General features: G+C 63.8%; 55 protein-coding genes (1 of these 55 running past the window's edge). 45 read left to right on the forward strand and 10 right to left on the reverse strand.

Going from position 1 to position 56,102, the window contains the following annotated elements:
* Window positions 1-378: 378 nt before the first annotated feature.
* The 3 genes from trfA (IGW03_RS11990) (at window position 379) to IGW03_RS12000 (ending at window position 4,119) form a co-directional block, all read left to right on the forward strand.
* Window positions 379-1,320, forward strand: coding sequence for a plasmid replication initiator TrfA (gene trfA, locus IGW03_RS11990; RefSeq protein ID WP_194722802.1), 942 nt, complete (start codon window positions 379-381; stop codon window positions 1,318-1,320).
* 1,413 nt (window positions 1,321-2,733) lie between these two features.
* Window positions 2,734-3,675: a plasmid replication initiator TrfA gene (gene trfA / locus IGW03_RS11995; protein ID WP_194722802.1), complete on the forward strand. Its 942-nt coding sequence runs from the start codon at window positions 2,734-2,736 to the stop codon at window positions 3,673-3,675.
* A gap of 156 nt (window positions 3,676-3,831) precedes the next feature.
* Window positions 3,832-4,119: a PsiF family protein gene (locus IGW03_RS12000; protein WP_194722803.1), complete on the forward strand. Its 288-nt coding sequence runs from the start codon at window positions 3,832-3,834 to the stop codon at window positions 4,117-4,119.
* Between the two features lie 85 nt (window positions 4,120-4,204).
* Here IGW03_RS12000 and IGW03_RS12005 read toward each other — a convergent pair whose 3' ends face one another.
* On the reverse strand, window positions 4,205-4,435 hold the full coding sequence (locus IGW03_RS12005) for a hypothetical protein (RefSeq protein ID WP_194722804.1): 231 nt from the start codon (window positions 4,433-4,435) through the stop codon (window positions 4,205-4,207).
* Window positions 4,436-5,081: 646 nt separating this feature from the next.
* Here IGW03_RS12005 and IGW03_RS12010 point away from each other — a divergent pair.
* The 3 genes from IGW03_RS12010 to IGW03_RS38890 all read left to right on the forward strand — a co-directional run bounded on the left by IGW03_RS12010 (window position 5,082) and on the right by IGW03_RS38890 (window position 8,041).
* Window positions 5,082-5,489: an aminoacyl-tRNA synthetase gene (locus tag IGW03_RS12010; protein WP_194722805.1), complete on the forward strand. Its 408-nt coding sequence runs from the start codon at window positions 5,082-5,084 to the stop codon at window positions 5,487-5,489.
* A 147-nt stretch (window positions 5,490-5,636) separates the two neighbouring features.
* Window positions 5,637-6,773: a methyltransferase gene (locus IGW03_RS12015; RefSeq protein WP_194722806.1), complete on the forward strand. Its 1,137-nt coding sequence runs from the start codon at window positions 5,637-5,639 to the stop codon at window positions 6,771-6,773.
* Window positions 6,774-6,901: 128 nt separating this feature from the next.
* On the forward strand, window positions 6,902-8,041 hold the full coding sequence (locus IGW03_RS38890; protein WP_194722807.1) for a sensor histidine kinase: 1,140 nt from the start codon (window positions 6,902-6,904) through the stop codon (window positions 8,039-8,041).
* Window positions 8,042-8,063: 22 nt separating this feature from the next.
* On the opposite strand, the gene IGW03_RS12025 is transcribed toward IGW03_RS38890, so the two are convergent.
* Window positions 8,064-10,742, reverse strand: a complete 2,679-nt coding sequence (locus IGW03_RS12025; protein ID WP_194722808.1) for a bifunctional acetate--CoA ligase family protein/GNAT family N-acetyltransferase — start codon at window positions 10,740-10,742, stop codon at window positions 8,064-8,066.
* 253 nt (window positions 10,743-10,995) lie between these two features.
* Between IGW03_RS12025 and IGW03_RS12030 the strand changes: the two genes are divergently transcribed.
* From IGW03_RS12030 to IGW03_RS12065, 8 genes are all read left to right on the forward strand, one after another.
* A complete protein-coding gene (locus IGW03_RS12030) occupies window positions 10,996-13,218 on the forward strand; it encodes a S8 family peptidase (protein ID WP_194722809.1) in 2,223 nt (740 codons plus the stop codon).
* Between the two features lie 99 nt (window positions 13,219-13,317).
* A complete protein-coding gene (locus tag IGW03_RS12035; RefSeq protein WP_194722810.1) occupies window positions 13,318-14,571 on the forward strand; it encodes a GGDEF domain-containing protein in 1,254 nt (417 codons plus the stop codon).
* A gap of 14 nt (window positions 14,572-14,585) precedes the next feature.
* Window positions 14,586-14,990: a gamma-glutamylcyclotransferase family protein gene (locus tag IGW03_RS12040; protein WP_194722811.1), complete on the forward strand. Its 405-nt coding sequence runs from the start codon at window positions 14,586-14,588 to the stop codon at window positions 14,988-14,990.
* 103 nt (window positions 14,991-15,093) lie between these two features.
* Window positions 15,094-16,830, forward strand: a complete 1,737-nt coding sequence (argS, locus tag IGW03_RS12045) for an arginine--tRNA ligase (RefSeq protein ID WP_194722812.1) — start codon at window positions 15,094-15,096, stop codon at window positions 16,828-16,830.
* 94 nt (window positions 16,831-16,924) lie between these two features.
* Complete coding sequence (locus IGW03_RS12050; RefSeq protein ID WP_194722813.1) at window positions 16,925-17,629, forward strand: SPOR domain-containing protein; 705 nt, start codon at window positions 16,925-16,927, stop codon at window positions 17,627-17,629.
* 45 nt (window positions 17,630-17,674) lie between these two features.
* The gene (locus IGW03_RS12055; protein WP_194722814.1) at window positions 17,675-18,340 is read left to right on the forward strand and encodes a thiol:disulfide interchange protein DsbA/DsbL; all 666 of its coding nucleotides are present in this window, start codon (window positions 17,675-17,677) and stop codon (window positions 18,338-18,340) included.
* A 105-nt stretch (window positions 18,341-18,445) separates the two neighbouring features.
* Window positions 18,446-19,225 carry an SDR family oxidoreductase gene (locus tag IGW03_RS12060; protein ID WP_194722815.1) on the forward strand — a complete coding sequence of 260 codons (780 nt, stop codon included), beginning with the start codon at window positions 18,446-18,448 and terminating at the stop codon, window positions 19,223-19,225.
* Window positions 19,222-20,025: a helical backbone metal receptor gene (locus IGW03_RS12065; protein ID WP_194722816.1), complete on the forward strand. Its 804-nt coding sequence runs from the start codon at window positions 19,222-19,224 to the stop codon at window positions 20,023-20,025. Before IGW03_RS12060 ends, IGW03_RS12065 begins: the two co-directional genes overlap by 4 nt.
* A 53-nt stretch (window positions 20,026-20,078) precedes the next feature.
* On the opposite strand, the gene IGW03_RS12070 is transcribed toward IGW03_RS12065, so the two are convergent.
* Window positions 20,079-20,480: a hypothetical protein gene (locus IGW03_RS12070; RefSeq protein ID WP_194722817.1), complete on the reverse strand. Its 402-nt coding sequence runs from the start codon at window positions 20,478-20,480 to the stop codon at window positions 20,079-20,081.
* A 298-nt stretch (window positions 20,481-20,778) separates the two neighbouring features.
* Window positions 20,779-21,837 (reverse strand): MBL fold metallo-hydrolase, encoded by a 1,059-nt coding sequence (locus IGW03_RS12075; RefSeq protein ID WP_194722818.1) that lies wholly within the window; start codon window positions 21,835-21,837, stop codon window positions 20,779-20,781.
* A gap of 208 nt (window positions 21,838-22,045) precedes the next feature.
* Between IGW03_RS12075 and IGW03_RS12080 the strand changes: the two genes are divergently transcribed.
* The 28 genes from IGW03_RS12080 (at window position 22,046) to IGW03_RS12215 (ending at window position 48,326) form a co-directional block, all read left to right on the forward strand.
* A complete protein-coding gene (locus tag IGW03_RS12080) occupies window positions 22,046-22,483 on the forward strand; it encodes a MerR family transcriptional regulator (protein ID WP_194722819.1) in 438 nt (145 codons plus the stop codon).
* Between the two features lie 144 nt (window positions 22,484-22,627).
* Window positions 22,628-23,812: an isovaleryl-CoA dehydrogenase gene (locus tag IGW03_RS12085; RefSeq protein ID WP_194722820.1), complete on the forward strand. Its 1,185-nt coding sequence runs from the start codon at window positions 22,628-22,630 to the stop codon at window positions 23,810-23,812.
* Window positions 23,813-23,876: 64 nt separating this feature from the next.
* Entirely contained in the window at window positions 23,877-24,326 is a 450-nt protein-coding gene (locus IGW03_RS12090; RefSeq protein WP_194722821.1) for a PaaI family thioesterase, read from the forward strand.
* A gap of 69 nt (window positions 24,327-24,395) precedes the next feature.
* Entirely contained in the window at window positions 24,396-25,325 is a 930-nt protein-coding gene (locus IGW03_RS12095) for a pyridoxal-phosphate dependent enzyme (RefSeq protein WP_194722822.1), read from the forward strand.
* Window positions 25,326-25,327: 2 nt separating this feature from the next.
* Window positions 25,328-27,130, forward strand: coding sequence for a bifunctional isocitrate dehydrogenase kinase/phosphatase (aceK, locus tag IGW03_RS12100; protein WP_194722823.1), 1,803 nt, complete (start codon window positions 25,328-25,330; stop codon window positions 27,128-27,130).
* Window positions 27,131-27,145: 15 nt separating this feature from the next.
* Window positions 27,146-28,330, forward strand: coding sequence for an acetyl-CoA C-acetyltransferase (locus IGW03_RS12105; RefSeq protein WP_194722824.1), 1,185 nt, complete (start codon window positions 27,146-27,148; stop codon window positions 28,328-28,330).
* An 85-nt stretch (window positions 28,331-28,415) separates the two neighbouring features.
* On the forward strand, window positions 28,416-29,084 hold the full coding sequence (locus tag IGW03_RS12110; RefSeq protein ID WP_194722825.1) for an SDR family oxidoreductase: 669 nt from the start codon (window positions 28,416-28,418) through the stop codon (window positions 29,082-29,084).
* A gap of 58 nt (window positions 29,085-29,142) precedes the next feature.
* Entirely contained in the window at window positions 29,143-30,273 is a 1,131-nt protein-coding gene (locus IGW03_RS12115) for an acyl-CoA dehydrogenase family protein (RefSeq protein ID WP_194722826.1), read from the forward strand.
* A gap of 42 nt (window positions 30,274-30,315) precedes the next feature.
* Entirely contained in the window at window positions 30,316-30,561 is a 246-nt protein-coding gene (locus IGW03_RS12120) for a hypothetical protein (RefSeq protein ID WP_194722827.1), read from the forward strand.
* Window positions 30,562-30,564: 3 nt separating this feature from the next.
* Window positions 30,565-30,768: a hypothetical protein gene (locus tag IGW03_RS12125; protein ID WP_194722828.1), complete on the forward strand. Its 204-nt coding sequence runs from the start codon at window positions 30,565-30,567 to the stop codon at window positions 30,766-30,768.
* 137 nt (window positions 30,769-30,905) lie between these two features.
* Window positions 30,906-31,319, forward strand: coding sequence for a rhodanese-like domain-containing protein (locus IGW03_RS12130; RefSeq protein WP_194722985.1), 414 nt, complete (start codon window positions 30,906-30,908; stop codon window positions 31,317-31,319).
* Window positions 31,319-31,972 carry an HAD family hydrolase gene (locus IGW03_RS12135; protein WP_194722829.1) on the forward strand — a complete coding sequence of 218 codons (654 nt, stop codon included), beginning with the start codon at window positions 31,319-31,321 and terminating at the stop codon, window positions 31,970-31,972. Before IGW03_RS12130 ends, IGW03_RS12135 begins: the two co-directional genes overlap by 1 nt.
* Window positions 31,969-32,370: a YchJ family protein gene (locus IGW03_RS12140; protein WP_194722830.1), complete on the forward strand. Its 402-nt coding sequence runs from the start codon at window positions 31,969-31,971 to the stop codon at window positions 32,368-32,370. Before IGW03_RS12135 ends, IGW03_RS12140 begins: the two co-directional genes overlap by 4 nt.
* A 69-nt stretch (window positions 32,371-32,439) precedes the next feature.
* Window positions 32,440-34,134, forward strand: a complete 1,695-nt coding sequence (locus tag IGW03_RS12145; RefSeq protein WP_194722831.1) for an AMP-binding protein — start codon at window positions 32,440-32,442, stop codon at window positions 34,132-34,134.
* A gap of 61 nt (window positions 34,135-34,195) precedes the next feature.
* Entirely contained in the window at window positions 34,196-35,803 is a 1,608-nt protein-coding gene (locus IGW03_RS12150) for a carboxyl transferase domain-containing protein (RefSeq protein WP_194722832.1), read from the forward strand.
* A 30-nt stretch (window positions 35,804-35,833) separates the two neighbouring features.
* Window positions 35,834-36,619: an enoyl-CoA hydratase/isomerase family protein gene (locus tag IGW03_RS12155; protein WP_194722833.1), complete on the forward strand. Its 786-nt coding sequence runs from the start codon at window positions 35,834-35,836 to the stop codon at window positions 36,617-36,619.
* Between the two features lie 78 nt (window positions 36,620-36,697).
* Window positions 36,698-38,059 carry an adenosylmethionine--8-amino-7-oxononanoate transaminase gene (bioA, locus tag IGW03_RS12160; protein ID WP_194722834.1) on the forward strand — a complete coding sequence of 454 codons (1,362 nt, stop codon included), beginning with the start codon at window positions 36,698-36,700 and terminating at the stop codon, window positions 38,057-38,059.
* 2 nt (window positions 38,060-38,061) lie between these two features.
* Entirely contained in the window at window positions 38,062-39,258 is a 1,197-nt protein-coding gene (bioF, locus tag IGW03_RS12165; RefSeq protein ID WP_194722835.1) for an 8-amino-7-oxononanoate synthase, read from the forward strand.
* Window positions 39,255-40,001 (forward strand): dethiobiotin synthase, encoded by a 747-nt coding sequence (gene bioD, locus IGW03_RS12170; RefSeq protein ID WP_194722836.1) that lies wholly within the window; start codon window positions 39,255-39,257, stop codon window positions 39,999-40,001. The genes bioF and bioD overlap by 4 nt, the downstream gene beginning before the upstream one ends.
* Complete coding sequence (bioB, locus tag IGW03_RS12175) at window positions 40,001-41,032, forward strand: biotin synthase BioB (RefSeq protein WP_194722837.1); 1,032 nt, start codon at window positions 40,001-40,003, stop codon at window positions 41,030-41,032. The genes bioD and bioB overlap by 1 nt, the downstream gene beginning before the upstream one ends.
* 98 nt (window positions 41,033-41,130) lie before the next feature.
* Window positions 41,131-43,146 (forward strand): acetyl/propionyl/methylcrotonyl-CoA carboxylase subunit alpha, encoded by a 2,016-nt coding sequence (locus tag IGW03_RS12180; protein WP_194722838.1) that lies wholly within the window; start codon window positions 41,131-41,133, stop codon window positions 43,144-43,146.
* Window positions 43,147-43,384: 238 nt separating this feature from the next.
* Complete coding sequence (locus IGW03_RS12185; protein WP_194722839.1) at window positions 43,385-44,293, forward strand: hydroxymethylglutaryl-CoA lyase; 909 nt, start codon at window positions 43,385-43,387, stop codon at window positions 44,291-44,293.
* Between the two features lie 12 nt (window positions 44,294-44,305).
* Window positions 44,306-44,905: a uracil-DNA glycosylase family protein gene (locus tag IGW03_RS12190; RefSeq protein WP_228535419.1), complete on the forward strand. Its 600-nt coding sequence runs from the start codon at window positions 44,306-44,308 to the stop codon at window positions 44,903-44,905.
* Window positions 44,898-45,398: a YbaK/EbsC family protein gene (locus IGW03_RS12195; protein ID WP_438943638.1), complete on the forward strand. Its 501-nt coding sequence runs from the start codon at window positions 44,898-44,900 to the stop codon at window positions 45,396-45,398. The genes IGW03_RS12190 and IGW03_RS12195 overlap by 8 nt, the downstream gene beginning before the upstream one ends.
* Before the next feature lie 62 nt (window positions 45,399-45,460).
* Window positions 45,461-45,595: a DUF1289 domain-containing protein gene (locus IGW03_RS12200; protein WP_438943640.1), complete on the forward strand. Its 135-nt coding sequence runs from the start codon at window positions 45,461-45,463 to the stop codon at window positions 45,593-45,595.
* A 711-nt stretch (window positions 45,596-46,306) separates the two neighbouring features.
* Window positions 46,307-46,942 (forward strand): 2-hydroxychromene-2-carboxylate isomerase, encoded by a 636-nt coding sequence (locus IGW03_RS12205; protein ID WP_194722842.1) that lies wholly within the window; start codon window positions 46,307-46,309, stop codon window positions 46,940-46,942.
* Window positions 46,943-46,962: 20 nt separating this feature from the next.
* On the forward strand, window positions 46,963-47,421 hold the full coding sequence (locus tag IGW03_RS12210; protein WP_228535421.1) for a hypothetical protein: 459 nt from the start codon (window positions 46,963-46,965) through the stop codon (window positions 47,419-47,421).
* The gene (locus tag IGW03_RS12215; RefSeq protein ID WP_194722843.1) at window positions 47,418-48,326 is read left to right on the forward strand and encodes an MBL fold metallo-hydrolase; all 909 of its coding nucleotides are present in this window, start codon (window positions 47,418-47,420) and stop codon (window positions 48,324-48,326) included. Before IGW03_RS12210 ends, IGW03_RS12215 begins: the two co-directional genes overlap by 4 nt.
* Before the next feature lie 34 nt (window positions 48,327-48,360).
* On the opposite strand, the gene IGW03_RS12220 is transcribed toward IGW03_RS12215, so the two are convergent.
* The 3 genes from IGW03_RS12220 to IGW03_RS12230 form a co-directional block, all read right to left on the reverse strand.
* Window positions 48,361-49,263 (reverse strand): SDR family oxidoreductase, encoded by a 903-nt coding sequence (locus tag IGW03_RS12220; protein WP_194722844.1) that lies wholly within the window; start codon window positions 49,261-49,263, stop codon window positions 48,361-48,363.
* A 63-nt stretch (window positions 49,264-49,326) separates the two neighbouring features.
* Entirely contained in the window at window positions 49,327-50,184 is an 858-nt protein-coding gene (locus IGW03_RS12225; RefSeq protein WP_194722845.1) for an enoyl-CoA hydratase-related protein, read from the reverse strand.
* A 377-nt stretch (window positions 50,185-50,561) separates the two neighbouring features.
* Window positions 50,562-51,212 carry a TetR/AcrR family transcriptional regulator gene (locus tag IGW03_RS12230; RefSeq protein WP_194722846.1) on the reverse strand — a complete coding sequence of 217 codons (651 nt, stop codon included), beginning with the start codon at window positions 51,210-51,212 and terminating at the stop codon, window positions 50,562-50,564.
* Between the two features lie 155 nt (window positions 51,213-51,367).
* Between IGW03_RS12230 and IGW03_RS12235 the strand changes: the two genes are divergently transcribed.
* The gene (locus IGW03_RS12235) at window positions 51,368-52,339 is read left to right on the forward strand and encodes an NAD(P)H-dependent flavin oxidoreductase (RefSeq protein WP_194722847.1); all 972 of its coding nucleotides are present in this window, start codon (window positions 51,368-51,370) and stop codon (window positions 52,337-52,339) included.
* Window positions 52,340-52,788: 449 nt separating this feature from the next.
* Here the strand turns inward: IGW03_RS12235 and IGW03_RS12240 are convergent, their stop codons facing one another.
* On the reverse strand, window positions 52,789-53,382 hold the full coding sequence (locus tag IGW03_RS12240) for a hypoxanthine-guanine phosphoribosyltransferase (RefSeq protein WP_194722988.1): 594 nt from the start codon (window positions 53,380-53,382) through the stop codon (window positions 52,789-52,791).
* A 130-nt stretch (window positions 53,383-53,512) separates the two neighbouring features.
* Here IGW03_RS12240 and IGW03_RS12245 point away from each other — a divergent pair, with 130 nt between their 5' ends.
* Window positions 53,513-53,824, forward strand: a complete 312-nt coding sequence (locus IGW03_RS12245) for a DUF1330 domain-containing protein (RefSeq protein ID WP_194722848.1) — start codon at window positions 53,513-53,515, stop codon at window positions 53,822-53,824.
* A gap of 100 nt (window positions 53,825-53,924) precedes the next feature.
* Window positions 53,925-54,182, forward strand: coding sequence for a hypothetical protein (locus tag IGW03_RS12250; protein WP_194722849.1), 258 nt, complete (start codon window positions 53,925-53,927; stop codon window positions 54,180-54,182).
* Between the two features lie 87 nt (window positions 54,183-54,269).
* Here IGW03_RS12250 and IGW03_RS12255 read toward each other — a convergent pair whose 3' ends face one another.
* Both IGW03_RS12255 and IGW03_RS12260 read right to left on the reverse strand, forming a co-directional pair.
* Window positions 54,270-55,517 carry a phenylacetate--CoA ligase family protein gene (locus IGW03_RS12255; protein WP_194722850.1) on the reverse strand — a complete coding sequence of 416 codons (1,248 nt, stop codon included), beginning with the start codon at window positions 55,515-55,517 and terminating at the stop codon, window positions 54,270-54,272.
* A 68-nt stretch (window positions 55,518-55,585) separates the two neighbouring features.
* A protein-coding gene (locus IGW03_RS12260) for an ABC transporter ATP-binding protein (protein WP_194722851.1) crosses the window boundary here: on the reverse strand, window positions 55,586-56,102 show its 3' portion. It continues 347 nt past the right edge of the window; the window shows 517 of its 864 coding nt (coding positions 348-864); the start codon falls outside the window, past its right edge; its stop codon occupies window positions 55,586-55,588.

Consider the following 56,102-nt stretch of genomic DNA (forward strand, 5'->3'; position numbering starts at 1 on the left):
GTTCCGCCACGCTCGAAATACGTGGCACCAGTTCTCGGACCTCTTCCTGCCCGCCGCCACGCTCGGCAAACGTCACCTTTGCTCCAAAAGCAGGGACTTACTGTGCCGGCACACGTTGTTCAAGCGTGGTTCGCACCATCTCCCCCCGTCAGACACCGCTTTGCACCCCTCGCTCGACCAACGACACGACCTTCCCAGCCATGCCAAGCCCGCTCACCCACGCTCGACCAACGATAAAACCGCCACTTGTCCACAGAAATGGTTCCCCTACCCTCGCTCGAAATACGTGTTTCAACGCTGCAACGACGTGCCGCCACGCTCAGCAAACGATAAGGCCCATGGTAACTTCTCGCCTACAACAACAAGGGATCGACCAGCATGCCGGCCACCGCCATCAAGCACAAACCGCTCAGCGACGCGCTCCAGCGCATTGAGGAAACGCTTGCCGCCAAGCGCAAGCACCCCGCACGCGCCATGCCGATGACCCAGCTGAGCCTGGACGCCGATGACGAAGCGGTGCGGCGCGATGTCGAGCAGGCCCTCAACATCGCCCAGCTGCCCTTGTGGGAAAACCAGGTGCGCGGCCTGCCCAATCCGCTGGCGCGCTCGGCGCTGTTCAGCGTGGCCCGCCAGAACGAGCCGCGCCAGCACTTGAAGGAGCGGCCGATCACGTCGGTCAAGGGTGTCGAAATCTTCTACACCGGCGAAGAGCTGCGCCAGGACGACGAAGACGTGTTCCTGAACCTGGTGCACCTGGCGCGCAGCCAGCCGCTGGGCCATGAAGTGTCGTTCACCGCCTACTCGATGTTGAAATCCATGGGCTGGCCGACCTCGGCGCCGTCGTACGAGCGGCTGCGGCTGTGCATTCTGCGGCTGACTGCGAACGCGGTGGAGATCCGCTTCGATGCCGGTTCGGGCAAGCGCGGCTACGGCGGCACGCTGGTGCAGGAGTTCACGTTCAAGGACGAGAGCGACCGGCAGTGGAAGGTGAGGCTGAACCCGAAGCTGATCACCTTGTTCGGGACCGATGCCTATACGCAGCTGGACTGGCGGCAGCGGCTGAAGCTGCGCTCGCCGCTGGCGAAGTGGCTGCACGGTTTCTACTACACGCACCGGGAGCCGTTCGGGTACAAAGTCGAGACGCTGAAGGGCTTGTGCGGGTCGTCGGCACAGCAGCTGTACCACTTCCGCAATGGCTTGAAGAAGGCGCTGGAGCTTTTGGTGGAGCAGGGCTTCCTGAAGTCGTGGAAGATCGATCCGATGACCGATGTGGTGACGGTGGTGCGCAATGCCCGTCCGCAGGGGCTGCTCGGGGCATAAGCTTCTCGGTCGCATCGAGCGATCATTTTGCCGAAACAAACCGAAGAAGGTACCGCGCTCGTCGGCACGGTGCCTTGTTGGCGTTTGCCTGCGCAAACGCGCCCGGCAGGCTCGACTTGCCCGAATGACGTTCCAATTCTCAAATCTTCAAGCTTCCGCTTGAAGCGCTTTCCCATTCCCGCACCAAACGAACAGCTGCAAGGTCCCGGCTTTGGGCAATGACACTGCGAGTGCTCCGCGCATGGGTGGCGGGCGCAAGACATTGACATTGCTGCCGGCCGAAGCCAAGCCCGGACAACGCGCCGGCAGCCTTTCTCCCGACAACCCGGGCAAACAGTTTGCCGGCCACTTGATTCCTCGCGTCTTCTGCTCGCCTTAGAGGGCGTTTGCAGCCATCTTGGCGGGCGGCGTAGACGCTTTGCCGATCCGGCCGGTTGGAAGCTTGAAAGCCGGCTGGCGCTTTCCGAAAACCCTTGGATGACTCGTTGGCGATCAATGTCCGGCATGCCGGCTCCAGACTATCGCGCGCCACGTTTCGTTTGCAGGCTCTATTGGGTGACCGGTCCGTCCCGTCGAATGGCTCATCAATGCCGCCTACACTGCAGCCCTGCCAAGCGGGATTCGTTTCTCAAGCGTTGGGGGCGCCGGATTACAAAGATTAAAAACCGATTAAGCATCCAAAATTTCTCTGCAAGCCACTGATTTGAAAACACTTTTTGAAAGGTGGGCTCGCTCGGAAAACGTTCTTGACTCGCTCCACCTACGACTCTGCCTCGCTCGGCATACGTCGTCCGCTCGCCTCAGCTACGCGTTTCATCGCTCGGCCTACGCCAGCCCTCATCGCTCGAGCTACGTGTGTTTGCGCCGGTTCCGCAACATTTTTCCCTTCCAACACGGCGGTTCAGCTCTCCAGCATGACCTCTCCACGCTCGAACAACGATATTCGGCACCGCTTGACGCCGTAGCGCCGGGCCTAAAATGCAATAAAGCCGCGTTTGCCCACGCTCGAGCGACGTGCCGCAGGCATCCTGGGCCGTTCCGCCACGCTCGAAATACGTGGCACCAGTTCTCGGACCTCTTCCTGCCCGCCGCCACGCTCGGCAAACGTCACCTTTGCTCCAAAAGCAGGGACTTACTGTGCCGGCACACGTTGTTCAAGCGTGGTTCGCACCATCTCCCCCCGTCAGACACCGCTTTGCACCCCTCGCTCGACCAACGACACGACCTTCCCAGCCATGCCAAGCCCGCTCACCCACGCTCGACCAACGATAAAACCGCCACTTGTCCACAGAAATGGTTCCCCTACCCTCGCTCGAAATACGTGTTTCAACGCTGCAACGACGTGCCGCCACGCTCAGCAAACGATAAGGCCCATGGTAACTTCTCGCCTACAACAACAAGGGATCGACCAGCATGCCGGCCACCGCCATCAAGCACAAACCGCTCAGCGACGCGCTCCAGCGCATTGAGGAAACGCTTGCCGCCAAGCGCAAGCACCCCGCACGCGCCATGCCGATGACCCAGCTGAGCCTGGACGCCGATGACGAAGCGGTGCGGCGCGATGTCGAGCAGGCCCTCAACATCGCCCAGCTGCCCTTGTGGGAAAACCAGGTGCGCGGCCTGCCCAATCCGCTGGCGCGCTCGGCGCTGTTCAGCGTGGCCCGCCAGAACGAGCCGCGCCAGCACTTGAAGGAGCGGCCGATCACGTCGGTCAAGGGTGTCGAAATCTTCTACACCGGCGAAGAGCTGCGCCAGGACGACGAAGACGTGTTCCTGAACCTGGTGCACCTGGCGCGCAGCCAGCCGCTGGGCCATGAAGTGTCGTTCACCGCCTACTCGATGTTGAAATCCATGGGCTGGCCGACCTCGGCGCCGTCGTACGAGCGGCTGCGGCTGTGCATTCTGCGGCTGACTGCGAACGCGGTGGAGATCCGCTTCGATGCCGGTTCGGGCAAGCGCGGCTACGGCGGCACGCTGGTGCAGGAGTTCACGTTCAAGGACGAGAGCGACCGGCAGTGGAAGGTGAGGCTGAACCCGAAGCTGATCACCTTGTTCGGGACCGATGCCTATACGCAGCTGGACTGGCGGCAGCGGCTGAAGCTGCGTTCGCCGCTGGCGAAGTGGCTGCACGGTTTCTATTACACGCACCGGGAGCCGTTCGGGTACAAAGTCGAGACGCTGAAAGGCTTGTGCGGGTCGTCGGCGCAGCAGCTGTACCACTTCCGCAATGGCTTGAAGAAGGCGCTGGAGCTTTTGGTGGAGCAGGGCTTCCTGAAGTCGTGGAAGATCGATCCGATGACGGATGTGGTGACGGTGGTGCGCAATGCCCGTCCGCAGGGACTGCTCGGCGCGTAATCCCTGCGCTATCGTATGTCGAGCGCGGCTCCTTTCGCCGCCTTTGATTGAATCCAGGTCAAATCTCTGCGAGCCAATATAGGAATGGCCGGAGAAATGTGCTGTAATAAATTTGACTCATGTAGTCACCTATTAAAACAGCCCCTGGAGAACAAGATGAAGACAATTGCTGGCGCACTGGTGCTCGCCTTACCCATGCTTTTCCATTCCGCATTCGCCGCCACCGAGCAGCAGAACAAGATGGCGACGTGCAACAAGGAAGCCGCGGACAAGAAAGGCGATGAGCGCAAGGCCTTCATGAAGGACTGTCTGAGCAGCAAGCCGAAAGTCAGCGAGGCGCAAAAGGCGCAGCAGGACAAGATGAAGACCTGCAATGCTGACGCCAAGGGAAAAACCGGCGACGAGCGCAAGAAATTCATGAGCGAGTGCCTGAAGAAAGGCTGACCCGCCAGTTTTTGATCGAGGGCAGTTCTTGCCCCTCGCCCGTGCCCGCAGGAGCTGTCCCGGGTGCGGGCTGTTTTGCTGCGGCTTATTCCGCCGAGAACTCCGCCGCCGCCTTGGCCGTCCACAAGGCCTTGTCGTAACTGTCGAACGGCGCATCATAGCCGTCCGTCTTGCCGTCGGCGCCAACGAAGTAGGTCCACCAGCCGGCCTCTTCCCGGACGATGGCAATATCGCCTTTTCTGCAATGGTCGACGATGCGCTCATCGTTGGCGAGCGTCACGATCTTGATACCTCGGTGATGAATCACGGTCGACATGATTTCTCCATTCGGAACAGCAAGGCCGGAGGATGGCTCCGGATGCCCGGGGTCGCGGGATGAGCAGCCGGGGCAGTCATGCTGTTGTAACTGAATTGCCGACCTTGTAGTGAACTCATTCAAAGACCGTTGATTTGGCGCAGCGTTCATCCGGACGCCGGCCCGCATGGCTGCTTGCTGCCAATCCGGCATGTGCAGATAAGCTTGGGTAAATGGCAATGTCAGTGTAATATCGCGTTACAAAAATCCACCTCAGGAAGGTTGGGAGACACAAAAGCCCGCACGGATATCCGTGCGGGCTTTTCTATTTGGCCTGCGGAAGGCGCGTCTGAAAGTCTGCGGTCCCGCCGAGCCGAGAATGCCCCCGCCCGCAGCGCCGGGCTTGCCGTACGGAGCATGCTGCCAAGATATAAACGCCGGCTATACCGGATATCACGACAATAAAGCGGACACGATCCGGAGCGGCCGGTATATTGGCACCTGTCTCCTCCAACTCTCCTAGAATTGGATTGGCCCGCTACCGAAAGGTCTGCGGGCTTTTTTTTGCCTGAAGCCTTCCCGTTCCCGCATCCGCACCGCCGCGTCGGTGAACCCGCCGCGCCAAAGCCATCTAACTTCATGTGCCAGACAACATGGGGAGACCGCAATGCGTATGAGCGACGAGGAGTATTTCCGCAGCTGCGTGGCCAAGGAGCGCCACCTTGCCCAGCTGCTGGGACACGAGGTCGAGGAATTCTACGAAAGCGCCGGCGTGCTCTGGGAGGGCACCAACGCCATGCCGCAATGGACGCGTGACTGGGCCGCCTGCGGGCCGCTGATCGCCCTCTACAATATCCCGATCAGCTACGGCAGCCAGGGCGGCGACGCCATGCCCGACACGGTGATCGCCGGCCCGGTCATCGCGCATTACAGCGACCATCCGTCGCCCGACAGGGCGGTGATGTATGCGATCGTCAAGGCAGTCATCACCCTGCTCGAACACGACAAGGCGCATCGCTATCCGCATCGCTTCCCGCTGCATGACCATGCGCACCAGGCGCCTTCGCACCGGTAAAGGCCGGCGGAGAGGCCGGCGGTCCGGGACGATCGCCGGCCAGGCGTAGAATGGCGGTCTTTTCGCTTTCCATTCCTGAACGGACCGCCGTATGCCTTGCCGCCAGCCTTTTGCCCGCGCCTTCCTTCCCGGCGTGAAAGTCCGCCCATGAGCGGCTACCCCGTTATTCAATGGCGCGAAGCCGATGGCGACCATGCCGCCCGCTGGCGCTCCGAGGCAGGCGTGCCGCCGCCGAAGCGCACCGTCGTGGCCGATGACAGGATGAATGCCGATGCGGCGTACAAGCTTGCCTGCGAAGGCACGGCCCTGCTGTGGCGCGGCGACTTCCAGAATGCCCGGCAACTGCTGCAGGCGCTGGCGCGGCGCATCGACCGCAAGCCGAAAAAGCCGCGCCCGCCTGCGGCTTCGACCACGGAAGCGTTTCACCAGCACCGGCAGGCGCAGGCGCAGCGCGCCCGCATACTCGGCATGCTGCTGCTGCCGTTCGAGGCCGGGCATGTCGTTCCGCTGCGGCGCGCCCCCGATGTCAGGCAAGCCTGCGAAGAAGCCTACGGCCCGGCGCAGGAGGCCTACGTGGCATCGCTGCGGGAATTGCTCGGCTTGATCGGTGCCCATGAATGGCACAAGAAGGGCGTGGAGATTCCCGCGCTGGGCGGGCGCATCCATCCCTGCTACGGCGTGTTTTCCCCGGTGCGCGGCGAGTATGTCGACCTGGTTGCGCAGGCGCCGCTGCCTGCCGGAGCGAATGCGCAGGCCTTCGATATCGGCACCGGCACCGGCGTGCTGGCGGCCGTGCTGGCCGGGCGCGGCGTCTCGAAAGTCGTGGCGACCGACCAGGACCCGCGTGCGCTGGCCTGCGCGCGCGACAACCTCGAGCGCCTCGGCCTGGCCGGCCGCGTCGAACTGCTGGAGGCCGATCTGTTTCCGCCGGGCCGCGCGGCGCTGGTCGTGTGCAATCCGCCATGGGTGCCGGCGCGTCCGAGTTCTCCCATCGAGTATGCGGTGTACGACCCCGAGAGCCGCATGCTGCGCGGATTTCTCGGTGGCCTCGCCGCTCACCTGGCGCCGGGCGGGGAGGGCTGGCTGATCCTGTCCGACTTCGCCGAGCATCTCGGCCTGCGCACGCGCGCGCAGCTGCTGGAATGGGTGAATGGTGCCGGGCTGAAGGTTCTCGCCAGAATGGATGTTCGGCCACGGCATCCCAAGACCATGGATGCCGATGATCCCCTACACAAGGCAAGGGCTGCGGAAGTCACTTCCCTGTGGCGGCTTGGTGCAGCCTGACGGGAAGAATGCGCCGGGTCATGCAGCGATTTCGCGTTTCCATGCAGCAATCTGCACACAGCAGGTAAAATGTCCGCCCTGGAACGCTTGTTCGTTCCCGAAGTCAACGGCCCTGCGTTGGAGGCGCGGTGAAATTATCGACGTTCATCAATGACAATATGGAACGCATTGTCGCAGAGTGGGAGGCATTCGCCGGCTCACTGGCGCCCGATGCGGAAAAGCAGGGCGTCGGCCTGCGCGAGCACGCGCGCGACATCCTGCATGCCATCATTGCCGACATCGAAAAGCCGCGGCCGCGCCAGCTTGGGGGGCAAGCCGAAGGGCGCGCCGTCCTGCTCGACGGTCACGAGACGGCCGCCGCCACCTATGGCGCGCTGCGCCACCACGCCGGCTTTCATCTGGACCAGCTGAGCGCCGAATTCCTCGCGCTGCGCGCCAGTGTCATCCGCCTGTGGATGGATTCCGGCCCCGAACTCGATGCGCTGGCGTTTGAACAGATCCTGCATTTCAACGACGCCATCGACCGCGCCCTGTCGGAAGCCCTGGCCCGCTATGCGAAGGAAGTGGAGCGTTCGCGCGACATGTTCCTCGCGATACTCGGGCACGACCTGCGCACGCCGCTGGGCGCCATCATCATGACCAGCCAGTATCTGGCCACGCCGGGCATTCCGAAGCAGAAGCAGGATGATGCCGTCGTGCGGCTCGGACGCAGCGCCGCGGCGATGAGCGCCATGATCAAGGACCTGCTCGAATTCACGCGCAGCCGCCTCGGCGGCGGCGTGCCGGTATCGCCGGCGTACGCCGACATCGGCAAGATATGCCAGTCTGCGCTGGACGAGGCGCGCATTGCCTACCCCCGGCACGAAATGATCTGCGACACATCGGGCGAACTGAGCGCGGTGGTGGACGGCGAACGCCTGCGCCAGGTGGTGGCGAACCTGCTGAGCAATGCAGCCCGCCACGGCGGAAGGGAAGCACCGATCGTCGTTGCCGCGCAGGGCGAAAGCGACCGCGGCGATTGCATCGTCATCGAGGTGCGCAACCGCGGCCCCGCGATTGCCGAGGATGTCCTGCGGGTCATCTTCAACCCGCTGGTCCACGTGGGAGCGGACGACGGCAATGAATCCATGCCGCCCGCAAACCTGGGCCTTGGACTGTTCATCGCGCGAGAAATCGTGGCGGCCCACGGCGGCGAAATCACGGTAACCTCCACCGATGCCGAGGGCACGGTCTTCCGCATCGTCCTGCCGAGGGCGCCCGCTTCCTGATTTTCCGATCTCCCGATCCGGCTTACAGCGCCCGCACGCAGAGCCGGAAATCCATGTCCTCTTCATAGCGCCGCACCTCGAAGCCGAGGCTGCGCATCAGCTTGAGCATCGGCACATTGTTCGACAGCACCAGCCCTTCGATCTGTTCCAGGCCCTTGCTGCGCGCCACGTCCATGATGGAATGCATCATGCGCGAGCCTATGCCCTGGCCGCTGAATTCATCGGACACCGCCAGCGAAAATTCGCAGCTGGCGAGATCCGGGTTGGTGACGTAGCGCGACACCGCGATGATGCGGTCGGTATCGCGGAATCCGCCCTGCTCGTCGGGCGTGCGCTCGCGGTGAACCGCCACCAGCGCCATCTCGCGGTCGTAGTCGATCAGCGTAAAGCGCGCCAGCATGCGCAGCGACAGTTCGCGCATGGTGGAGACGAAGCGCATGTAGCGGCTTTCCGGTGACAGGCGGCGCACGAAATCCTGCAGCATCTCGGCATCGTTCGGGTGCACCGGCCGCATGATGTAATGGCCGCCGCCGCGCAGCGGCCATTCTTCCTCGCGGTCGGACGGATAGGGCAGGATCGCCAGGTGCGGATAGTCGCCGCCGCCGCGCGGCGCATGGTCGACCACCACCCGGGCATCGACCGCCAGCGCGCCGGCGGCGTCGACGATCACCGGGTTGATGTCCATTGCCTTCAACTGCGGCAGCGCGCACACCATCTCGGACACGCGCAGCAGCATGCGTTCCAGCGACTCGCGGTCGGCCGGCGGCGCGCCGCGCCAGCTGCCCAGGGTTTCGGCCGAGCGGGCGCGGTCGATCAGCCGCTGTGCGAGGAACTGGTTGAGCGGCGGCAGCTCGATGGCGCGGTCGGCGATGAGTTCGATCATCGTGCCGCCGGCGCCGAAGGAAATCACCGGGCCGAAGGGTTCGTCGGTATTGACGCCGATGTACAGCTCCCGCCCGCGCGGCTTGCCCGACATGTTCTGGATCGTCACGCCGTTGATGCGCGCATCCGGCCGCAGCCGCTTGACGGTGTCCATCATGTCGTTCCAGGTGTCGCGCACCGCCGCCGCGTTCTGCAGGTTGAGCGCGACGCCCTGCACATCCGACTTGTGCGAGATGTCGGGCGAGTCGATCTTCAATGCCACCGGATAGCCGAGCTGGTTGGCGATCAGGATGGCTTCGCTCGCCGAGCGCGCCAGGATGGTCTTGGTGACCGGAATATGAAAGGCCGCCAGCAAGGCTTTCGATTCCATTTCGGTGAGCACCTTGCGCCGTTCTGCGAGCACGCTTTCGACCAGGATGCGAGCGCCTTCCAGGTCGGGCTTGGCCAGCGGCGACAGCGGCGGCGGCGTCTGCTGCAGCAGCTGCTGGTTCTGATGGAAGGAGGCGATGTTGCTGAAGGCGTCGACCGCCGCTTCCGGCGTGCGGTAGGTCGGGATCGCCGCGCGGCTCAGGATGGTGCGGGCTTCGGCGGCGCGCTCGTCCCCCATCCAGCAGGTCACCAGCGGCTTGACCAGCGAAGGATAGAGATCGGCCAGCGCCTGCGCCACCGCGGTGGTGTCGAGGTCCGGCTTGGGCGAAAGGATGACGAGGATGCCGTCGATTCCCTTGCCGCCGGCGCAGGCGCTGACGGCGGCATGATAGTGCTGGGCGGCGGCTTCCTCGCCGAGGTCGATCACGCTCTGCAGGTTGGCCAGCGGCGACAATTGCGGCGCCAGCGCCGACGCTTCGGCCCCGGACAGCACGCCCAGCTCCAGCCCGAGTTCATTGGTCCAGTCGGCCGCGAGCACGCCCGGACCGCCGCCGTTGCTGATCACCGCCAGCCGCTTGCCGACCGGCAGGTTGCGCGCCGACAGGCCCTTGGCCGCGGTGAACAGCTGCACGAAGCTGCGCACCCGCACCGCGCCCGCGCGCTGCAGCGCGGCGTCGAAGACATCGTCGCTGCCGACGATGGCGCCCGAGTGGGTGAGCGCGGCGCTGGAACCGGCCGGCTTGCGGCCCGCCTTGAGCACGAACACCGGCTTCACGTTGGCCGCCGCGCGCAGCGCGCTCATGAAGCGGCGCGCATTGCAGATGCCCTCCAGATACACGACGATGCTCTGCGTGCGGCGGTCCTGCGCGAGGAAGTCCAGCACTTCGGCGACATCGAGCGAGGTATGGGCGCCGAGCGAGACCACCGTGGAAAAGCCGACGCCGTTCTTCACCGCCCAGTCGAGGATCGACGAGCCGAGCGCGCCCGACTGCGACACCAGCGCCAGTGAGCCGGTGCGCGCCAGCGGCCCGAGCGCGCTCGCATTGAGATTGAGCTGGGGCCGCTGGAAACCCATGGAGTTGGGGCCGAGCAGATGAATGCCGTGCTGCTTCGCGATCGCCTGAAGCCGCTGGGACAGCGCCGCATCCACGCCGCTCGACACGATCAGCGCGGTCTTGCTGCGGATACGGGCGGCGACTTCCAGGGCCGCGGCGAGCTGCTCGTTCGGCAGCGCGATGATCGCCAGGTCCGATTGCGACTGCGCAAGATCGCCCAGGGTGCCGCTCATGCCGACATCGAGGTAGCTGACGCGGCCGGCGAACGCGGCGGCCTGCAGCTGCGCCCGGATCAGCCTGCCGTGCGGCGTCTGGCTGCCCGGGGTGCCGTCGTCGCCGGCAAAGACCACAATGGCGCCCGGCGTGAAAAGCGGTGACAGATAGTGTTTTTCCATACCTGGAGGCCTTGAGTCAGGTTGATCACGACAGCTCGCACAGCGCATGACAGCATTCAAGACAGCATCCGGCATGCCTGCGTTCGCGCAATGCATTGCCGCGCCGAGTTGCATCAAGCGATGCCATTATGTTTATCGCTTTTGACATGCTGTTGCTGGCAGGCGACTTGTCTTCATTTCGTGCAGCGCGATGCGTAGGCAGCGCTCATCTTCCCATGCACAATGGAAAGACGCTTTCTGCATCTTAACGGAAATGTTTCCTCTGCCTGCTACTCCTGCGAGCCTGATTTCGATCGCCGTCTGCTCGGCCTGCATGACGTGGGCGGGAGCCGCCCGTTCCGAAACCGGCGCCGACCTGCCGCCTTCGCTGAGCACCGCTGCGAGCGCCGTCGACATCGAGCGCAGCACCTCCTTCTACCTCGGCCGCATCCGTGCCGACGCCGCCTACGCGCGCGGACTGAGCGGCGCCGGCGTGACGATCGCCACGCTGGACACCGGCATCAGCGGCACGCACAGGGAGTTCATGCAGGCCGGCAAGCTGCTTCCGGGCTTCAATGCCGTCACCGGCGGTACCGACGTCACCGACCGCAGCGGGCACGGCTCGCATGTGGCCGGCATCATCGCCGGCGCGCGCGACGGCCGCGGCAATGCGGGCGTGGCTTATGGCGCGGCGCTGCTGCCGGTCAAGATTTTCCCGGACAGCGGCAGCGGCAGCACGCTGGCGCTCGATGCCGGCCTGCGCCACGCGATCGGCAAGGCGGCCATTGTCAATCTCAGCATCGGCGCATCGGGCTCGTTCGATCCGCGCGCCATGCAGCAGGCGGTCAGCAGCGGCCTGCTGATCGTCGCCGCGGCGGGCAACGACGGCGCGCCGACCAGCAACTGGCCGGCGCGTTTCGCCAGGGAAGCCTGGGCCAACAACCAGATCATTGCCGTCGGCGCGGTGGATGCATCGAACCGGATCGCCTCGTTTTCCAACCGTGCCGGCGACGTCGCCGCCTGGTTCCTGGTCGCGCCCGGCGTCGGCGTGACCTCGGCCTACCGCAACGACCAGTATGCCGTCATGAGCGGCACCTCAATGGCCGCGCCCATGGTCAGCGGTGCGGCGGCGCTGCTGATGCAGATGTGGCCCAGGCTGCGCGCCGACCAGGTGGCGACCATCCTGCTGGTTACCGCCACCGATCTCGGCGCGCCCGGCATCGATCCGATCTACGGCCGCGGCCTGCTCAATATCGAGAAGGCCCTGCAGCCGGTCGGCGCGCTGACCACCACCACCTACAACGGCAAGACCATCCGCGTGCTGTCCGGAACCATGCAGCCGTCGGCCGCCACCAGCGCCGTCTGGAGCCTGGCCGCATCGGGCCAGCTGCGGGCGGTCGGCAGGGATGACTTCCAGCGTGACTTCGGCATCGACCTGGGCAGGACCGTCGCCCGCACCACCGCCATGTCTCTCGACCAGATGATCCGCGGCATGGGGCGGCGCATCGAGGTGGCCGAGCATGTCTTCGATGACGACACGGAAATGAGATTCGCCCGCGAATCATGGACCGGCCGGAACGTCTTGCAGCACGATGCCCCGCATTCCCGCCTCGCCGCTGCCTCGCTGCAGGCGCACGGCCGGGGCGGCATGCAGGCTTCCCTTGCGCTGGGCGCTTTCGCCGGCCAGGAGTTCGGCGCGCAAGGACTGAAGCTGGCGCCGGACCTGCCGCTGTCGCAGGTGGGCGGGCTGGCCAATCCCTATCTCTCGCTGCTGCCCGCGAACGGCCATGTCGCCGTGGCGCGCGAAGCGGCCGGTTTCCGGTTCAAGGCGGGGCTGGTCGCCTCGGGAACGCGCGATCCGCTGGCCTCCACCGACATCTACCTGCCGTCCTCGTCGCCGATGCCGCGGGCAAGGGCGGGCGTGCTCGAGGTGTCGCGCTCCTTCGACGGTGCGTCGATGTCGGTGTCGCTGCTGCAGACGCGGGAAAGCAATGCCTATCTCGGTTCCTATTCGAGCGGTCCGCTGTCGATCGCCAACCGCGCGGCCACTCAGTCAGTGCAGCTCGCAGGCGCCCTGCTGCTCATGCCGCAGCTCGCACTGGCCGGGCAGGCTTCCTATGGCATCACGCCGGGGCATGCCGGCGACAGCCTTGTTGCCGGCGTGACCGACCTGCGCACCAATGCCTTTTCGCTGGCGCTGGTGGCCGCCGACCGCTTCAGCCGGGGCGACCGGCTCAGTTTCGCCGTGTCGCAGCCGATGCGCACCTATGCCGGCCGCCTGACCATGGATGTGCTGTCGAACGAACAGGCGCGCGACAGGCTGGTGTTCTCGATGGTGCCGACGGGCAGGGAAGTGCGCGGAGAACTGAATTACCAGGCGCCGCTGGGTCCTCTGTCCTCGCTCGGCATGAGTCTGCTGGTGCGCCGCGCTCCCAACAACATCGCCGACGCGGCGCTCGACAAGCTGCTGGCGCTGCGTTACGCGAGCCGCTTCTGATTCGTTTCCATTGACACCCGGCGCAACCGCTTTTCCGCTGGACGCCGGCTGGCGACGGCGCTAAGCTCGGGACGTCACATTTCCAATACGCATGAGCCCATGTCGCGAGAGGCCTCGCCGCAAGAACTGACTGCGCCGCAATCGACCACCTCCGGCTCGTTCTGGGGACGCAGCGACAGATTTCCCGAGGAAATCGAAGCCGCCTACCAGTCCGAAATGGACAGGCTGCGCGAAGCCCGCATGGCCCGCACCGGTCTCGCAGGCGCGCTCCTGTATGCCGCCTTCGCCATCAGCGACTGCAGCATGGTGCCCGACGTCTATCAGCAGGCCTGGGCCATCCGTTTCTTCGGCGTGATTCCGCTGATGCTGCTGTGCACGGTCATGTTCGGACGGTTGAAGAACCTGCTGCTGCGCGAAGTCCTGCTGTCGGTCACGCTGATGGCCGCCGGCGCCAGCCTGACCTGGATCGCCGCGCTCAGCCGCCATCCCAATGCCGTGCATTACCACACAGGCGTCACGCTGATCGTCCTGTTCGGCAATATCGTGCTCAATCAGCGCTTCCGCAGCGCGCTGGCCACGTCCGTCGGATTGGTCGCCCTGTACGGCCTGAGCCTGACGCAGGTCGCCGGCATGGCAGGCGAAGTCCGTTTCAACAACTGGCTGTTCTGCCTCGCGGCGGTCGCCATCAGCCTGATCGCCAATTTCCGCATGGACCAGGACCAGCGCCGCGCCTATCTCGCCCGCCTGCGCGAGCAGCAGCGCAACGAGGAATTGAGCCATGCGGTGGAATTGCTCGGCAGGCTGTCGGCCGAGGATGCGCTGACCCGGCTCGCCAACCGGCGCGAATTCGACCGCCGGCTCGGCATCGAATGGAACCGCGCGCGGCGCGACGGCCATGCGCTCGGCCTGGTGCTGATCGACGTCGACTGCTTCAAGAATTACAACGACCATTACGGACACCCCGCCGGCGATGCCTGCCTGCAGAAGGTGGCCGATGCATTGCAGTCGGCTGCGCGGCGCTCCGGCGATCTGGTGGCGCGCTTCGGCGGCGAGGAATTCGTCGCCCTGCTGCCGGGAACCGATACTGCCGATGCGGCGGCCTTGGCCGAACGCATGCGCCGCCAGGTGGCCGACCTGCAGATTCCGCATGCCGCCTCGCGGGTGGCTGCGGGCGTTACCGTCAGCCTCGGCGTTGCCTCTCTCACGCCATCCGACGCGGGCCAGCCGCCGGACCTGGTGGCCGCGGCCGATGCCGCCCTCTACCGCGCCAAGGAGCAGGGGCGCAACCGCGTGGCCGTTGCAGCGGCACCGGCGGCATCGGCGCTATCATTGCCGTCCACCGATCAACACTGAGTTCAGGGTTTCCCATGTCCGCACATGTCTTCACCTATGGTTCGCTGATGTTTCCCGAAGTCTGGCAGCGGGTGGTGCGCGGCGACTACCGGAGCGCACCGGCGGTGCTGGACGGCCATGCCCGCTTCGCGCTGGCCGGCGAAACCTATCCCGGCACCATCGTCAGAACCGGCGCCAGCGTTGCCGGCATCGTCTACTTCGACGTCTCGGACACCGATGTCGCCGCCCTCGACGCCTTCGAAGGCAGCGAATACCGGCGCGACCGGGTGCGGGTCAGGCTGGATTCCGGCGCGCTGGAAGACGCCCATACCTACATCTACCTGCTGCCGCAGAAGTTGTCGGAATCGCCATGGCTACCGGAGAAGTTCCAGATGCAGCGCTTCCTCGGCACCTATTGCCGCGAGCGGCTGGGCGAATAGGCAGGAGAAGTACGCCGAGGCGCGAACCGGTGGAAACGAGCCGGTATAATGCCGGCTTTCCCCCAATTCGCACGCCCGGCCCCGCGCCGTTGCCATTTTTCCCATGCTCGCTTCGCAAAAACAACAGATCATTGACTTGTTCCAGGCCGCGCTCGCGCCCATCGTCGCCGGAACCGAACTGAAACCGAACGTCGTGCTCGAGCGTCCGCGCGACCCGGCGCACGGCGACATCGCCTGTAACATCGCGATGCAGCTGGCCAAGCCGCTGAAGAAGAATCCGCGCGAGCTGGCGCAGGCCATCGTCGCCGCGGTGCTGGCCGACAAGGGCGCGCTGATCGAAAGCGCCGACATCGCCGGTCCCGGCTTCATCAACCTGCGCGTGGCCGCCGCCGCCAAGCAGGCGGTGGTGCAGGAAGTGCTGGACCAGGCCGAACAATTCGGCAAGACGAAGGCCGGCGCCGGCAGGAAGGTGATGGTGGAATTCGTGTCCGCCAACCCGACCGGTCCGCTGCACGTCGGCCACGGCCGCCAGGGCGCGCTCGGCGATGCGCTGTCCTCGCTGCTGGAGGCGCAGGGTTATGAAGTCAGCCGCGAGTTCTACTACAACGATGCCGGCGTCCAGATCGGCAACCTCGCGCTGTCGGTGCAGGCGCGCGCCAGGGGCCTGAAGCCGGGCGAGGAAGGCTGGCCCGAAGCCGCCTACAACGGCGACTACATCGCCGACATCGCCGCCGACTTCCTGCAGAAAAAAACCGTGTCCGCCAGCGACGGCGAACCGGTGACCGCCAGCGGCGACGTCGAGGACATCGAATCCATCCGCAAATTCGCCGTCACCTACCTGCGCCACGAGCAGGATCTCGACCTGCAGGCCTTCGGCGTGAAGTTCGACAACTATTACCTGGAATCCTCGCTGTACACCGAAGGCAAGGTGGCCGCTGCCGTCGAGGCGCTGGTGAAGGCCGGCAAGACCTACGAACAGGACGGCGCGCTGTGGCTGCGCACCACCGAGTACGGCGACGACAAGGACCGCGTGATGAAGAAGTCCGACGGCACCTACACCTACTTCGTGCCCGATGTTGCCTATCACATCACCAAGTGGCAGCGCGGTTTCGGCAAGGTCATCAACGTGCAGGGCAGCGACCACCACGGCACCATCGCCCGCGTGCGCGCCGGCCTGCAGGCGGTCGGCCTCGGCATTCCTGAAGGTTATCCGGATTACGTGCTGCACAAGATGGTCACGGTGATGAAGAACGGCGAGGAAGTGAAAATTTCCAAGCGCGCCGGCTCCTACGTCACGGTACGCGACCTGATCGAATGGTCGGCCGGCGATGCGCTCAGTGAGAGCGGCGAGAACGGCGAGCGCGACCTCACCCGCGGCCGCGACGCGGTGCGCTTCTTCCTCATCTCGCGCAAGGCCGACACCGAATTCACCTTCGACGTCGACCTCGCGCTGTCGCAGTCGGACGAGAACCCGGTGTACTACGTGCAGTACGCGCATGCGCGCATCTGCTCGGTGCTGGCGCAGTGGGGCGGCGACGAAAACACGCTGACCAATGTGGATCTTTCGCCACTGACTTCGCCGCGCGAAGCCGCGCTCCTGACCAAGCTGGCCGAATATCCGGAGATGCTGCAAAAAGCCCTCGACGAACTCGGCCCGCATCAGGTAGCGTTCTATCTGCGCGACCTGGCCGGCGAGCTGCACAGCTACTACAACGCCGAACGCGTGCTGGTCGACGATGCCGCCACCCGGACGGCCCGCCTGACCCTGATGCGCGCCACCCGCCAGGTCCTGCGCAATGGCCTGGCGCTGATCGGTGTATCGGCGCCTTCGAGGATGTAAGAATCTGTTCAAGTGCTTGCGCGCCCATTCCCGCGGACGTAGGGTGGCGCGCAAGAACATCGGGCAGACAGTATCGGAAGTGGATTGAGTAAGTATGCATAACTACAACAGGCAGCAGGGCGGGACAGTACTGGGCATCATCATCGGCCTGATCATCGGCCTCGGCATTGCGCTCGGGGTGGCCATGATGATCACCAAGACCCCGATGCCTTTCACCGACAAGATGGGCCGGCCGAAGCAGCCTGACCAGAACGCCCAGGTGAGCGACCCGAACAGGCCGATGTACGGCAAGCAGGCGAAGAAGCCGGCGGAAGAGGCGGCCAAGGACCCGGCGCCGACGAACACCGCCGCGCCGCAGCCGGCCGAGAAGAAGCAGGAAGTCAAGGTCGATCCCAAGCTCGATGCCGCACCGGCGGCCAAGGCGCCGCAGGAAGCAAAAGAGGGCAAGGCCCCCATCGTCGACCACTCGGCCAAGCTTGGCGTGGCGGAGAAGCCGAAGAAGGCCGAGAGCGATACCCGCGCCGACGTGAAGGCGGAATCCAAGCCCGACGCCCAGGACGAGAAGTGGAGTTATTATCTGCAGGCGGGCGCTTTCCGCGAGCAGAACGATGCGGAGAACATCCGCGCCAAGCTGGCCCTCTTGGGCGTCGAGGCCAGGATCTCGGAACGCCAGGCCGACACCGGCGTGCTGTACCGGGTGCGCGTGGGTCCGTTCAACCAGATGGATTCCATGAACAAGGTCCGCGGCAAGCTGTCTGACAACGGGGTGGATGCGGCGGTCGTGCGCATCGCAAAGTAATCAAAAAACCAATAATCAAAAGCTGATCAAAGCAAAAGGAATCTTATGCGTTTTCTGAAACATGTCCTGGCTGCATTGAGCATTTCCCTGATGGCTGCGGGAGCGCAGGCCGCGCCCGACAATCCGCAGAACGGAGTCGATTACCGCACGCTTGACAAGGCGCAGCAGACCGACTCCGGCAAGAAAGTCGAAGTCACCGAATTCTTCTGGTACTCCTGCCCGCACTGCAATGCGCTGGAACCCGATCTGGTCGCCTGGGTGAAGAAGCAGGGCGACAACATCAACTTCAAGCGCGTGCCGGTGGCTTTCCGCGATTCCATGGTGCCGCAGCAGAAGCTGTATTACACGCTGGAAGCGATGGGCAAGCTCGAGGAACTGCATGCCAAAGTGTTCAACACCATCCATGTGCAGAAGAAACGCACCGACACCGATGCGGAAATCACCGACTTTGTCGTCAAGAACGGCATCGACAAGGCGAAATTCCTCGAGGTGTACAACTCCTTCGGCATCCAGAGCAAGGTCAAGCGCGCCGCCCAGCTGGCCCAGGCCTACCAGATCGACGGCGTGCCGCTCTTGGCCATCGACGGCCGCTACCTGACGTCGCCTTCGATCGTCGCCGCCGGCATCGGCAACAAGCCGGAACCGGTGCTGCATGCCGCCACGCTGCAGGTCGCGGACTGGCTGGTGAACAAGAGCAAGCAAGGCAAATAAACCGTTCAGGCTAGCGTTTCCCGAACCGCAAAAGTCCGTCACTCGCAAGAGGACGGACTTTTTTCTTGGCAATCCGATTCCAATAACAAAGACATGCATGCCGACATGAAACGCGTATTCATCACCGGCGCCTCCAGCGGCTTGGGCGCCGCACTGGCAAGGCGCTACGCCGAACAGGGCGCGACGCTCGGGCTGGTGGCCCGGCGCGGCGACCTGCTGCAGCAGCTGGTCGCCGGGCTGCCACATCCGGAGCGCCATCTCGTCTATGCGCTGGATGTCAACGACCATGCGGCGCTGCAGGCTGCGGCCCGCAGTTTCATCGCCGACCGCGGCGGCGCCGACATCGTCATCGCCAATGCCGGCATTTCGCAGGGCACGCTGACGGAATATGCGGAAGATCTGGAAGTCTTCGAACGCATCTTCGCCACCAATGTGACGGCCACCGTTGCTACCTTCGCGCCTTTCATCACCGCGATGAAGCATCAGGCGGCGGCCGGGAGCCGCGTCTGCCGGCTGGTCGGCATCGCCAGCGTGGCGGGCATCCGCGGCCTGCCGGGCGCCGGCGCCTACAGCGCGTCGAAGTCGGCGGTGATCAGTTATTGCGAATCGCTGCGTGTCGAACTGCGCGGCAGCGGCGTCAGAGTGGTGACCATCGCCCCTGGTTACATCGATACGCCGATGACCAAGGTCAACCGCTATCCGATGCCGTTCCTGATGCCGGCCGCAGACTTCGCGGAGCGGGCCGCACGCGCAATTGAAGCCGGCGCCAGCTTCCGCGTCATTCCCTGGCAGATGGGCGTGGTGGCGAAGCTGCTGCGCCTGCTGCCGAACTGGCTGTACGATGCAGCTTTTGCCAGGGCGCCGCACAAGGCGCGCAAGCCATGACCTACATCGATGCCATCGGGCAGGAGCATCTTCCGCTCGCCGCCGGCCAGACGGCGCGCATCGTTTCGCTGGTGCCGTCGGTCACCGAACTGCTGTGCGAGCTTGGTCTTGCCCCCATGCTGGCGGGCCGCACGGGTTTCTGCATTCATCCGGCGGACACGGTGGGCGCCATTCCCAAGGTGGGCGGCACCAAGGATGTGAATCTCGAAAAGATCCGCCGCCTTGCGCCCACCCACCTGGTGGTCAATATCGACGAAAACGAAAAGCCCACCGTCGATGCGCTCGCGCAGTTCATTCCCCATGTGATCGTCACGCATCCGCTCGCGCCGCGCGACAACCTCGCGCTGTACCGGCTGCTGGGAGGCATCTTCGGCGCGCAGGCGCAGGCCGAACGGCTATGCACCAATTTCGAGCATGAATATGCGGCGCTGCAGACCGCACCGCATGGGCCGCCGCAGACGGTGCTGTACTGCATCTGGAAGGATCCCTGGATGACCGTGTCGCGCGATACCTATATCGCCCGCATGCTTCAGGAGATCGGCTGGCGGCAGTGGGCGCCCGATGGCGCGGGTGATGCCGGCGTGCGCTATCCGCGCTTCGACTGGTCGGATGCGCTGGCGGCGGAAATTGATTTGGTGCTGCTGTCGAGCGAGCCTTACCGCTTCACCGAGGCGCATGTCGATGCGCTGGAGCGGCAGATCGGCAAGCCGGTGCAGCTGGTCGACGGCGAGATGATGTCATGGTACGGCAGCCGCGCCGTCGCCGGATTGCGTTATCTGCGTTCGCTTGCCCAAGGCTGATCACGGATTACGAATCACTAGCGGTCGCCGCCGGAAGGCGAAGGGAATGCAGCTTATTTTTCCCGGTGCATCCTGACCAGCATGCGGATGAATTCACGGGCGAGCGCCTGGTGATGCTTGTCGAGCCGCTGCAGGTCGGTCAGCAGCTTGACGTCGGTAGATTCGAAGCGCGAGGCAGAGGCGCCGGATTCGGTAGCGACCTGGTCTTCGCCGCCGAAGCGCAGCCATTCGGTGGAGACGCCCAGCCATTGCGCCAGGGTGCGCAGTTTTTCCTGTGTGGGGATGGCTTCGCCGACCAGCCATTTGCGGGCGGCATGAACCGTAATCGGACGGCCTTCGAAACGGACATTGAACTCCCGCGCCAGCTGTGTCGGGCTGTCGTTGGAGTACTCTGCGTTGCGCAGCGCTTTCTGAAGCCGCTCGCTAAAGCCTTCTCGTTCTATTGTTGGATTCATGACCGCGAACTATTCCATGTCGAGGCTTGACAGTCAGTCTACAGGCGACATGAACTTCTTGTGACCAAACGTGTAAAGAGAAGGTAACACATTCTTTATCAAGTAAACTGGCCCAATGAATAATATAAATTCGGCATGCCGGAAAGAGGCCGGATAGCTCAATAGTTGATCGAAAAAATCCGCAGGCATCGGAAAAGAGCAGAAAAATTCAGAAAAAATCGATGGTGCGCAGAACAAGCGCAAAAGAAAAAGGCCGGCGCATCGGCCGGCCTTCGATTTCTGTAACCGGTTTTGTCGGTCAGGCGGTGCGAAAGCGGATCACGCCGGCTCCGTCGGTTTCCCTCACCAGCACGCCGTCATGCCAGAGCTTGTTCAGATGAGCCAGCGCTTCGCCAAGTGCGAAGCTCATCTGGTGCGTGTCGAGCGGACGGCGGAACATGATGGGCACGATGTCGGCCGCCGTCTGCGGACTGGCGCAGGCGACGACGACTTCGGCCAGGCGGTCGCGGTGATGATCGTTGAGCTGGCCGATGCGGGTATGCAGGCCGCGGAAGGGTTTGCCGTGCGAGGGCAGCACCAGCGTGTCGGCCGGCAGGTGGCCGAACTTCTTCAGCGAATCCAGGTACATCTGCACCGCATTGGATTCCGGTTCGACGGCGAACACCGAGACGTTGGTGGAAATCCGAGGCAGCACCATGTCACCCGAGATCAGCACGTTCAAATCCGCGCACCAAAGTGATGCATGTTCCGGCGAATGTCCGAAGCCGGTGATCACCTGCCAGTCATGGCTGCCGATGCGGAAGACCTGATCGTCAACGATGCGGTGATAGGCTTCCGGCATCGACGGCACCATGGTCGGGTAGTAGCTCTTGCGGCCTTCGACCTTTTCGCGCATCGACGCCTCGCTCAATCCGTGGCGCACGAAGTGGGGGAGCGCAGCGACGCCGTCGACGCCCGGCAGCGACGCCGACATCATGCGGGCGAAGCCGTAGTCGCCGGCCGTCATCCACAGCCGCGCGTTCCAGCGCTTGCACAGCCAGTCCGCCAGGCCGACATGGTCGGGATGGCAGTGGGTGACGATGACGCGCCGCACCGGCAGGCCGCCGAGCGCATTGGCGAATACCGATTCCCAGGCTTCGCGGGTGGCGTCGCTGCTGATGCCGCAGTCAATGATGGTCCAGCCGCCTTCGCCCTCCCGGTCCGGGCCGTCGCGCAGCAGCCAGAGATTGATGTGGTCGAGCGCGAAGGGCAGGCCGACGCGCAGCCAGAACAGGCCGGGTGCGACTTCCATGACCGTGCCGTTGGGCGGCAGCTGGTCGCCGAACGGATACTCGAGTTGGGATTCCAGGGGATTCATGGCGGCGGCTCCAGGGAAAACAGTTGAATGCAGGTTGGATGGGAGAGGCGGCGCATTGCCGCCACACTGCGGTTTACGCCGGTTCACATTTGCGGCGGACGCGCCTACAATACGCCTTCATGTGACTTTACGTTAACGTAAACTGCAGTTGCTTTCCAGTGATTCTAAACACATTCGTTTTTCGCTGCTGACGACCCGGAATTCCCTCATGCCAACCTACACCATTACCGAGCTTGCCCGCGAATTCGACATCACGCCCCGCGCCATCCGTTTCTACGAAGACCAAGGCCTCTTGAGCCCCAAGCGCGAAGGCGCCGGCGGCCGCACCCGGGTCTACAGCGCGGGCGAGCGTACCCGGCTCAAGCTCACCCTGCGCGGCAAGCGCCTCGGCCTGAGCCTGTCGGAAATCAAGGCGCTGGTGGACATGTACGAATCGCCGAAGGACACCGCGCCGCAGCTCAAGCGCTTCCTGACGGTGCTGGCCCAGCACCGGGAAACCCTGGAGCGGCAGCGCGAGGACATCGAGGTCACCCTGGCGGAAATCGCCGCGCATGAAGAGGAATGCAATCGCCTGCTGGCTGGCGAGAAGCCGCTGAAAACTGCGGAAAAGAAGACCGCATCCCGCAAGCTCAAGGACGCCGCCTGAGCGTCCTCAAAATCGTAGTTCTACGGTAGCTGCTTTACGTTTACGTAAACGTCATTTTGGCGGTATGATGCGCTGCATCGCGCCAGAAGTTTCGATCACCATTTTTGGTAAGCATTCCGATTCATCCTATAAGACGAGGACGACATGATCCACTTGCCCGGCTTGACCTTTGACCATGGCGAAGACATCGCCGCGCTGCGCGAAACCGTGCAGCAATTCGCGCAGGCGGAAATCGCGCCGCGCGCCGCCGAAATCGACCGCACCGACCAGTTCCCGATGGACCTGTGGAAAAAGATGGGCGACCTCGGCCTGCTCGGCATCACCGTCGGCGAGGAATACGGCGGCACCGACATGGGCTATCTCGCCCACATCGTCGCGATGGAAGAAATCTCCCGCGCCTCGGCCTCGGTCGGCCTGTCCTACGGCGCGCATTCCAATCTCTGCGTCAACCAGATCAAGCGCAACGGCACGGAAGAACAAAAGCAGAAATATCTGCCCAAGCTGATTTCCGGCGAGCACGTCGGCGCGCTGGCGATGTCCGAACCGAATGCCGGCTCCGACGTGGTCAGCATGAAGCTGCGCGCCGAATGGAAAGGTGACCGCTGGGTCTTGAACGGCACCAAGATGTGGATCACCAACGGCCCCGACGCCGACACGCTGGTCGTCTATGCGAAGAACGACATCGAAGCCGGCCCGCGCGGCATGACCGCTTTCCTGATCGAAAAAGGCTTCAAGGGTTTCTCGATCGCGCAAAAGCTCGACAAGCTCGGCATGCGCGGCTCGCACACCGGCGAACTGGTGTTCCAGGATTGCGAAGTGCCGGCGGAAAACGTGCTCGGCGGCTTGGGCAAGGGCGTCAACGTGCTGATGTCCGGCCTCGACTTCGAGCGCACCGTGCTTTCCGGCGGCCCGCTGGGCATCATGGCCGCCTGCATGGATGCGGTGGTGCCGTACATCCACGAGCGCAAGCAGTTCGGCCAGCCGATCGGCGAATTCCAGCTGATGCAGGGCAAGGTCGCCGACATGTATTCCACCATGATGGCCTGCAAGGCCTATGTGTACGCGGTCGGCCAGGCCTGCGACAGGGCGAAGAATCCGGAGGCGGTGCGCGCGCTGCGCAAGGACGCGGCCGGCGCCATCCTGTACTCCGCCGAAAAGGCGACCTGGATGGCAGGCGAAGCGATCCAGACGCTGGGCGGCAACGGCTACATCAATGAATACCCGGTCGGCCGCCTGTGGCGCGACGCCAAGCTGTACGAGATCGGCGCGGGCACCAGCGAGATCCGCCGCATGCTGATCGGCCGCGAACTGTTTGCCGAAACAAAGTAAGCCAAGGAGGCGCCCTGCCCAAGGCGGGGCGCCGTGCAAGCGGAGCAACGACGGAGCGCATACAATGCATTCCCCCGATCCGAATTACCGCCGCGTCGTCGAACAGGGTTTCGGCAACGCGGCTTTCCTGAACGAAATCGGCATCACCCTTGTCGATTGCGGTCCCGGCTGGTGCGAATCGACCCTTCGCATCGCGCCGCGTCATCTGCAGCACACCGGCGTCATCCACGCCGGTGTGCAGACGACGATTGCGGACCACACCGCGGGCGGTGCCGCGATGACCGTGACGCCGGCCGACGGCTTCATCCTGACCGTCGAGTTCAAGATGCATCTGCTGCGTCCCGGCCTGGGCGATTCGCTCTGGTGCCGCGCCCAGGTGCTCAAGCCGGGCAAGGCCTTCCATGTGGTCGAATCGGAAGTGCATGCCGTCAGCGGCGACAGGAAAGTGTTCATCAGCAAATTCAGCGGGACCATGGCGGTCGTGGCACGCAGCAGTGAGGTGGCCGCGATCTGAACATCTGAAAACCGAACGCTCGTATTTTTACGAGTGTGGAAAAAAGAAAGAACGGATTAACATCGCATCATGGCTTCACTGCATCTCAATACGCCGCTCCTCCGCCACGACAGCCTGTCTGCCGCCATCGGCAAGCAGATCCTGCTCAAGATGGAGAACCTGCAGCCGTCGGGCTCCTTCAAGATGCGCGGCATCGGCCTGTTCTGCCAGCGCGCCGCCGAACGCGGCGTCCGTCACTTCGTCTGCCCGTCCGGCGGCAATGCCGGCTTCGCCGCGGCGGTCGCCGGTGTTTCGCTCGGCATGCACACCACCATCGTCGTGCCCGAAACCACGCATGAATCGGTGCGCCACCGCATCCGCAGCATCGGCGCCGACGTCGTCGTGCACGGCAAGGTCTGGGATGAAAGCCACCAGCATGCATTGCAGCTGTGCGAACAGCCGGGCACGGTCTATGTGCCGCCCTTCGACCACCACGACATCTGGGACGGCAATGCCACGCTGATCGACGAAGCGGTGGCCCAGGGCGCCGATTTCGACGCGGTGATCTGCGCCGTCGGCGGCGGCGGGCTGATGTGCGGCGTCATCGCCGGCCTGCACCGCAACGGCCTGGCGCACATTCCGGTCATCGCCGCGGAAACCGAAGGCGCCGCATCGCTGCATGCGGCGATGCAGGCGGGCGAGCTGGTGACCTTGCCTGAAGTCAAAACCATCGCAACATCGCTCGCCGCCCGGCGCGTCGCGCCCCAGGCGTTCGAATGGACGCGCAGGCATGACGTGCGCAGCGTGGTGGTGTCCGATGCGCAGACGGTGAGCGCCTGCCGCCGCTTTGCCGACGACATGCGCACCCTGGTCGAGCCGGCCTGCGGCGCCGCGCTGTCGGTGGTCTATCACAGCGCGCCGGCGCTGGCCGCCTTCGAAAAACCGCTGGTGGTCGTGTGCGGCGGCATCGGCGTGGACTTGGCTAAACTGGAAGCCTGGAAAACCCAATTCGAGCGCTAGCCATGGCACACACCGCCCAGCCCTCATTCCCCAAGCTGCTCCGTTCCCAGATCGCGTTCGACATCGCGCGCACCATCCTCGACGGCTTCGACAAGCATTACCGCCTGTTTCGTGCCGCCAGCCAGGATGCCAAGCGCTATTTCGAAACCAGCGACTGGAAAACGGCGCAGACCAAGGCGCGGGAAAGAATCGCGTTCTACGACAAGCGTGTGCAGGAATGCGTGCAGGCGCTGGAAGACGAATACGAGCCGGAGGAAATCGGCGGCGAAGTCTGGCGCGAGGTGAAGCTGCATTACATCGGCCTGCTGATCAACCACAAGCAGCCGGAGCTGGCCGAGACCTTCTTCAACTCGGTCTGCTGCACCATCCTGCATCGCACCTACTTCCACAACGACTTCATCTTCGTGCGGCGCGCGGTCTCGACCGAATACATTGAGCCGGACGGCACGCAGCCGACTTACCGCGTCTACTATCCGGCCAAGGACGGGCTGCATTACACCTTGAAGCGCATCATCACCAATTTCCAGCTGGCTTCGCCCTTCGCCGACCTCGACCGCGACGTCAGCCTGGTCGAAGCGCGCATGCGGGCGATGTTCGGTTCCGACCTGCTTGAGCCGAATCACCAGATCCAGGTGCTGTCCTCGCTGTTCTACCGCAACAAGGGCGCCTACATCGTCGGCAAGGGCATCAACGGCAACCGCATCTATCCGTTTGTCGTGCCCATCCTGTACAACCGCAAGCGCGAACTGGTGCTCGACACGGTGCTGTTCGATCCGACCCTGATCACGGTGCTGTTTTCCTTCACCCGCGCCTACTTCATGGTCGACATGGAAGTGCCGTCGGCCTATGTGCATTTCCTGCGCACGCTGATGCCGTACAAGCCGAGCAGCGAGATATACACCATCCTCGGCCTGCAGAAGCTGGGCAAGGCGGCGTTCTACCGCGACTTCCTGCATCACCTCAAGTATTCATCGGACTGCTTCGAATCGGCGCCCGGCATCCGCGGCCTGGTGATGGTGGTGTTCGCGCTGCCGTCTTTTCCCTACGTGTTCAAGGTGATCAAGGACTATTTTCCGGCGCCCAAGGAAACCACGCGCGAACTGGTCAAGGAGAAATATCTGCTGGTGAAGAACCACGACCGCGTCGGCCGCATGGCCGACACGCTCGAATACTCCAGCGTCGCCTTTCCGCGTGCGCGCTTTTCCGAGGAACTGCTGGCCGATCTGAAGAAGGTCGCGCCGTCCATCATCGAGGAAGAGGGCGACGAGATCGTCATCAGGCACCTCTACATCGAGCGCCGCATGATTCCGCTCAACATCTGGCTCACCGAAGCCGACAGGCGCGGCGACCATGCGGCGATCGAGCATGCGATCGTCGAATACGGCAATGCGATCAAGGACCTCGTCGGCGTCAACATCTTCCCCGGCGACATGCTGTACAAGAATTTCGGCGTCACCAAGCATGGCCGCGTGGTGTTCTACGACTATGACGAGATCGAGTACATCACCGACTGCAACTTCCGCGCGATTCCCGCGCCGCGCAACGAGGAAGATGAAATGGCAAGCGAGCCCTGGTATCCGGTGGCGAAGAACGACGTCTTTCCCGAACAGTTCGGCACCTTCCTGCTCGGCAATCCGGAAGTCCGGAAATATTTCCTGAAGCACCATGCCGACCTGCTCACCCCGCAGTACTGGCAACAGGCCAAACAGCGCATCCTGGACGGCCATATCGAAGACGTATTCCCGTACCCGCAGGAACTGCGCTTCAGCTACAAACCTCTCACCCCCGCGGCGCAAGCCGCTTGACCTCGGAGACTACACATGAACAACGATCCTATTGTTATCGTCGGCGCAGCCCGCACCCCGATGGGCGCCTTCCAGGGCGACTTTTCCGGCCTGTCCGCATCCGACCTCGGCGCGGCGGCGATCCGCGCCGCCGTCGAGCGCGCCAACCTCGAGCCCAGCCATGTCAACGAAGTCCTGTTCGGCAACTGCCTGATGGCAGGCCAGGGCCAGGCGCCCGCGCGCCAAGCCGCGATCAAGGCCGGCATTCCGACCTCCGCCGGCGCCGTCACGCTGTCGAAGATGTGCGGCTCGGCGATGAAGGCCGCGATGATCGGCTACGACTCGCTGCTCGCAGGCAGCAACGACGTCGTCGTTGCCGGCGGCATGGAATCGATGACCAATGCCCCCTACCTGATCCCGAAGGCGCGCGGCGGCTACCGCATCGGCCACGGCATGATGTACGACCACATGATGCTCGACGGCCTGGAAGACGCCTACGAGAAAGGCCGCTCCATGGGCACCTTCGCCGAGGACTGCGTGGCCAAGTACCAGTTCACCCGCGAAGAGCAGGATGCCTATGCGATCGAATCGGTCAAGCGTGCCCAGGCCGCGACCAACGACGGTTCCTTCAAGTGGGAAATCGCTCCGGTGACGGTGGCGGCCAAGGCCGGCGACGTCGTCATCGACAAGGATGAAGGCCCGCTGAAAGCCAAGCTCGACAAGATCCCGTCGCTCAAGCCGGCGTTCAAGAAGGACGGCACCATCACCGCCGCATCGTCGTCCTCGATCAACGACGGCGCCGCCGCACTCGTGCTGATGCGCGAATCGACCGCCAAGAAGCTCGGCTGCAAGCCGATCGCCCGCGTGCTCGGCCATTCCACCCACGCGCAGGAACCGAACTGGTTCACCACCGCACCGATCGGCGCGATCGAGAAGCTGTACAAGAAGCTCAACCTGACCACCAAGGACGTCGACCTGTTCGAGATCAACGAAGCCTTCGCCGCAGTGCCGATGGCTGCGATGAAAGAGCACGACATCCCGCACAGCAAGGTCAACATCCACGGCGGCGCCTGCGCGCTTGGCCACCCGATCGGCGCTTCCGGCGCGCGCATCATCGTCACCCTGATCGGCGCACTGCAGAAGACCGGCGGCAAGCTGGGCGTGGCGGCGCTGTGCATCGGCGGCGGCGAAGGCACCGCGATGGCGATCGAGCTGGTGTAACCGGCTCGTTTTTGAAGTAGTAAGGGGCGTTCCTGCCCGAGACGATGGGAACGCCCGCAACCCGCTCCCAGCAAGGAGATTGATCATGCCCACCGCACTCATCATCGGCGCCTCGCGCGGCATCGGCCATGAATTCGTACGCCAGCTGCGCGCCGCCGGCTGGAAGGTCATCGCCACCGCGCGCAGCGACGACGCGCTGCAGACACTGAAGGACGAAGGCGCCGAAGCGCTCAAGCTCGATGTGCTCAAGCCGGAATCGCTGGCCGGGCTCGGCTGGCAGCTCGACGATGAAAAGCTCGACCTCGCGGTCTACGTCTCCGGCTTCTACGGCAGCGGCGGCCAGGCGACGTCGCCGCCGACGGCCGAGGATTTCGACCAGGTGATGCGCACCAACGTGCTCGGCGCGATGCAGGCCATTCCGCTGGTGGCGCCGCTGGTCGAAGCGCGGCAGGGCAGGTTCGTGTTCATCAGCAGCGGCATGGGCAGTATCGGCGAAGCCGAATCCAGCCACGGCTGGGTCTACCGCGCCTCCAAGGCGGCGCTCAACATGGCGGTCAAGAGCGCGTCCTTCGATTATCCGAAGGCCACGCTGGTGGCGATGAACCCCGGCTGGGTGAAGACCGACATGGGCGGGCCGGACGCGCCGACCTCGGTAGAGGATAGCGTGGCCGGCATGCTCAAGGTGATCGAAAGCCTCGGCCCGGAACACAGCGGATCGTTCCGGAGCTACGACGGCCGCAGCTTCGCCTGGTAATCAAACACAACATCAAGACAATGCCGCCGGCACAACCGGCAAAGCAAGGGGACAGCAGATGGTTCTATCCGAACAGCATGAAATGATCCGCGACGCGCTGCGCAGCTTTTCGCAGGAGCGCCTGGCGCCCAACGCCGCGCGCTGGGACAAGGAACACCATTTTCCGGCAGACGAACTGAAGGGCCTGGCCGCGCTCGGCGCCTTCGGCGTCGCGGTGCCGGAAGAGCTCGGCGGCGCCGGCCTCGACTATGTGTCGCTGGCGCTGGTGCTGGAAGAAATCGCGGCTGGCGACGGCGGCACTTCCACCGTCATTTCGGTCAACAACTGCCCGGTCTGCAGCATCGCCATGATGGTTGCGAACGAAGAGCAGAAGGAACGCTTCCTCAAGCCGCTGGCGCGAGGCGACATGCTCGGCGCCTTCTGCCTGACGGAGCCGCACGTGGGCAGCGACGCCTCGGCCCTGCGCACGACGGCCACGCGCGACGGCGATCATTACGTGATTAACGGCGTCAAGCAGTTCATCACCAGCGGCAAATATGCGGACGTGGCCATTGTGATGGCCGTGACCGACAAGGCCGCCGGCAAGAGAGGCATCAGCGCCTTCTGGGTGCCGACCAATACACCCGGTTACATCGTGGCGCGCCTGGAGGAAAAGCTCGGCCAGCATTCATCGGACACGGCGCAGATCCTGTTCGAGAACTGCCGCATCCCGGCGGCCAACCTGATTGGTGAAGAGGGGCAAGGCTACAAGATCGCCTTGTCCGGTCTGGAAGGCGGCCGCATCGGCATCGCCTCGCAATCGGTCGGCATGGCGCGCGCAGCCTTCGAGGCGGCGCTGGCATATGCGAAGGAGCGCACCAGCTTCGGCAAGACGCTCTTCGAGCACCAGGCGGTGCAGTTCAAGCTGTCGGAGATGGCGACGCAGATCGAGGCGGCGCGGCAGCTGATCCTGCATGCGGCCAGCATGAAGGATGCAGGCAAGCCCTGCCTGAAGGAAGCGGCGATGGCCAAATTGTTTGCCAGCGAAATGGCCGAGCGGGTCTGCTCGGATGCGATACAGATTCACGGCGGGTATGGCTATGTGAGCGATTTTCCGGTGGAGCGGATTTATCGCGATGTGCGGGTGTGCCAGATTTATGAGGGTACGAGCGATATTCAGAAGATCTTGATTGCCAGGGGGCTGCAGTAGTGCAGGCCTCCGTGCCTGCACAAACCAAGTGTGACCAAAGAGATGAACAGCAGCGACCTGTATATCTATCGCCGAAATCTGCCGCACTGGCGATTGGCAGGAGCCAGCTATTTCGTCACGTGGCGTTTGTATCCCGGGCGTCCGGTATTGGGCTTCGAGGAGCGTACCAAAGTGATGCAGGCATTGCAGCATTTCGACGGCAGGCGCTATGAGTTGAGTGCCTATGTGGTGATGGATGACCATGTGCATGCGGTGGTGCAGCCGTTCGATGGACAGGACCTGATGTAGATCGTGCATAGCTGGAAGTCTTTCACGGCGAACCGGCTGCAGCGCGAGCATGGACGTGTTGGTGCGGTCTGGCAGCAGGAATCGTTTGACCGCATCGTTCGTGATGAAGCGGAGTGGCTGGAGAAAATTCAATACATCATGAACAATCCGCTCAAGCGGTGGCCGGAATTGAAAACTTACCAATGGGTGAAGCCTGTTTGGGAGTAGGTTGTGTGAGCACGTGCAGGCGCGGAGGCCTGCACTACCGGTCTGAACGAAGAGCGGCGGTCATTCAGGTAGTGCAGGCCTCCATGCCTGCACAAAGCAAGGCAAGCAAGACCAAGGACAACCCGAGGAGAGACGCGATGAAAAAAGGCTACAAGGCCCTCGTCGATGAAGCGATGGCCGAAATCAAGACCTACACGGTCGAACAGGCACGCTCCAGATACGACGACCCCGACGTGCAGTTCGTCGACATCCGCGACCCGCGCGAACTCGAGCGCGAAGGCGTCATTCCCGGCGCGTACTCCGCGCCGCGCGGCATGCTGGAATTCTGGGTCGACCCGGAGTCGCCGTACTACAAGCCGGTGTTCGGCGAAGACAAGGAATACATCTTCTTCTGCGCCGGCGGCCTGCGCAGCGCATTGGCCACCAAGACCCTGCAGGACATGGGCATGGAAAAGGTCGCGCATATCGAAGGCGGCTTCGGCGCATGGAAGAAGGCCGGCGGACCAACCGCCGACAAAGCGGAAAAGACAGAGAAAGCGAAGACAGCCTGATGGCAAAGTTTGACATGGTCGCATTCGACTGCGACGGCGTGCTGGTCGACAGCGAACTGATCACCTGCGGCGTACTGGCCGAGATGCTCAACGAGCTTGGTTGGCCGCTCTCGCTGGAAGAGACCATGCGCATCTTCGTCGGCCGCCTGGTGCGCGACGAGGCGGCGATGATCGAGGCCAACATCAGCAAGCCCATGCCTGCCGACTTCTACCTGCAGTTCGTCGAGCGCCGCAACCGCGCGCTGGAAGCCGGCGTGCATCCGGTGCGCGGCATCAAGGCAGCCATTGCGCAATTGGTGAAACGCGAGATGCCGTTCTGCGTCGCCTCCGGCGCCGACCGCGCGAAGATGCGGCTGACGCTGGGCCAGACCGGCCTGCTGCCGTGGTTCGAGAAGAACATGTTTTCCGGGATGGAAGTGGCGCGCACCAAGCCCGCGCCCGACGTTTATCTGCTCGCCGCGAAGACGATGGGCATGGATCCGTCGCGCTGCGTGGTGATCGAAGACACGCCGACCGGCATCGCCGCCGGACGCGCGGCAGGCATGACGGTGTACGGCTACGCCGAGCGCTCCGACCCCGAACTGCTGCTGGCCGCCGGCGCCGACAAGGTGTTCGACGACATGGCGCAGCTGCCGCAGCTGGTGCTGGCATGAAGAAGGCGCAGCAGGCCGCCTGCCCCTGCGGCGGCAAGGACTACGCAAGCTGCTGCGGCCGTTTCATCGAAGGCGGGCAGGCCGCGCCGGCGGCCGACCTGCTGATGCGCTCGCGCTATACCGCCTATGTGCTGCGCAATGAAGATTATCTGAAGGCCACCTGGCATGCGAGCACGCGGCCCGCCGAACCGGTGGCGCAGGATAAGGACATGAAGTGGCTGGGGCTGGAGGTGCGCAGGCATGTACCCGAGGGCGAACGCGCGACGGTGGAATTCGTCGCCCGCTACAAGGTCGGCGGACGCGCGCACCGGCTGCATGAAATCAGCCGCTTCGTGCGCGAAGACGGCAAGTGGTTTTACGTGGACGGCAGCTTTCCCGGCGAGACCGAGCCGTCATAACCTGTTTGCACGGCCTGCTTCAAGAGAGCGGGACGCTGCGGCGCAGGCAAGCATGAAAGGAGGATGGACATGACCCCATTGGAGACGAGTGCCGACCGCGGCAGCACCGATGCGCCGCTGATCGAGCAGACCATCGGCGATTTCTTCGACGCGATGGTGGAGCGGGTGCCGGACAACGAAGCGCTGGTGTCCCGCCACCAGCAGCTGCGCTACACCTACCGCGAGCTGCAGCGCGAAGCCAACCGCCTCGCCAGCGCGCTGCTGGCCTCTGGCATCGCGCCCGGCGACCGCGTCGGCATCTGGTCGCACAACAATGCGCAGTGGCTGCTGACGCAGATCGCCACCGCCAAGGCCGGCATCGTGCTGGTCAACATCAATCCCGCCTACCGCGTGGCCGAACTCGAATACGCGCTCAACAAGGTCGGCTGCAAGGCGCTGATCACGATGACCGCGTTCAAGACCAGCGACTACCTGGACATGGTGCGCAGCTTGGCGCCGGAAATTGCCGCCAGCACGCCCGGCAGCCTGCAGGCGGCGAAGCTGCCTTCGCTCAGGACGGTAGTGCATCTCGGCGACGAAGACGTGCCCGGCATGCTGCGCTTTGCCGACCTGATGTCGAGGGGCGATCCGGATGACGCGGCGCTTGCACGCATTGCCCCGTCGCTGAAGAACACCGATCCGATCAACATTCAGTTCACCAGCGGCACCACCGGTTTTCCGAAGGGCGCGACGCTCACCCACCGCAACGTGCTCAACAACGGCTTCTTCATCGGCGAGGCGATGCGACTGAGCGCCGACGACCGGCTCTGCATACCGGTACCGCTCTACCACTGCTTCGGCATGGTGCTCGGCAATCTCGCCTGCCTCACCCACGGCGCGACCATCGTCTATCCGAACGACGGTTTCGAACCGCTGTCGGTGCTTGAGACCGTGCAGGAAGAACGCTGCACCGGCCTGCACGGCGTGCCGACCATGTTCATCGCCGAACTCGACCATCCGCGCTTTGCCGAATTCGATCTGTCGACGCTGCGCACCGGCATCATGGCCGGTTCGCCGTGCCCGATCGAAGTGATGAAGCGCGTGGTCAGCGACATGCATATGAGCGAAGTCACCATCGCCTACGGCATGACCGAGACCAGCCCGGTGAGCTGCCAGAGCACCACCGACACGCCGCTGGAAAAGCGCGTGTCCACCGTCGGCAAGGTGCAGCCCCACCTCGAAGTCAAGATCGCCGATCCCGACAGCGGCAAGCCGCTGCCGGTGGGCAGCGTCGGCGAACTCTGCACCCGCGGCTATTCGGTCATGCACGGCTACTGGGGTGATCCGGAAAAAACCGCCGAGGCCATCGACGGCGAAGGCTGGATGCATACCGGCGACCTCGCGGTGATGGATGCCGAGGGCTACGTCAATATCGCCGGCCGCATCAAGGACATGGTGATTCGCGGCGGCGAGAACATCTATCCGCGCGAGATCGAGGAGTTCCTGTACCGCCATCCGGCGGTGCAGGACGTGCAGGTGGTCGGCGTGCCGGACCGCAAGTACGGCGAGGAGCTGTGCGCCTGGATCATCCGCCGCCCCGGCGCCGATGCCACCGAAGACGACATACGCGCCTTCTGCCAGGGGCAGATTGCGCACTACAAGATTCCGCGCCATATCCGCTTCGTCGACAGCTTCCCGATGACGGTGACCGGCAAGGTGCAGAAGTTCAAGATGCGCGAGCTCATGAAGGACGAGCTCAAGGTGGACGAAGACAAGACTGCCTGACCGCAAGACACGCAGAGCACGCAGAAAACGCAGAACAGCCAAACAAAAGGATGACAACAACATGCCGCAAATAGAAAGCAAACTGTCGCCGCGCAGCGAAGACTTCAAGGCCAATGCCGCAGCAATGCAGGCCATCGTCGATGACTTGAAAGCCAAGGTGGAAAAGCTGGCGCTGGGTGGCGGCGAGGAAGCGCGCAAGAAGCACACCGCACGCGGCAAGCTGCTGCCGCGCGACCGCGTGCAGCAGCTGCTCGATCCCGGCACGCCCTTCCTCGAACTGTCGCAGATGGCCGCCTACGAGATGTACGACAATGCCGCGCCGGCCGCTGGCGTGATCGCCGGCATCGGCCGCGTCGCCGGCCAGGAATGCATGATCGTCTGCAACGACGCCACCGTGAAGGGCGGCACCTATTACCCGATGACGGTCAAGAAGCATTTGCGCGCGCAGGAGATCGCCGACCAGAACAACCTGCCCTGCATCTACCTGGTGGACTCCGGCGGCGCCAACCTGCCCAACCAGGACGACGTCTTCCCCGACCGCGAGCACTTCGGCCGCATCTTCTTCAACCAGGCCAACATGTCGGCCAAGGGCATTCCGCAGATCGCGGTGGTGATGGGCTCCTGCACCGCCGGCGGCGCCTACGTGCCGGCGATGAGCGATGAATCCATCATCGTCAAGGAACAGGGCACCATCTTCCTCGGCGGTCCTCCGCTGGTGAAGGCGGCAACAGGCGAAGTGGTGAGCGCCGAAGACCTTGGCGGCGGCGACGTGCATACCCGTTTGTCGGGCGTGGTCGACCATCTCGCGCAGAACGATCTGCATGCGCTGGCGCTGGCACGCAAGATTGTCGGCAATCTCAACCGGACAAAGCCGCAGCAGCTGGTGCTGCGCGAGCCGGTGGCGCCGAAATACGATGCACATGAACTGTACGGCGTGATTCCCACCGATACCCGCAAGCCCTTCGACGTGCGCGAAGTCATCGCCCGCATCGTCGACGGCAGCGAGTTCGACGAGTTCAAGGCCCGCTACGGCACCACGCTCGTCACCGGCTTCGCGCATATCTTCGGCATGCCGGTCGGCATCATCGCCAACAACGGCATCCTGTTTTCCGAGTCGGCATTGAAGGGCGCGCACTTCATCGAGCTGTGCTGCCAGCGCAAGATTCCGCTGGTGTTCCTGCAGAACATCACCGGCTTCATGGTCGGCCGCAAGTACGAGAACGAAGGCATCGCCCGCAACGGCGCGAAGATGGTGACAGCCGTCTCCACCGCATCGGTGCCGAAGTTCACGGTCATCATCGGCGGCAGCTTTGGCGCCGGCAACTACGGCATGTGCGGCCGCGCCTACTCGCCGCGCTTCCTGTGGATGTGGCCGAATGCACGCATCTCGGTGATGGGCGGCGAGCAGGCGGCCAGCGTGCTGGCGACCGTCAAGCGCGACGGCATCGAAGGCCGTGGCGGCAGCTGGAGCAAGGAAGAGGAAGAAGCCTTCAAGCAGCCGATCCGCGAACAGTACGAGCACCAAGGCCATCCGTACTATGCGACCGCGCGCCTGTGGGATGACGGCGTGATCGATCCGGCCGATACCCGCATGGTGCTCGGCCTCGGCTTGAGTGCGTCGCTGAATGCAACTATTCCCGAGACCAAGTTCGGCGTGTTCCGGATGTAAGCGGCTGTCAACGAAAAGTAAAGGACGATCATGAACTGGCAGACACTGGATGTGAAGATCGAGGGCAGGGTGGCCACCGTCACCCTCAACCGCCCGGACGTGCGCAATGCCTTCAATGAAACGACGATCGCCGAAATCACGCAGGTCTTCGGTGAACTCGGCGCGAATGAGAACCTGCGCGCCATCGTGCTGGCCGCGAACGGCCCGGCCTTCTGCGCCGGTGCCGACCTCAACTGGATGAAGAAGATGGCCGGCTATACCCACGAGGAAAACCGCGCCGACGCGGCCCAGCTCGCGGAAATGCTGCGTACCATCTATGCGTGCCCGAAACCGGTGGTGGCGAAGATACAGGGCGACTGCTATGCCGGCGGCATGGGGCTGGCGGCGGCCTGCGACATCAGTGTTGCTGCAGAGACAGTCAATTTTTGCCTGTCCGAGGTCAAACTCGGCCTGATTCCTGCGACAATCTCGCCCTACGTCATCAAGGCCATGGGCGAGAACGCCGCGCGCCGGTATTTTTTGACGGCAGAACGTTTTTCCGCGCAGGAGGCGCACCGCATCGGTTTCGTGCATGCGGTGAGCACCGCCGAGGCACTCGATGCGACGGTTGCCGACATCGTCAAGGCGCTGGTATCGAACAGTCCCCATGCAGTCAAAGAGGCCAAGCGCCTGGTCCAGGATGTGGCCGGCGCGCCGCTGACGGCCGAACTGATTGCCGACACGGCAGTGCGCATCGCCGATATCCGCAGTTCCGGCGAGGGACGCGAGGGCGTGCGCTCCTTCCTGGAAAAACGCAAGCCGGGGTGGCTGGAGTAATGGAGTCAGCGAGATGAACTCCGTGCACCCTGCCATGCAACAAACCCGCAAGGGTGCAACGAAGTTTTGGAGCCGCTTTTGAACACAAGTCAATCAAGCGAACACACAGGCACGCAGCCCAATGATTGGGTTGCGCGCAGCCTGGCCAGCGTCTGGCATCCGTGCACGCAGATGCAGCACCATGACGCGGTGCCGGCGCTGCCATTGGTGCCGGTCAGCCATGGCCGCGGCGCCTGGCTGTTCGACGCCGACGGCAAGCGCTATCTCGATGCCATCAGTTCCTGGTGGGTCAACCTGTTCGGCCATGCCAACCCCCGCATCAACACCGCATTGAAGGATCAGCTCGACCTGCTCGAGCATGCGATGCTCGCCGGCTTCACCCATGAGCCGGTCATTCAATTGTCGGAGCGCCTGTCCGCGCTCACCGGCCATGCGCTCGGCCATTGCTTCTATGCGTCCGACGGCGCATCGGCGGTGGAAATCGCGCTGAAAATGAGCTTTCATTTCTGGCGCAACAGCGGCAAGACCGACAAGCGCGAATTCGTCTGCCTGCAGGGCAGCTACCACGGCGAAACCGTCGGCGCGCTGGCCGTCACCGATGTGCAGCTCTTCCGCGATGCCTACGGCCCGCTGCTGCAGCGCGCCCATGTGGTGGCGTCGCCCGATGCGCGCGCCGCAGAAGCCGGCGAAAGCGCCGCCGATGTGGCGCGGCGCGCGGCCAGGCAGCTGGAAAAATTGCTGGCCGAGCGCGCAGGCAGCATCGCCGCCGTCATCGTCGAGCCGCTGGTGCAGTGCGCCGCCGGCATGGCGATGTACGACCCGGCTTACCTGGTCGAGGTGCGCGCGCTGTGCGATCGCTACAACATTCATCTGATCGCCGACGAGATTGCGGTCGGCTGCGGCCGCACTGGCAGCTTCTTTGCCTGCGAGCAGGCCAACATCTGGCCCGATTTCGTCTGCCTGTCCAAGGGCATCAGCGGCGGCTATCTGCCGCTGTCGCTGGTGATGACGCGCGACGAGATCTACCAGGGCTTCTACGATGCCGATGTGAAGCGCGGCTTTTTGCATTCGCATTCCTACACAGGCAATCCGCTGGCCTGCCGCGCGGCGCTGGCCACGCTCGACATCTTCGAGCAGGACAATGTGCTCGAACGCAACCGCGAACGCGCCGCGCGCCTGACCACCGCATTGATGCCGCTGGCCGAAGATGAGCGGATAACCCATTTCCGCCAGCGCGGCATGATCTGGGCCTTCGACGCCGTCACCGACGATCCGGCATTCTCGCGCAAGTTCTTCGCCAACGCTCTGCAGCATGAACTGCTGCTGCGCCCGATCAGCAAGACAGTCTACCTGATGCCGCCCTACATCCTCGACGACGAGGAAATCGACGGCCTCGCCGCCCGCACGCAGGGCGTGTTCGACGAAGTGATGCGAGGCTGACCATGCAACTGCTCTCCCAACTCGAACAGCAGCTGCATGGTCTGGACCAGCAGAAACTGCTGCGCCGCCGCCGCGTCGCCGACACGCCCTGCGCGCCGCATGTGACCGTCGACGGCCGCGCCATGCTGGCCTTCTGCAGCAACGACTATCTCGGCCTGGCCAATCATCCGCGCCTGATCGCGGCCTTGCAGGAAGGCGCCGCGAAATACGGCGCCGGCAGCGGCGCCTCGCACCTGATCAGCGGTCATTCCCGCGCGCACGATCTCCTGGAAGAGCGCTTCGCCGAACTGATGTCGCCGTATATCGAACAGGCCCGTGCGCTCACCTTCTGCACCGGTTACATGGCCAACCTCGCGGTGCTGACCGCACTGGCTGCCGTGTCGGGCCGCGACACCGATCTGTTCTCGGAATCGCTGAATCATGCCTCGCTGATCGACGGCGCCCGCCTGTCGCGCGCCAACGTGAAGATCTATGCGCATGGCGATGTCGAAGCGCTGGAAGGTTTGCTCGCAGCCAGCACTGCGAAGACGAAGATCGTGGTGACCGACAGCGTGTTCAGCATGGATGGCGATCTCGCGCCGCTGCGCGCGTTGCTTGCCCTGTGCGAACGGCATGACGCCTGGCTGGTGGTCGACGATGCGCACGGCTTCGGCGTGCTCGGCGACAATGGCCACGGCGCGCTGGAACACTTCCGGCTGCGCTCGCCCAACCTGATCTACATGGGTACGCTCGGCAAGGCGGCCGGCGTCGGCGGCGCCTTCGTCGCCGCGCATGCGACCGTGATCGATTGGCTGGTGCAGCGGGCGCGGCCCTACATCTACACCACTGCCGCGCCGCCGGCGCTGTCGCATGCGCTGCTGGCCAGCATCGACCTGATCACCGGCGAGGAAGGCGCCGCCCGGCGCGCGCATCTGCAGCAGCTCGTTGCACGGCTGCAGGATGGCCTGCGCCTGAAACGCTGGCAACTGCTGCCGTCGCAGACTGCGATCCAGCCGGTCATCATCGGCCCCAACGACGAAGCGCTGCGCGCCGCCGCGCTGCTGCACGAGCAGGGCATCTGGGTGCCGGCGATCCGCCCGCCGACGGTGCCGGCCGATACCGCGCGCCTGCGCATCACGCTGTCGGCCGCGCATACCGGTGCCGATGTCGCGCAGCTGGCGCAGGCGTTCAACAGGATCGAAAGCGAGGCCAGGCCATGACCGCAAGGACAGCCTACTTCGTCACCGGCACCGATACCGAGATCGGCAAGACGCTCACCACGAGCGCCTTGCTGCATGCGCTGGCGCAGACCGGCGTGCGCGCCGCCGGCATGAAGCCGCTCGCCGCCGGCGCGGAACTGCGCGACGGCGTGCTGCGCAACGAGGATGTGGATGCGATCGCCGGTGCCGCGAATCTGGCATTGCCGCTGCCGCTGACCACGCCCTATCTGCTGCGCGAACCGGCCGCGCCGCATATCGCGGCCGCGCTGGAAGGCGTCAGCTTCGACATCGGCCATATTCTCGATTGCTACCGGCAGGTTGCGGCTGCAGCCGACGCGGTGGTGGTCGAAGGCGTCGGCGGCTTCTGCGTGCCGCTGACCGAGGAATTCGACACCGCCGATCTCGCGCAGAAGCTCGCGCTGCCGGTCATCCTGGTGGTCGGCCTGCGGCTGGGCTGCATCAGCCATGCGCTGCTGACTGCCGAAGCGATCGCCGCGCGCGGCCTGCGCCTCGCCGGCTGGGTCGCCAATGTGGTCGATCCGCAGATGCGCTTTCAGTCGGAGAACATCGATACGCTGCGCGCCCGCCTGCCGGCGCCGCTGCTCGGCGTGATTCCGCGCCTGCCGGCAGCATCGGCAGCGGCCGCCGCAAGCCACCTCGATTGTTCCGGCCTGCCGAACTGGCCCGCTGCCGGCGCGGCCAAACCCACTCATACGTTTTCACCAGAAGCAAAGGAAGTCTGATGTCATCGCAAGCCATTACCTTTCACGAACTCCGCACTCCCGCCGCCGCACGCGCCGCTGCCGCGCAAGCCTGGCCGGTGGAGAAGGTGCAGGAACTGTTCGAGCTGCCGTTCAACGAACTGATGTTCCGCGCCCAGCAGGTGCATCGTGAGAACTTCGATCCGCAGGAAGTCGAACTGGCCACCCTGCTGTCGATCAAGACCGGCGGCTGCCCGGAAGACTGCGGATACTGCCCGCAGGCGGCGCGCTACGACACCGGCGTCACCGCGCAGAAGCTGCTGGAACTGGAAACCGTGCTCGAAGCCGCCCGCGCCGCCAAGGCCCACGGCGCCACCCGCTTCTGCATGGGCGCCGCCTGGCGCAGCCCGAAGGACCGCGATCTCGACCATGTGGAAGCGATGGTGCGCGGCGTGAAGGCGCTCGGCCTCGAAGCCTGCGCCACGCTGGGCATGCTGGAAGAAGGACAGGCCGAACGCCTCGCCGCCGCCGGCCTCGATTACTACAATCACAACCTCGACACCGCGCCCGAGTTCTACAACGACATCATCTCCACGCGCCAGTACGACGACCGCCTCAATACGCTGGATCGCGTGCGCAATGCCGGCATCAAGGTCTGCTGCGGCGGCATCGTCGGCATGGGCGAGTCGCGCAAGCAGCGCGCCGGCCTGATCGCGCAGGTGGCCAACCTCGACCCGTATCCCGAATCGGTGCCGATCAACCACCTGGTGCAGGTGCCCGGCACGCCGCTCTACGGCCAGGACCCGCTCGATCCGCTGGAGTTCGTACGCACCATCGCGGTGGCGCGCATCACCATGCCGAAGGCGCGCGTGCGGCTGTCGGCCGGCCGCCGGGAGCTGGGCGAAGCGGTGCAGGCGATGTGCTTTGCGGCCGGCGCCAACTCGATCTTCTACGGCGACAAGCTGCTGACCACCGGCAACCCGGATGCCGATGCCGACATGGCGCTGCTGCAGAAGCTCGGCATGCGGATCAAGCACACTCAGGTCGACGCCAAGATGGTCGCCAACGGATAAATGCAGTAATGGCGGCTTCCTGCGAGGGAAACCGCCGCGCAGGACATGCAGTTCAACGCACAACAAGAGACATCCACCGCACCCCATAAGGAGATAGCGTGTTCACCAAGATCCTGATTGCCAACCGCGGCGAAATCGCCTGCCGCGTTGCTTCCACGGCCCATCGCCTCGGCGTCAAAAGCGTCGCGGTGTATTCCGAGGCCGATGCCAATGCCAAGCATGTCGCCGTGTGCGACGAATCCGTTGCCATCGGCCCCGCGCCGGCCAAGGAAAGCTACCTGCGCGCCGACAAGATCATCGAAGTCGCCAAGGCCACCGGCGCGCAAGCCATCCATCCCGGCTACGGCTTTCTGTCGGAAAATGAGGACTTCGCCGAAGCCTGCGCCAAAGCGGGCATCGCCTTTATCGGCCCGCCGGCTTCCGCCATCCGTGCGATGGGTTCCAAGTCGGCCGCGAAAGCGCTGATGGAAAAGGCCAACGTGCCGCTGGTGCCGGGTTATCACGGCGACAACCAGGATGCCGACTTCCTGCGCGAGCAGGCCGACAAGATCGGCTATCCGGTGCTGCTGAAGGCGTCCGCCGGCGGCGGCGGCAAGGGTATGCGCATCGTCGAGAAAAGCGAGGATTTCAAGGCCGCGCTCGAATCCTGCAAGCGCGAAGCGATCAACAGCTTCGGCGACGACAAGGTGCTGGTCGAGAAATACCTGACCCGCCCGCGCCATATCGAGATCCAGGTGTTTGCCGACACGCAGGGCAACTGCGTCTACCTGTTCGAGCGCGACTGCTCGGTGCAGCGCCGCCACCAGAAGGTGCTGGAAGAAGCGCCCGCGCCGGGCATGACCGAAGAGCGCCGCCGTGCGATGGGCGAAGCCGCAGTGGCTGCTGCGAAGGCGGTCGGTTATGTCGGCGCCGGCACGGTGGAATTCATTGCCAACCAGGATGGCAGCTTCTACTTCATGGAAATGAACACGCGGCTGCAGGTCGAGCATCCGGTGACCGAGATGATCACCGGGCTGGACCTGGTGGAATGGCAGTTGCGCGTGGCCTTCGGCGAACCCTTGCCGAAGAAACAGGAAGAACTGACGATCCACGGCCATGCGCTGGAAGCGCGCATCTATGCGGAGAACCCGGAGAAGGGCTTCCTGCCTTCGATCGGCACGCTGCGCCATCTGCATACGCCGCCTGCGGTGAACTTCGAGCTCGGCCAAGGCAGCGTGGCCGGCAATCCGGCGGCGATCCGCATCGATTCCGGCGTGCGCGAAGGTGATGCGATCTCGCCGTTCTACGATCCGATGATCGCCAAGCTGATCGTCTGGGGCAATGACCGCGAGGAAGCGCTGGCGCACATGTCGCAGGCGCTGGCGGAGTACCAGGTGGTGGGCCTGGCCACCAATGTCGCCTTCCTCAAGCGCCTAGTGGAAAGCCGGCCGTTCTCGCAGGCCGACCTCGACACCGGCCTGATCGAGCGCAATCATGATGAACTGTTCCCGACACCGCAGCCGGCCTCGCTGCAGATCCTCGGCCTGGCGGCGGCGTCACTGTTGTCGTCCGAGCAGACTGCCGGCGCCGCGGCCAATGATCCCTGGGCCAATACCAGCGGCTGGAGGATGAACGGCGCCCTGCTGCGCACCCTGGAATTCGGCGAGGAAGGCTCCACCTATCCGGTATCGGTGTCCTATCGCGAGAACGGCTGGACGCTGGGCCTGAATGGCGCCTCGTCGGTGATGACGCTGGTCGAGCGCCAGGGCCAGCATCTGGTGATCAAGGTCGACGGCACCGCGGTGCGCGGCACTGTGGTACGTGCGGCCGACGTGTTCCATGTGTTCACCGGCGGCGCGCATTACGTGCTCAACTACAACGATCCGCTGGCCCATGCCGGCGAGAGCGAGGCCGAAGGCGGCCGCCTGACGGCGCCGATGCCGGGCAAGATCGTGGCGCTACTGGTGGAGAAAGGCAAGACGGTGGAGAAGGGCGCGCCGCTCTTGATCATGGAAGCGATGAAGATGGAGCACACGATTGCCGCGCCGGCCAACGGCACGGTCGAGGATCTGCTGTATGCGGTCGGCGACCAGGTGGCGGAAGGCGCGCAGCTGCTGGCGTTCAAGGCGGCGTAGTAGCAGATTTTTTGACAATTCCTTTCCTTCAAGGCAGAGATCTTGCCAAGTCTGCCAAGACCTTGAAGTCCCCTCCCCTTCAAGGGGAGGGCTAGGGTGGGGATGGGTTTGAAGTACGTAAAGAAACCCATCCCCATCCCAGCCTTCCCCTTGAAGGGGAAGGGGCGTCCAAGGGCTTGCGGACTTATTGGTAATAATTAGTCTTAGAGAGAAGGGGCAATTCACCGAAAGGCACACTATGAGCCTCCCAAGCAAAGTCAAAATCGTCGAAGTCGGTCCGCGCGACGGCTTGCAGAACGAAAAGGAAACCATCCCCGCCGAGGTCAAGATCGAACTCGTCGACCGCCTGACCGACGCAGGCTTCGTGAACATCGAAGCCGCCTCCTTCGTCTCGCCGAAGTGGGTGCCGCAGATGGCGACCTCCGCCGAAGTGATGGACAAGATCCGCCGCAAGCCCGGCGTCATCTATTCCGCGCTGACGCCCAACATGAAAGGCTTCGAAGCCGCGCTCGCGGCCAAGGCCGATGAAGTGGTGATCTTCGGCGCCGCCTCGGAAGCCTTTTCCCAGCGCAACATCAACTGCTCGATCGCCGAATCGATCGAGCGCTTCCGCGATGTCGCGCAGGCCGCCAAGCAAAACAACATCCGCCTGCGCGGCAGCATCAGCTGCGCGTTCGGCTGCCCCTACCAGGGCGAAGTGCCGGCCGAGAGCGTGGCCGACGTGGTGCGCCGGCTGCGCGAACTCGGCTGCGACGAGATCGACATCGCCGACACCATCGGCGTGGGTACGCCGAAGAAGGTGCAGGCGGTGTTCGACCGCGTGGTGAAGGAATTCCCGATCGAGCGCCTGTCCGGCCATTTCCACGACACCTACGGCCAGGCGACCGCGAACATCTACGCCAGCCTGGAAGTCGGCATCTCGATCTTCCACTCGTCGGTGGCCGGCCTAGGCGGCTGCCCGTATGCAAAGGGCGCAACCGGCAATGTCTCGACGGAGGATGTGCTGTTCCTGATGAACGGGCTCGGCATCGAGACCGGTATCGATCTCGACAAGGTGGTCGACGCCGGCCAGTTCATCTCGCAGCACCTCAACCGCAAGGCGGCCAGCCGCACCGGCAACGCGATCGCGGCCAAGCGGGCGGGGTAAGGGGACAAGGCATTGAAGGAAGCGCCGCTGCGCCCGCTGTCGGAACTGCTCGCGGCCATCCGTGCCTGCGAGCAGTGCAGCGCGCACCTGCCCCATGGTCCACGGCCGGTGGTGCAGGCCAGTCCGACGGCGCGCCTGCTGATCGTCGGCCAAGCGCCGGGGCGGCGGGTGCACGACACCGGCATTCCCTGGAACGATCCGTCGGGCGACCGTCTGCGCCGCTGGCTGCAGATGCCGCGCGAGGTGTTCTACGACGAAGGCAAGGTGGCCATCGTGCCGACCGGCTTCTGCTATCCGGGCAAGGGCAGGAGCGGCGACCTGCCGCCGCGTCCCGAGTGCGCGCCTGCCTGGCATGCGCCGCTGCTGCAGCTCATGCCGGAGGTGCAGCTGACGCTGCTGATCGGCCGCCATGCGCAGGAATATTATTTGCGGGACAATGGCAGGCGCACGCTGACCGAGACGGTTGCCGCCTGGCGCGACTATCTGCCCAAATACCTGCCGCTGCCGCATCCGAGCCCGCGCAATATCGCCTGGTTCAAGGCCAACCCCTGGTTCGAGCGGGAGGTCGTGCCGGAACTGCAGCGGCGCATTGGACTTTTGATGAATGACTGACATGAGCAACACCGACACAAAACTGCCCGACAGCGCGCAGCGCGTCGCCAACCTGCTGGCCGAGCTCGGCCATGACAAGCCGGTCGTGATGCTGCCGGAAACCGGCAAGACCTCCGCCGAAGCCGCCGCCGGTCTCGGCTGCAGCGTGGCCGAAATCGCCAAGTCCATCGTCTTCCGCCGTCTCGCCGACGACGCGGCGGTGATGGTGGTGGCCAGCGGCGCCAACCGCGTCGACGAACACAAGGTTGCGGCGCAGGTCGGGCCGCTGGGGCGCGCCGATGCGAAGTTCGTCAAGACCCGCATCGGCTATGCGATCGGCGGCGTCTGTCCGATCGGGCATGTGGAAAAGACGGTGATGCTGATCGATGAAGACTTGATGAAACTGCCCAGCGTCTGGGCCGCGGCGGGGCATCCGCATGCGGTGTTCAACCTGACGCCGCAGCAGCTGCAGGCGATGACCGGCGCGCCGGTGGTGGATGTGGCGCTGCGATGATTCAGTTCGATCCGGTGAATGATCAGGGCAGGGTGCCTTCGCCTTGCATCAGTGTTTGCAAGATGAATGCGCAGACGGGGTTGTGTGAGGGGTGTTTGCGGACGATTGAGGAGATTGTGCAGTGGGGGACGGCTAGCGAGGAGGTTAAGAGGGCGGTTTGGATGGAGATTCGGAGGCGGGAAGAGGGGCTGTTTTAGGCAGGGGATTCTCTTCGGTGATGCAAAGCGTCATGCTCTCCGTGGAGGCTAGCCGGGTCTGGCCCCGGCGGGCCACCTACTTTTTTGCTTCGCCAAAAAAGTAGGCAAAAAAGGCGACACCCCTACCGCCGCCCCTGCGGGGTTCCCAAAAGTAGTCGACGCAAAGCGGGAAGCGCAGAAACTCGCCTTCGGCTCAGACATCTGCGCTTCTTATCCGCTTCACGTCGACTACTTTTGGCGTCGTTAGAGGGGAAACTTAAACAGGCTCTATGCGCTGCCTTGGTCACTCCCCTCTCCCGCAAGCGGGAGAGGGGCCGGGGGTGAGGGCGGTCGCAAGGGAGAGACAGTTTCCAATATCAAAAAACCAGTCCCGAACAGGCAAACCCACCAAACCAAGCTCGCGCACAGAGGCTGTTAAAAATCCCTTCTAACGACGCCAAAAGAGCGGCCGGCAAAGCGGATAAAGAAGCGCAGACTGTCTGAGCCGCAGGCGAGTTTCTGCGCTTCCCGCTTTGCCGGCCGCTCTTTTGGGAACCCGCAGGGGCGGCGGTAGAGGGGTCGCACCTCGGCGGCCCCCTTCTTTTGCTTACTTTTCTTGGCGAGACAAGAAAAGTGAGTGGCCGCCGGGCCACCCCCGGCAAGCCTCCACGAAGAACATGACGCTTTGCATCACCGAAGAGAAATCGGAAACATCACCGAAAGGAGACAAACATGACCACCCAAAAAAATATCACCTGGTACTTCGACTTCATCTCCCCCTTCTCCTACCTCCAACACGAACAACTCTCCCAACTACCACGCAACACCCACATCACCCCCAAACCCATCCTCTTCGCCGCCCTCCTAAACCACTGGGGCACCACAGGCCCCGCCGAACTCGCCCCCAAGCGGCAATGGACCTACGAACACTGCCTCTGGCTGGCCCATAAACACGGCATACCGATGACGATGCCAAGCGAACACCCCTTCAACCCCCTGCCGCTGCTGCGCCTGTGCCTGGCGTTGGGCAGCACGCCGGACGCGATACGCCGCCTGTTTCACTGGGTCTGGCGCGAAGGCAATACGCCCGCAAATACAGCAAGCTTCGAAGCACTGTTGCAGGAATTGCATGTCACTCCCGACCAGCTCGACGCCGCCGACGTCAAGCAGCAGCTGCGCGCCAATGCCGAACAGGCAATCGCCGCCGGCGTGTTTGGCGTGCCGACCGCGGTAGTGGATAATCGCCGTTTCTGGGGATTCGATTCCACCGACATGCTGCTGGCCTATCTCGGCGGCGATCCCTTTTTTCAATCGCCGTCCTGGCTGCAGGCCGCCGATCGCCCGGTGGGCGTGCAGCGGCGCAGCTGAGCACCTTAGGACACAACGCCATGGCAACCATGCAATTCAATTTCTACAAGCCGGAGCAGCCCGTCACCGGCCCCGCCTACAACACGTGGTTCAAGCTCCTGGCCACCGTCGTCACCATCGTGCTCGCCGTTTATGCCGGCAGCATCACCGTGCGCTTTCCGCTGCTCGAATACGGCTTCGGCGTCAAGGCGCTGCTGATGGGCGCGGCGCTGATGCTGGTCATCAGCTACTACTGGTTCCTGCGCTCCACGGTCACCATCGACGACACCGGCATCACCCAGCGCTGGATGTACAACCGCCATGTCGAATGGCGCGACATCCGCAGCGCCAAGATGATCGGCATTCCCTACCTGAGCGCGATCTTCCCGCCGAGGCTCGTGGTCCGCAGCGGCAACACCTTCGTGACCTTCAACGGCGGCTCGCAGGCGGTGCTGCTGGAGTTCGCGAAAATCTCGCTCGCCTACCAGATGAAAAAATGAAACTGCCCACCTCAATGCAGGTGTTCGAACGCGGCTGGCTGTCGTCGAACAACATTCTTTTCACCGGCCGCGGCGAGACCGCGCTCGTCGACAGCGGCTACGCCACGCATGCCGAACAGACAGTGGCGCTGGTGCGGCATGCGCTGGGAGGCCGCACGCTCGACCTGCTGGTCAACACCCACCTGCATTCTGACCATTGCGGCGGCAACGCGGCGCTGCAGCGCGCCTTTTCCTGCCGCACCGCGATTCCCGCCGCCGAAGCGGACAAGGTGCGCGAATGGAGTGCCGACGCGCTCACCTACAAGTCCACCGGCCAGGTGTGCGAACGCTTCGATTTCACCGAGACCATCCGGCCCGGTGACACGCTGACGCTGGGCGACATGACCTGGCAGGCGCTGGCCGCACCCGGCCACGATCCGCATTCGCTGATCTTCTTCTGCCCCGATGAAGGCATCCTGATTTCCGCCGATGCGCTGTGGGAAAACGGCTTCGGCGTGGTGTTCCCGGAACTCGAAGGCGAGTCGGGATTTGCGGAAGTGCGGGCGACGCTGGAGCTGATCGCGTCGCTCGATGTAAAGCTGGTCATTCCGGGGCACGGCGCGCCGTTCACGGACGTCGGCAAGGCGCTCGCCACCGCCTTTTCCCGCCTCGACTATTTCGTCGCCGATCCGGCGCGCAATGCGCAGAATGCCATCAAGGTGCTGCTCAAGTTCCTGCTGCTGGACAAGCAGGGCATCCCCATGGCCGATGTGGAAACGCTGATGGCCGACATGCTGCTGGTGCGCGAGGCGAATGCGCGCTACCTGCAGAAACCTGCGGCGGAACTGGCACAGTGGGCAACGGCGCAACTGATCCGCGCGCAAGCCGCGCGCATCGAGGACGGACGCCTGGTCAACCAGGACTGATCCCGTCCTCAAGTCGGGCGCGGCCGCACCGTGGCTACGCGGTGCGCTGCTCCCGGTCCTTCTTGTTCTGCGCCTCGATGCGGTCGCGCGCATCCTTCCACTGCTGTTCGCTCCAGCTGCGCAGGCCGTAGAAGTTGCCGCCGGTGGCGAGGTGATTGCCGCCGTCCATCATGATCGCCTGGCCTGTCAGCCAGTCGCAGCCGTCGCTCATCAGGAAGGTGGCGAGGTTCTGCAATTCCTCCATCTTGCCGGCGCGTCCCATCGGATTGGTGGCGGCCGAACGTGCGCCCGGCTCTTCGCCCGGATTCAATCGCTTGCTCATGCCCTCGGTGGGAATCTCGCCCGGGCCGATCGCATTGAGGCGGATGCCGTACTGCGCCCATTCGGTTGCCAGCGACATGGTCATCGCATGAATGGCCGCCTTGCTCATCGACGACGGCACGACGAAGGGGCCGCCGTTGAGCACCCAGGTGACGATGATGGAGATCACGCTGCGGTAGCCGTCTTCCGGCTTCCACTGTCCCTTGGCCGCCATCTCTACCCAGCGCCGGCCCACCGCATGCGTGATGTAGAAGGTGCCGTGCATGACGATGTTGGCGATCGCGTCGAAGCCGCGCGGCGACAGGGCCGAGGTCGGCGAGATGAAATTGCCGGCCGCATTGTTGACCAGTCCGGTCAGCGGTCCTTCGGCGAAGATCTGCTCGACCATGTCATCGACCGCCGCCGCATCGCGGATGTCGATGCCGAAGGTCTTTACCGAGCCGCCGTGGGCCGCCATCAACTCCTTCGCGGTCTCGTCGCAGACCTGCTTGCGGCGTCCGCAGATATAGATGTCGGCGCCAAGCGACAGATATTTTTCCGCCATCGCGCGGCCAAGGCCGGTGCCGCCGCCGGTGACGAGAATACGTTTGCCCTGCATCAGTTTGGGTTGGAACATGATGGTCTCCTGTGCATGTGTGTCGTGGTTCGGGGATGGGAAGCCGGGCTGCCTGCTTGATGCCTACTTCAATTCATACTTGCCGTCTTCGAAGGAATGCAGCGGCGCCAGGTCGTCGAACTGCGGCGCGCGGCCCTGCTGCTTCGCGTTGAAGGCTTCCACCAGGTTGCCGGTCTGCCAGATGCCCGACTGCAGCCAGCCCATCTGCTGCAGGGCATCGTGGGTGGAATGGTCGCGTGCATAGTGGATTGCCTGCTTGCTGCCCCAGATCGCCACCGGCGGCTTTTCCGCGATCTCGCGCGCCATCTGCATCGCCGCCTCGAGCATCTTCTCCTGCGACTCGAATACCTCGTTGACCAGACCGACCGCAAGTGCGCGCTGCGCCGGCAGGCGGCGGCCGGTGTAGGCGAGTTCATGCACGATGCCTTCCGGGATCAGCTTCGGCAGGCGCTGCAGCGTGCCGAGGTCGGCGGTCATGCCGATGTTGATTTCCTGGATGCAGAAGAAGGCGTCGTTCGTGGCGAGGCGGATGTCGCAGGCCGAGATCATGTCGACGCCGCCGCCGATGCAGCCGCCCTGGATCGCGGCGATCACCGGCATGCGCAGCTGCTCGATCAGGTTGAATGCCTGCTGCATGTCGGCAAGCTGCGGCACGATGCTGGCGCGGCCGGCGGCGGTGGTGTCGTTGAGGGAGATGCCGCTGTCGGCGCCGAAGACGTCGAGCGCCATGCCGGCGGTGAAGTGCTTGCCTGTCGAGGAGATGACCAGCGCGCGGGCGGGGGCTTCTCTTTGCAGGGTGGTGAGGGCGTGGGTGAGTTCGCGCCACAGCACGGGGTGCATGGTGTTGAGGGTGGCAGGGCGGTTTAGGGTGAGGTGGGCGATTTTGTTGGTGATGGTGAGGGTGATTGTTTGGTAGGTCATGGCTTGTCTCCTTTTTCTATGTCTCTCTTCGGTGATGCGGCACGTTATGTTCTTCGTGGATGCTTGCCGGGTCTGGCCCCGGCGGGCCACTTACTTTCTTTGCTTCGCCAAAGAAAGTAAGCAAAGAAAGGCGACCCCGTTGCCGATGCCCCTGCGGGGTTCCCAAAAGTGAAGGCTGCAAAGCGGGAAGCGCAGAAACTCGCCTCCGGCTCAGACAACTGCGCTTCTTGATCCGCTCTGCAGCCTTCACTTTTGGCATCGGCAAAGGGGATTCAACAGCCTCTATGCGCGAGCAGAGTTACTCCCCTCTCCCGCAGGCGGGAGAGGGGCCGGGGGTGAGGGCGTTAGCAAGAGCGACTACCGTCTTCATTTACTCCTCACCCCCCCACCCGCAACGACCTCAACACCGCATTCACCGCCGCATTGAACAACTCATCCGCCCGCTCCGTCTTCAGGTAATACCCTTTCAACTCCAGGCTCACGGCCCCATGCATCGCCGCCCACAGCAGCCTCGCCGCAGCCGTCGGATCAGACTTCGGCAACGCGCCGCTCTCCATCACCTGCTCGAAAGTCTCGATCAGCGCCGCCAATGATTCCCACGCCTGATTGCGCGATTCCACCGGCGGCACGAAGCCGGCGATCGCATCGCCGAACATCACCATGTAATAGCTCGGGTTGCGCTTCGCATACTCGTGATACACCTTCGCATGCAGCAGCAGCGGTTCAAGACCTTGCTGAGCCGACTTCTTCTTCGCCGCCTGCACCGCGGCATCGGCGAATGCCGCCTTGAGCCGCGCAAAACCTTCCAGGTATAGCTCGTTGGCCAAACCGTCCTTGCCGCCGAACAGCGAATACAGCAGCGTGGTCGAGCAGTTGACGGCTTCCGCCACGCGACGCACCGTCAATGCCGCCGGACCCTCCTCGGTCAGCAGCCGCGTGGCCGCGTCCAGCATGCCCTGGCGCAAGGTGCCGCGCAGATCCTCCTGCGCCTGGCGAAAATCGACTACCGGTGTTTTTTTAGATTTCATGCTCGAACGAGACGTGTAAATAACATTGTTTTTTCTGATAACATCATAAACAGAATTCCAGAAAACGCAATCGCGGGAACATCGGATGCCCGCGACAAGCGCCTCTCATCATTCCATCTGCCTGTTCTGCAGGCAGGATTCGCCAAGGAGAATCCATGAGCAACAGTCATTTGCCGGCCGTCTTGCAAAACCTCAGCCTGCCGGTCATCGCTTCCCCGATGTTCATCGCCAGCGGACCGGCGCTGGTCAAGGCGCAGTGCAAGGCCGGCATCGTCGGTTCCTTTCCCGCGCTCAATGCCCGCCCGGCCGAACTGCTCGATACCTGGCTGACTGAAATCCAGGCCGACCTCGAAGAATTCCGCAAGGCCAATCCCGGCGCCAAGGTCGGGCCGATCGCCGTCAACCAGATCGTGCACCAGTCCAACGACCGCCTCGCGCATGACGTCGAGGTGTGCGTCAAGCACCAGATTCCGATCATCATCTCCAGCCTGCGCGCGCCGCCGAAGGAAATGCTGGACGCGATCCACAGCTACGGAGGGATCGTGCTGCACGATGTGATCTCGATCCGTCATGCGAAGAAGGCGCTGGAAGCCGGCGTCGACGGCCTGATCCTGGTCGCGGCCGGCGCCGGCGGACATGCGGGCGCGCTGTCGCCGTTTGCGCTGGTGGGCGAGGTGCGCAAGTTCTTCAAGGGACCGATCGCCCTGTCGGGCTCGATCGCCACCGGCGACGCCGTCCTCGCCGCACAGGCCATGGGCGCGGACTTCGCCTACATCGGCTCTCGATGGCTGGCGACGAAGGAATCGAATGTGGATGAGGCGTACCGCCAGGCCATCCTGGAATCGACCGCGGCCGACGTGGTGTACACCAACCTCTTCACCGGCGTGCATGGCAACTATCTGAAGAAGTCGATCGTGGCAGCAGGTCTCGATCCGGAGAATCTGCCGCAGGCTGACAAGACGGTGATGAACTTCGGTTCGGGTGGCGGCAGCAAGGCCAAGGCCTGGCGCGATATCTGGGGTGCAGGGCAGGGTGTGGGGCTGATGGATGCGGTGCTGAGCGTGCCGGAGGTGATGGAGAAGCTGAAGGCGGAGTACGCGGCTGCGAAGCTGCGGATTGGGGGGTGAGGCTGCAGCGGTTTTGCGGCTGCCCTCACCCCCGGCCCCTCTCCCGCCTGCGGGAGAGGGGAGGAGTGACCAAGCTCGCGCATAGAGGCTGTTAGGTATCCCCCTCTGGCGACGCCAAAAGTGTTCGGCGTAAAGCGGACAAAGAAGCGCAGACTGTCTGAGCCGCAGGCGAGTTTCTGCGCTTCCCGCTTTACGCCGAACACTTTTGGGAATCCCGCAGGGGCGGCAACAGGGGTGTCGCTTTCTTTTGCTTACTTTTCTTGGCGAGACAAGAAAAGTGAGTGGCCGCCGGGCCACCCCCGGCAAGGTTCTACGAAGAGACCAACGTGTCAGTAACGTTTAACGGCTCTTTATTGCTTTTGCGTCCGTTAAACCCATCCCCACCCTAACCCTCCCCTTGAAGGGGAGGGAACAAGCGGCGGAAGCAGCCGTAGTCTTGCAATTCCAGCTTAGGCGGGATTCGCACTTTCCGTCTGAATCGCCCAAATCCCCGGCAAATTCCGCCAGTAACCATAAGCATCCATCCCATACCCCACCACAAACTTGTTCGGCAGTGTCAACCCGATATAATCCGCCGTCACCGGCTTGGCCTTCCCGATATTCTTGTCCGCAAACACCGCAAGAATCACCTCGGCCGCCCCCATCTCCAGCAGCCGCTCCTTCACATGCGCGAGCGTCTCGCCCTCGTCGAGAATATCGTCCAGCACGATCACGGTGCGCCCCTCGACATTCGAGCGAGGAATCACCTTCCATTCGATCTTGCCGCCCTGATCCTTGCTGCCGTAGCGGGTCACGTGCATGTAGTCGAACTCGAGCGGGAATGTCAGGCGGGTCAGCAGCTGGCCGCAGAACACGACCGCGCCGCCCATGACGCCGAGCACCAGCGGAAACGGCGCGCCTTCATCTGAATCGAAACGCTGGTTGAGCTTGACCGCGATATCGTCGACCGCGCGCTGCACGGCGGCTTCGTCGAAAATCAGTTCGGCATCCTTGAGCAGCGAACGGGCTTTGTCACGGTGGAATTCGGAATCGATATAAGGCATGGCGCCGGACCTCGGTACAAGATGAAAATTGCCGGCGCTGCTCATCTGCCAAGCGCCGCGGGCGGCCATCATATGCCGCACGAAGCAATGTGGCAAGATGATGACCTTGTTGAAACAAAGGAGGTTGTCAATGAAGAAAGCTTATGTCGTCGCAGAAATACAAGTGACCAATCCTCAGGACTATGAAGCTTACCGCACCCAGTCGACCGCCGCAGCGGCGCAGTACGGCGGCAAGTTCCTGGTGCGCGGCGGCCAGCGCATCCAGCTTGAAGGCGAGGACGATCTGCACAATGCCGGCTGGCGCACCGTGGTTCAGGAATTCCCCTCACTGGAAGCCGCGCAGCGCTGGTACAACTCGCCGGAATACCAGAAGGCGCTGCCGATCCGCCAGGCCAACTCCGTCGGCAGGCTGTATATCGTCGAAGGTCCGGAAGAAGCCTGATTGATTCTTGTTGCCTGATTGGCATTTGCATGGAATCTTTCGCCATCGCTGCCCTCGAACAGTTTTCCCGATAGTTATTTCTTCATCAAGCGAGGGAGCGATGGACAGAACACTCAAGCAGCACCAGATTTCCACCCAGCGACCGTACAAGGAAGGCTCGACGCCGCGCATGCCGCACGAGCGCGACGAGTCGAACGACGAATACGACGACAATGTGCGTGATGACATGAAGCAAGCCTACAAGGACTTGCAGAATGGACAGGTCGATACCGACCTGCGCGAAACCGGCGGCGTCGATGAAGTCGTCAACGACCGGCCGGGCAAGTCGCCGGACAAGATGGTCAAAAAGGATTTCTGATTTTTCGGGCGCAGTAAAACGAAGCGCCGCTGCCGGCAATCTCGCCGGCAGCGGCGCTTTCCATTCCGGTATTCCTTCTATCCGCGCCTACTCATACTTGCGCGCATCCTCGATCACCTTGCCGTCATTCGGCAGTGCACCGCGTGCAACGAAGCACACCTCGCCGCGCAGCTTGGTGACTTCGCGAATCGATTCCACGATGGCATCGGCCGCCGCATCGTCCGGCCGATCGACTTCGCAGTGCAGCGTCATCACGTCATTGGCCATCTCGCCGCTCACCACCAGGCGCGCCTTCACGATCTGCGGATGGCGCTTCACCACTTCCGCCACCTGCGACGGGTGCACGAACATCGCGCGCACCTTGGTGGTCTGGTCGGCGCGTCCCATCCATCCCCTGATGCGGGTATTGGTCCGTCCGCAGGGCGAGACGCCCGGCAGCACCGCCGACATGTCGCCGGTGCCGAAGCGGATCAGCGGATAGTCGGAATTGAAAGACGTGATCACCACCTCGCCGACCTCGCCCTCGGCCACCGGATCGCCGGTGCCGGGCCGCACGATTTCCAGCAGCAGGTCTTCGTCGAGCACCATGCCGGGATTGACCTGGCCGTCGGTCTCCGTTTCGTAAGCGATATTGCCGATGTCAGCCGAGCCGTACATCTGCAGCACGTGCGGCACGCCGTTGTCCTGCAGCCATTTTCGCAATGACGGCGGCAAGGCTTCCGCGCCCACCAGCGCGCGCTGCACGCTGCCGATGTCGGCACCCATCTCGCGCGCCTTCTCGATGATGATCTTCAGGAAGGAGGGCGTGCCGACATAGGCATCGGGCTTGAGCGTGGACATCACCTGCACCTGCATCTCGGTCTGGCCGATCCCGGTCGGGATCACCGGGCAGCCGAGCCTGGCCGCGCCGCCCTCGGCCATGAAGGCCGCCGGCGTGAAATGATAGGAAAAGCAGTTCTGCAGCACATGCCCGGCACGCAGGCCGAGCGCGGTGAAGGGGCGGGCGAAGCGCCACCAGTCCTGCCCCTGGCCCTCGGGATCGAAGATCGGGCCGGGCGACATGAACAGCCTGCGCAATTGCGCAGTCGGTGTCGTGGTCAGGCCGCCGAAGGGCGCGTCGGCCTGCTGCAGGTCTTTCAGATCGGACTTGCGGGTCACCGGCAGCTGCGCCAGCGCCGCGCGCGACGCGATGCTCTGCGCATCCACGCCGGACAGGATGCGCGCCCAGCCCTGCGCGGCCTGCGCGCGGGCGATCAGCTGCGGCAGCGCCTGCATCAGGCTGCGCTCGCGCTCCTGCGGATCGCGGGTTTCCAGGGAATCGAAATAATCGGACATGAAGTGCCTGCGGTTGCAATGATTGATGTGTGATGAAGAGCGCTGCCGCGCTCAAGTGCTCGAACGGCTCATGCCAGCCAGCGCTTGCGCCGCTTGTAGCTCTTCACGTCCCTGAAGCTCTTGCGTTCCTCGCCGCCGACGCCGAGGTAGAACTCCTTGACGTCCTCGTTGCTGGCGAGGTCCTTCGCGCTGCCGTCCATCACGATGCGGCCGCTTTCCATGATGTAGCCGTAGTCGGCATATTTCAGCGCCATGTTGGTGTTCTGCTCCGCCAGCAGGAAGGTCACCTTTTCCTTCTTGTTCAGGTCCTGCACGATGTCGAACACTTCCTCGACGATGCGCGGCGCCAGGCCCATCGACGGCTCATCCAGCAGCACCATGCGCGGATTGGTCATCAGCGCGCGGCCGATCGCGCACATCTGCTGCTCGCCGCCGGAGGTGTAGGCGGCCTGCGAGGTGCGGCGCGTCTTGAGGCGCGGGAAATAGCTGTACACCTTGTCCAGGTTGGCCGAGATGTCGCCCTTGTTCTTCAGCGTATAGGCGCCGGTGAGCAGGTTTTCCTCGATGGTCAGGTGGGCGAAGCAG

The sequence above is a fragment of the Noviherbaspirillum malthae genome, from assembly GCF_015352985.1.
Classification (GTDB): domain Bacteria; phylum Pseudomonadota; class Gammaproteobacteria; order Burkholderiales; family Burkholderiaceae_D; genus Noviherbaspirillum; species Noviherbaspirillum malthae.

What these genes read in the sequence shown, in the direction of transcription:
- trfA (WP_194722802.1), top strand. Translation starts at nt 2,734, where the DNA reads ATGCCGGCCACCGCCATCAAGCACAAACCGCTCAGCGACGCGCTCCAG.
- IGW03_RS12200 (WP_438943640.1), top strand. Translation starts at nt 45,461, where the DNA reads ATGAATGCGCAGACGGGGTTGTGTGAGGGGTGTTTGCGGACGATTGAG.
- IGW03_RS12005 (WP_194722804.1), bottom strand. Translation starts at nt 4,435, where the DNA reads ATGTCGACCGTGATTCATCACCGAGGTATCAAGATCGTGACGCTCGCC.
- IGW03_RS12055 (WP_194722814.1), top strand. Translation starts at nt 17,675, where the DNA reads ATGCGTTTTCTGAAACATGTCCTGGCTGCATTGAGCATTTCCCTGATG.
- IGW03_RS12070 (WP_194722817.1), bottom strand. Translation starts at nt 20,480, where the DNA reads ATGAATCCAACAATAGAACGAGAAGGCTTTAGCGAGCGGCTTCAGAAA.
- IGW03_RS12255 (WP_194722850.1), bottom strand. Translation starts at nt 55,517, where the DNA reads ATGTCCGATTATTTCGATTCCCTGGAAACCCGCGATCCGCAGGAGCGC.
- IGW03_RS12015 (WP_194722806.1), top strand. Translation starts at nt 5,637, where the DNA reads ATGAGCGGCTACCCCGTTATTCAATGGCGCGAAGCCGATGGCGACCAT.
- aceK (WP_194722823.1), top strand. Translation starts at nt 25,328, where the DNA reads ATGGCACACACCGCCCAGCCCTCATTCCCCAAGCTGCTCCGTTCCCAG.
- IGW03_RS12080 (WP_194722819.1), top strand. Translation starts at nt 22,046, where the DNA reads ATGCCAACCTACACCATTACCGAGCTTGCCCGCGAATTCGACATCACG.
- IGW03_RS12110 (WP_194722825.1), top strand. Translation starts at nt 28,416, where the DNA reads ATGCCCACCGCACTCATCATCGGCGCCTCGCGCGGCATCGGCCATGAA.
- bioD (WP_194722836.1), top strand. Translation starts at nt 39,255, where the DNA reads ATGACCGCAAGGACAGCCTACTTCGTCACCGGCACCGATACCGAGATC.
- IGW03_RS12010 (WP_194722805.1), top strand. Translation starts at nt 5,082, where the DNA reads ATGCGTATGAGCGACGAGGAGTATTTCCGCAGCTGCGTGGCCAAGGAG.
- IGW03_RS12185 (WP_194722839.1), top strand. Translation starts at nt 43,385, where the DNA reads ATGAGCCTCCCAAGCAAAGTCAAAATCGTCGAAGTCGGTCCGCGCGAC.
- bioF (WP_194722835.1), top strand. Translation starts at nt 38,062, where the DNA reads ATGCAACTGCTCTCCCAACTCGAACAGCAGCTGCATGGTCTGGACCAG.
- IGW03_RS12155 (WP_194722833.1), top strand. Translation starts at nt 35,834, where the DNA reads ATGAACTGGCAGACACTGGATGTGAAGATCGAGGGCAGGGTGGCCACC.
- IGW03_RS12140 (WP_194722830.1), top strand. Translation starts at nt 31,969, where the DNA reads ATGAAGAAGGCGCAGCAGGCCGCCTGCCCCTGCGGCGGCAAGGACTAC.
- IGW03_RS12030 (WP_194722809.1), top strand. Translation starts at nt 10,996, where the DNA reads ATGTTTCCTCTGCCTGCTACTCCTGCGAGCCTGATTTCGATCGCCGTC.
- argS (WP_194722812.1), top strand. Translation starts at nt 15,094, where the DNA reads ATGCTCGCTTCGCAAAAACAACAGATCATTGACTTGTTCCAGGCCGCG.
- IGW03_RS12230 (WP_194722846.1), bottom strand. Translation starts at nt 51,212, where the DNA reads ATGAAATCTAAAAAAACACCGGTAGTCGATTTTCGCCAGGCGCAGGAG.
- IGW03_RS12245 (WP_194722848.1), top strand. Translation starts at nt 53,513, where the DNA reads ATGAAGAAAGCTTATGTCGTCGCAGAAATACAAGTGACCAATCCTCAG.
- trfA (WP_194722802.1), top strand. Translation starts at nt 379, where the DNA reads ATGCCGGCCACCGCCATCAAGCACAAACCGCTCAGCGACGCGCTCCAG.
- IGW03_RS12095 (WP_194722822.1), top strand. Translation starts at nt 24,396, where the DNA reads ATGGCTTCACTGCATCTCAATACGCCGCTCCTCCGCCACGACAGCCTG.
- IGW03_RS12105 (WP_194722824.1), top strand. Translation starts at nt 27,146, where the DNA reads ATGAACAACGATCCTATTGTTATCGTCGGCGCAGCCCGCACCCCGATG.
- IGW03_RS12075 (WP_194722818.1), bottom strand. Translation starts at nt 21,837, where the DNA reads ATGAATCCCCTGGAATCCCAACTCGAGTATCCGTTCGGCGACCAGCTG.
- IGW03_RS12235 (WP_194722847.1), top strand. Translation starts at nt 51,368, where the DNA reads ATGAGCAACAGTCATTTGCCGGCCGTCTTGCAAAACCTCAGCCTGCCG.
- IGW03_RS12040 (WP_194722811.1), top strand. Translation starts at nt 14,586, where the DNA reads ATGTCCGCACATGTCTTCACCTATGGTTCGCTGATGTTTCCCGAAGTC.
- IGW03_RS12240 (WP_194722988.1), bottom strand. Translation starts at nt 53,382, where the DNA reads ATGCCTTATATCGATTCCGAATTCCACCGTGACAAAGCCCGTTCGCTG.
- IGW03_RS12210 (WP_228535421.1), top strand. Translation starts at nt 46,963, where the DNA reads ATGGCAACCATGCAATTCAATTTCTACAAGCCGGAGCAGCCCGTCACC.
- IGW03_RS12060 (WP_194722815.1), top strand. Translation starts at nt 18,446, where the DNA reads ATGAAACGCGTATTCATCACCGGCGCCTCCAGCGGCTTGGGCGCCGCA.
- IGW03_RS12135 (WP_194722829.1), top strand. Translation starts at nt 31,319, where the DNA reads ATGGCAAAGTTTGACATGGTCGCATTCGACTGCGACGGCGTGCTGGTC.
- IGW03_RS12220 (WP_194722844.1), bottom strand. Translation starts at nt 49,263, where the DNA reads ATGTTCCAACCCAAACTGATGCAGGGCAAACGTATTCTCGTCACCGGC.
- IGW03_RS12145 (WP_194722831.1), top strand. Translation starts at nt 32,440, where the DNA reads ATGACCCCATTGGAGACGAGTGCCGACCGCGGCAGCACCGATGCGCCG.
- IGW03_RS12150 (WP_194722832.1), top strand. Translation starts at nt 34,196, where the DNA reads ATGCCGCAAATAGAAAGCAAACTGTCGCCGCGCAGCGAAGACTTCAAG.
- IGW03_RS12250 (WP_194722849.1), top strand. Translation starts at nt 53,925, where the DNA reads ATGGACAGAACACTCAAGCAGCACCAGATTTCCACCCAGCGACCGTAC.
- IGW03_RS12000 (WP_194722803.1), top strand. Translation starts at nt 3,832, where the DNA reads ATGAAGACAATTGCTGGCGCACTGGTGCTCGCCTTACCCATGCTTTTC.
- IGW03_RS12215 (WP_194722843.1), top strand. Translation starts at nt 47,418, where the DNA reads ATGAAACTGCCCACCTCAATGCAGGTGTTCGAACGCGGCTGGCTGTCG.
- IGW03_RS12205 (WP_194722842.1), top strand. Translation starts at nt 46,307, where the DNA reads ATGACCACCCAAAAAAATATCACCTGGTACTTCGACTTCATCTCCCCC.
- IGW03_RS12115 (WP_194722826.1), top strand. Translation starts at nt 29,143, where the DNA reads ATGGTTCTATCCGAACAGCATGAAATGATCCGCGACGCGCTGCGCAGC.
- IGW03_RS12120 (WP_194722827.1), top strand. Translation starts at nt 30,316, where the DNA reads ATGAACAGCAGCGACCTGTATATCTATCGCCGAAATCTGCCGCACTGG.
- IGW03_RS12130 (WP_194722985.1), top strand. Translation starts at nt 30,906, where the DNA reads ATGAAAAAAGGCTACAAGGCCCTCGTCGATGAAGCGATGGCCGAAATC.
- IGW03_RS12085 (WP_194722820.1), top strand. Translation starts at nt 22,628, where the DNA reads ATGATCCACTTGCCCGGCTTGACCTTTGACCATGGCGAAGACATCGCC.
- IGW03_RS12025 (WP_194722808.1), bottom strand. Translation starts at nt 10,742, where the DNA reads ATGGAAAAACACTATCTGTCACCGCTTTTCACGCCGGGCGCCATTGTG.
- bioB (WP_194722837.1), top strand. Translation starts at nt 40,001, where the DNA reads ATGTCATCGCAAGCCATTACCTTTCACGAACTCCGCACTCCCGCCGCC.
- IGW03_RS12225 (WP_194722845.1), bottom strand. Translation starts at nt 50,184, where the DNA reads ATGACCTACCAAACAATCACCCTCACCATCACCAACAAAATCGCCCAC.
- IGW03_RS12065 (WP_194722816.1), top strand. Translation starts at nt 19,222, where the DNA reads ATGACCTACATCGATGCCATCGGGCAGGAGCATCTTCCGCTCGCCGCC.
- IGW03_RS12035 (WP_194722810.1), top strand. Translation starts at nt 13,318, where the DNA reads ATGTCGCGAGAGGCCTCGCCGCAAGAACTGACTGCGCCGCAATCGACC.
- IGW03_RS12090 (WP_194722821.1), top strand. Translation starts at nt 23,877, where the DNA reads ATGCATTCCCCCGATCCGAATTACCGCCGCGTCGTCGAACAGGGTTTC.
- IGW03_RS12195 (WP_438943638.1), top strand. Translation starts at nt 44,898, where the DNA reads ATGACTGACATGAGCAACACCGACACAAAACTGCCCGACAGCGCGCAG.
- IGW03_RS12050 (WP_194722813.1), top strand. Translation starts at nt 16,925, where the DNA reads ATGCATAACTACAACAGGCAGCAGGGCGGGACAGTACTGGGCATCATC.